The organism is Pseudomonas sp. B7(2017), from assembly GCF_002112745.1.
In the GTDB taxonomy this organism is placed as follows: domain Bacteria; phylum Pseudomonadota; class Gammaproteobacteria; order Pseudomonadales; family Pseudomonadaceae; genus Aquipseudomonas; species Aquipseudomonas ekonensis.
The window spans coordinates 1-56,881 of sequence record NZ_NEIP01000007.1 but is presented as its reverse complement, the minus strand read 5'-3'; the positions used below and the strand labels follow the sequence as shown (position 1 = coordinate 56,881).

Annotated in this window: 51 protein-coding genes and 2 pseudogenes (1 of these 53 cut by a window edge); 31 read left to right on the top strand and 22 right to left on the bottom strand. The window is 60.3% G+C overall.

Annotated elements, in window-relative coordinates:
• Positions 1-943, bottom strand: the 5' portion of a protein-coding gene (locus CAG29_RS15210; RefSeq protein ID WP_085694711.1) for an OprD family porin. The gene continues 359 nt to the left of window position 1, outside the view; 943 of the gene's 1,302 nt are visible here — the first part of the coding sequence; its start codon is at positions 941-943; the stop codon falls past the left edge of the window.
• Positions 944-1,309: 366 nt separating this feature from the next.
• Between CAG29_RS15210 and CAG29_RS15205 the strand changes: the two genes are divergently transcribed.
• The 9 genes from CAG29_RS15205 to CAG29_RS15165 all read left to right on the top strand — a co-directional run bounded on the left by CAG29_RS15205 (position 1,310) and on the right by CAG29_RS15165 (position 14,063).
• Positions 1,310-3,358: a type VI secretion system tip protein VgrG gene (locus CAG29_RS15205; protein WP_085694710.1), complete on the top strand. Its 2,049-nt coding sequence runs from the start codon at positions 1,310-1,312 to the stop codon at positions 3,356-3,358.
• A complete protein-coding gene (locus tag CAG29_RS15200) occupies positions 3,349-4,206 on the top strand; it encodes a DUF4123 domain-containing protein (RefSeq protein WP_085694709.1) in 858 nt (285 codons plus the stop codon). The genes CAG29_RS15205 and CAG29_RS15200 overlap by 10 nt, the downstream gene beginning before the upstream one ends.
• A gap of 29 nt (positions 4,207-4,235) precedes the next feature.
• Positions 4,236-7,793, top strand: coding sequence for a LysM domain-containing protein (locus CAG29_RS15195; protein ID WP_085694708.1), 3,558 nt, complete (start codon positions 4,236-4,238; stop codon positions 7,791-7,793).
• Positions 7,794-7,808: 15 nt separating this feature from the next.
• Positions 7,809-8,786 (top strand): tetratricopeptide repeat protein, encoded by a 978-nt coding sequence (locus tag CAG29_RS15190; protein ID WP_085694707.1) that lies wholly within the window; start codon positions 7,809-7,811, stop codon positions 8,784-8,786.
• Positions 8,787-8,791: 5 nt separating this feature from the next.
• On the top strand, positions 8,792-9,760 hold the full coding sequence (locus CAG29_RS15185) for a tetratricopeptide repeat protein (RefSeq protein WP_085694706.1): 969 nt from the start codon (positions 8,792-8,794) through the stop codon (positions 9,758-9,760).
• Positions 9,706-10,734, top strand: a complete 1,029-nt coding sequence (locus tag CAG29_RS15180) for a tetratricopeptide repeat protein (RefSeq protein WP_256576818.1) — start codon at positions 9,706-9,708, stop codon at positions 10,732-10,734. Before CAG29_RS15185 ends, CAG29_RS15180 begins: the two co-directional genes overlap by 55 nt.
• A 5-nt stretch (positions 10,735-10,739) precedes the next feature.
• Positions 10,740-11,711, top strand: coding sequence for a tetratricopeptide repeat protein (locus CAG29_RS15175; RefSeq protein ID WP_085694704.1), 972 nt, complete (start codon positions 10,740-10,742; stop codon positions 11,709-11,711).
• 5 nt (positions 11,712-11,716) lie between these two features.
• Entirely contained in the window at positions 11,717-12,685 is a 969-nt protein-coding gene (locus tag CAG29_RS15170; protein ID WP_256576819.1) for a tetratricopeptide repeat protein, read from the top strand.
• 583 nt (positions 12,686-13,268) lie between these two features.
• Positions 13,269-14,063 carry a hypothetical protein gene (locus CAG29_RS15165; RefSeq protein ID WP_085694702.1) on the top strand — a complete coding sequence of 265 codons (795 nt, stop codon included), beginning with the start codon at positions 13,269-13,271 and terminating at the stop codon, positions 14,061-14,063.
• Between the two features lie 138 nt (positions 14,064-14,201).
• Here CAG29_RS15165 and CAG29_RS15160 read toward each other — a convergent pair whose 3' ends face one another.
• Positions 14,202-14,498, bottom strand: coding sequence for a hypothetical protein (locus CAG29_RS15160; protein ID WP_085694701.1), 297 nt, complete (start codon positions 14,496-14,498; stop codon positions 14,202-14,204).
• 491 nt (positions 14,499-14,989) lie between these two features.
• On the opposite strand from CAG29_RS15160, the gene CAG29_RS15150 reads away from it, so the two are divergent.
• Together CAG29_RS15150 and CAG29_RS15145 are read left to right on the top strand one after the other, a co-directional pair.
• Positions 14,990-15,259, top strand: coding sequence for a DUF2790 domain-containing protein (locus CAG29_RS15150; protein ID WP_085633828.1), 270 nt, complete (start codon positions 14,990-14,992; stop codon positions 15,257-15,259).
• Between the two features lie 90 nt (positions 15,260-15,349).
• Positions 15,350-15,748 (top strand): hypothetical protein, encoded by a 399-nt coding sequence (locus tag CAG29_RS15145; RefSeq protein ID WP_085586939.1) that lies wholly within the window; start codon positions 15,350-15,352, stop codon positions 15,746-15,748.
• Here the strand turns inward: CAG29_RS15145 and CAG29_RS15140 are convergent, their stop codons facing one another.
• Positions 15,749-16,018, bottom strand: coding sequence for a DUF1652 domain-containing protein (locus CAG29_RS15140; protein ID WP_085656977.1), 270 nt, complete (start codon positions 16,016-16,018; stop codon positions 15,749-15,751).
• 373 nt (positions 16,019-16,391) lie between these two features.
• Here CAG29_RS15140 and eco point away from each other — a divergent pair, with 373 nt between their 5' ends.
• Positions 16,392-16,877 carry a serine protease inhibitor ecotin gene (eco, locus tag CAG29_RS15135; protein WP_085694700.1) on the top strand — a complete coding sequence of 162 codons (486 nt, stop codon included), beginning with the start codon at positions 16,392-16,394 and terminating at the stop codon, positions 16,875-16,877.
• Between the two features lie 29 nt (positions 16,878-16,906).
• Here the strand turns inward: eco and ilvA are convergent.
• The 3 genes and pseudogenes from ilvA to CAG29_RS15120 form a co-directional block, all read right to left on the bottom strand.
• Positions 16,907-17,893: pseudogene (ilvA, locus tag CAG29_RS15130) on the bottom strand (threonine ammonia-lyase, biosynthetic); the annotation flags it as partial.
• Between the two features lie 202 nt (positions 17,894-18,095).
• Positions 18,096-19,019 carry a magnesium transporter CorA family protein gene (locus tag CAG29_RS15125; RefSeq protein ID WP_085586935.1) on the bottom strand — a complete coding sequence of 308 codons (924 nt, stop codon included), beginning with the start codon at positions 19,017-19,019 and terminating at the stop codon, positions 18,096-18,098.
• Positions 19,020-19,026: 7 nt separating this feature from the next.
• Positions 19,027-20,601 (bottom strand): RimK family protein, encoded by a 1,575-nt coding sequence (locus tag CAG29_RS15120; RefSeq protein ID WP_085633820.1) that lies wholly within the window; start codon positions 20,599-20,601, stop codon positions 19,027-19,029.
• Positions 20,602-20,693: 92 nt separating this feature from the next.
• Here CAG29_RS15120 and CAG29_RS15115 point away from each other — a divergent pair, with 92 nt between their 5' ends.
• Complete coding sequence (locus tag CAG29_RS15115; RefSeq protein ID WP_085694699.1) at positions 20,694-21,794, top strand: peptidase C39 family protein; 1,101 nt, start codon at positions 20,694-20,696, stop codon at positions 21,792-21,794.
• Between the two features lie 200 nt (positions 21,795-21,994).
• On the opposite strand, the gene CAG29_RS15110 is transcribed toward CAG29_RS15115, so the two are convergent.
• From CAG29_RS15110 to lpxO, 3 genes are all read right to left on the bottom strand, one after another.
• Positions 21,995-23,146 (bottom strand): PQQ-dependent sugar dehydrogenase, encoded by a 1,152-nt coding sequence (locus CAG29_RS15110; RefSeq protein WP_085694698.1) that lies wholly within the window; start codon positions 23,144-23,146, stop codon positions 21,995-21,997.
• Between the two features lie 51 nt (positions 23,147-23,197).
• Positions 23,198-23,539: a hypothetical protein gene (locus CAG29_RS15105; RefSeq protein WP_085694697.1), complete on the bottom strand. Its 342-nt coding sequence runs from the start codon at positions 23,537-23,539 to the stop codon at positions 23,198-23,200.
• Positions 23,540-23,752: 213 nt separating this feature from the next.
• Positions 23,753-24,652 carry a lipid A hydroxylase LpxO gene (gene lpxO, locus CAG29_RS15100; protein ID WP_085586930.1) on the bottom strand — a complete coding sequence of 300 codons (900 nt, stop codon included), beginning with the start codon at positions 24,650-24,652 and terminating at the stop codon, positions 23,753-23,755.
• A gap of 391 nt (positions 24,653-25,043) precedes the next feature.
• On the opposite strand from lpxO, the gene CAG29_RS15095 reads away from it, so the two are divergent.
• On the top strand, positions 25,044-26,630 hold the full coding sequence (locus CAG29_RS15095) for an ABC-F family ATPase (protein WP_085586929.1): 1,587 nt from the start codon (positions 25,044-25,046) through the stop codon (positions 26,628-26,630).
• A gap of 610 nt (positions 26,631-27,240) precedes the next feature.
• Positions 27,241-28,425, top strand: a complete 1,185-nt coding sequence (locus CAG29_RS15090; protein ID WP_085641203.1) for an MFS transporter — start codon at positions 27,241-27,243, stop codon at positions 28,423-28,425.
• A 142-nt stretch (positions 28,426-28,567) separates the two neighbouring features.
• On the opposite strand, the gene CAG29_RS15085 is transcribed toward CAG29_RS15090, so the two are convergent.
• The gene (locus CAG29_RS15085) at positions 28,568-29,605 is read right to left on the bottom strand and encodes a dienelactone hydrolase (RefSeq protein WP_085586927.1); all 1,038 of its coding nucleotides are present in this window, start codon (positions 29,603-29,605) and stop codon (positions 28,568-28,570) included.
• Between the two features lie 236 nt (positions 29,606-29,841).
• Positions 29,842-30,453, bottom strand: a complete 612-nt coding sequence (locus CAG29_RS15080) for an FMN-dependent NADH-azoreductase (protein ID WP_085633810.1) — start codon at positions 30,451-30,453, stop codon at positions 29,842-29,844.
• 127 nt (positions 30,454-30,580) lie between these two features.
• Between CAG29_RS15080 and CAG29_RS15075 the strand changes: the two genes are divergently transcribed.
• Both CAG29_RS15075 and CAG29_RS15070 read left to right on the top strand, forming a co-directional pair.
• A complete protein-coding gene (locus CAG29_RS15075; RefSeq protein ID WP_085586925.1) occupies positions 30,581-31,489 on the top strand; it encodes a LysR substrate-binding domain-containing protein in 909 nt (302 codons plus the stop codon).
• The gene (locus CAG29_RS15070; RefSeq protein WP_085586924.1) at positions 31,486-31,845 is read left to right on the top strand and encodes an MmcQ/YjbR family DNA-binding protein; all 360 of its coding nucleotides are present in this window, start codon (positions 31,486-31,488) and stop codon (positions 31,843-31,845) included. Before CAG29_RS15075 ends, CAG29_RS15070 begins: the two co-directional genes overlap by 4 nt.
• Before the next feature lie 179 nt (positions 31,846-32,024).
• On the opposite strand, the gene CAG29_RS15065 is transcribed toward CAG29_RS15070, so the two are convergent.
• Positions 32,025-32,435, bottom strand: a complete 411-nt coding sequence (locus CAG29_RS15065) for a DUF1294 domain-containing protein (RefSeq protein WP_085586923.1) — start codon at positions 32,433-32,435, stop codon at positions 32,025-32,027.
• Positions 32,432-33,262: an undecaprenyl-diphosphate phosphatase gene (locus tag CAG29_RS15060; protein WP_085586922.1), complete on the bottom strand. Its 831-nt coding sequence runs from the start codon at positions 33,260-33,262 to the stop codon at positions 32,432-32,434. Before CAG29_RS15060 ends, CAG29_RS15065 begins: the two co-directional genes overlap by 4 nt.
• A gap of 301 nt (positions 33,263-33,563) precedes the next feature.
• On the opposite strand from CAG29_RS15060, the gene CAG29_RS15055 reads away from it, so the two are divergent.
• The 9 genes from CAG29_RS15055 (at position 33,564) to CAG29_RS15015 (ending at position 41,959) form a co-directional block, all read left to right on the top strand.
• The gene (locus tag CAG29_RS15055; protein WP_085641199.1) at positions 33,564-35,198 is read left to right on the top strand and encodes a methyl-accepting chemotaxis protein; all 1,635 of its coding nucleotides are present in this window, start codon (positions 33,564-33,566) and stop codon (positions 35,196-35,198) included.
• Positions 35,199-35,531: 333 nt separating this feature from the next.
• Positions 35,532-36,098, top strand: a complete 567-nt coding sequence (gene pnuC / locus CAG29_RS15050; protein ID WP_085633804.1) for a nicotinamide riboside transporter PnuC — start codon at positions 35,532-35,534, stop codon at positions 36,096-36,098.
• The gene (locus CAG29_RS15045) at positions 36,095-36,619 is read left to right on the top strand and encodes an AAA family ATPase (RefSeq protein ID WP_085586919.1); all 525 of its coding nucleotides are present in this window, start codon (positions 36,095-36,097) and stop codon (positions 36,617-36,619) included. Before pnuC ends, CAG29_RS15045 begins: the two co-directional genes overlap by 4 nt.
• 358 nt (positions 36,620-36,977) lie before the next feature.
• The gene (locus CAG29_RS15040; protein WP_085586918.1) at positions 36,978-37,427 is read left to right on the top strand and encodes a hypothetical protein; all 450 of its coding nucleotides are present in this window, start codon (positions 36,978-36,980) and stop codon (positions 37,425-37,427) included.
• Position 37,428: 1 nt separating this feature from the next.
• The gene (locus CAG29_RS15035; protein ID WP_085586917.1) at positions 37,429-38,001 is read left to right on the top strand and encodes an adhesin; all 573 of its coding nucleotides are present in this window, start codon (positions 37,429-37,431) and stop codon (positions 37,999-38,001) included.
• Between the two features lie 68 nt (positions 38,002-38,069).
• The gene (locus CAG29_RS15030; RefSeq protein ID WP_085586916.1) at positions 38,070-39,074 is read left to right on the top strand and encodes a heme utilization protein; all 1,005 of its coding nucleotides are present in this window, start codon (positions 38,070-38,072) and stop codon (positions 39,072-39,074) included.
• 64 nt (positions 39,075-39,138) lie between these two features.
• On the top strand, positions 39,139-39,819 hold the full coding sequence (locus tag CAG29_RS15025; protein WP_085586915.1) for a C39 family peptidase: 681 nt from the start codon (positions 39,139-39,141) through the stop codon (positions 39,817-39,819).
• Positions 39,820-39,862: 43 nt separating this feature from the next.
• Positions 39,863-40,609, top strand: coding sequence for a hypothetical protein (locus CAG29_RS15020; RefSeq protein ID WP_085586914.1), 747 nt, complete (start codon positions 39,863-39,865; stop codon positions 40,607-40,609).
• A 45-nt stretch (positions 40,610-40,654) separates the two neighbouring features.
• Positions 40,655-41,959: a transporter gene (locus tag CAG29_RS15015; protein WP_085586913.1), complete on the top strand. Its 1,305-nt coding sequence runs from the start codon at positions 40,655-40,657 to the stop codon at positions 41,957-41,959.
• Positions 41,960-42,042: 83 nt separating this feature from the next.
• On the opposite strand, the gene CAG29_RS15010 is transcribed toward CAG29_RS15015, so the two are convergent.
• A complete protein-coding gene (locus CAG29_RS15010; RefSeq protein ID WP_085586912.1) occupies positions 42,043-43,368 on the bottom strand; it encodes a sigma-54 dependent transcriptional regulator in 1,326 nt (441 codons plus the stop codon).
• A 344-nt stretch (positions 43,369-43,712) separates the two neighbouring features.
• Here CAG29_RS15010 and CAG29_RS15005 point away from each other — a divergent pair, with 344 nt between their 5' ends.
• The 3 genes from CAG29_RS15005 to nhaB all read left to right on the top strand — a co-directional run bounded on the left by CAG29_RS15005 (position 43,713) and on the right by nhaB (position 47,130).
• Positions 43,713-43,979, top strand: a complete 267-nt coding sequence (locus tag CAG29_RS15005) for a hypothetical protein (protein ID WP_085586911.1) — start codon at positions 43,713-43,715, stop codon at positions 43,977-43,979.
• Positions 43,980-44,264: 285 nt separating this feature from the next.
• Entirely contained in the window at positions 44,265-45,554 is a 1,290-nt protein-coding gene (locus CAG29_RS15000) for a hypothetical protein (RefSeq protein WP_085586910.1), read from the top strand.
• 73 nt (positions 45,555-45,627) lie between these two features.
• Entirely contained in the window at positions 45,628-47,130 is a 1,503-nt protein-coding gene (gene nhaB, locus CAG29_RS14995) for a sodium/proton antiporter NhaB (protein WP_085586909.1), read from the top strand.
• 136 nt (positions 47,131-47,266) lie between these two features.
• On the opposite strand, the gene CAG29_RS14990 is transcribed toward nhaB, so the two are convergent.
• Genes CAG29_RS14990 through gnd form a run of 3 tightly spaced genes read right to left on the bottom strand, consistent with a single transcriptional unit; the run spans position 47,267 to position 50,585 of the window.
• Positions 47,267-48,088 carry a Cof-type HAD-IIB family hydrolase gene (locus tag CAG29_RS14990; protein ID WP_085694696.1) on the bottom strand — a complete coding sequence of 274 codons (822 nt, stop codon included), beginning with the start codon at positions 48,086-48,088 and terminating at the stop codon, positions 47,267-47,269.
• Positions 48,085-49,608 carry a glucose-6-phosphate dehydrogenase gene (zwf, locus tag CAG29_RS14985; RefSeq protein ID WP_085694695.1) on the bottom strand — a complete coding sequence of 508 codons (1,524 nt, stop codon included), beginning with the start codon at positions 49,606-49,608 and terminating at the stop codon, positions 48,085-48,087. Before zwf ends, CAG29_RS14990 begins: the two co-directional genes overlap by 4 nt.
• Positions 49,605-50,585 (bottom strand): phosphogluconate dehydrogenase (NAD(+)-dependent, decarboxylating), encoded by a 981-nt coding sequence (gnd, locus tag CAG29_RS14980; protein WP_085641191.1) that lies wholly within the window; start codon positions 50,583-50,585, stop codon positions 49,605-49,607. The genes zwf and gnd overlap by 4 nt, the downstream gene beginning before the upstream one ends.
• Before the next feature lie 274 nt (positions 50,586-50,859).
• Here gnd and CAG29_RS14975 point away from each other — a divergent pair, with 274 nt between their 5' ends.
• Positions 50,860-51,042 carry a DUF6026 family protein gene (locus tag CAG29_RS14975; RefSeq protein WP_085586905.1) on the top strand — a complete coding sequence of 61 codons (183 nt, stop codon included), beginning with the start codon at positions 50,860-50,862 and terminating at the stop codon, positions 51,040-51,042.
• A gap of 189 nt (positions 51,043-51,231) precedes the next feature.
• Positions 51,232-52,977 carry a phosphoethanolamine transferase CptA gene (locus CAG29_RS14970; protein WP_085633798.1) on the top strand — a complete coding sequence of 582 codons (1,746 nt, stop codon included), beginning with the start codon at positions 51,232-51,234 and terminating at the stop codon, positions 52,975-52,977.
• Between the two features lie 311 nt (positions 52,978-53,288).
• On the opposite strand, the pseudogene CAG29_RS14965 reads toward CAG29_RS14970, so the two are convergent.
• The 5 genes and pseudogenes from CAG29_RS14965 to CAG29_RS28225 form a co-directional block, all read right to left on the bottom strand.
• Positions 53,289-53,558, bottom strand: a pseudogene (locus CAG29_RS14965) (transposase); the annotation flags it as partial.
• 97 nt (positions 53,559-53,655) lie between these two features.
• Positions 53,656-54,186: a hypothetical protein gene (locus tag CAG29_RS28230; protein ID WP_139831493.1), complete on the bottom strand. Its 531-nt coding sequence runs from the start codon at positions 54,184-54,186 to the stop codon at positions 53,656-53,658.
• A complete protein-coding gene (locus tag CAG29_RS14960; protein WP_085694694.1) occupies positions 54,183-54,911 on the bottom strand; it encodes an alpha/beta hydrolase in 729 nt (242 codons plus the stop codon). The genes CAG29_RS28230 and CAG29_RS14960 overlap by 4 nt, the downstream gene beginning before the upstream one ends.
• A gap of 4 nt (positions 54,912-54,915) precedes the next feature.
• Positions 54,916-55,413 (bottom strand): PAAR domain-containing protein, encoded by a 498-nt coding sequence (locus CAG29_RS14955; RefSeq protein ID WP_085694693.1) that lies wholly within the window; start codon positions 55,411-55,413, stop codon positions 54,916-54,918.
• A gap of 21 nt (positions 55,414-55,434) precedes the next feature.
• A complete protein-coding gene (locus tag CAG29_RS28225) occupies positions 55,435-56,010 on the bottom strand; it encodes a hypothetical protein (RefSeq protein ID WP_139831492.1) in 576 nt (191 codons plus the stop codon).
• Between the last annotated feature and the right edge of the window lie 871 nt (positions 56,011-56,881).

Sequence of the window (56,881 nt, the reverse complement as noted above, 5' to 3'; positions counted from 1 at the left end):
GCATCGAATTGTCGCCGTTCATGCGCTGCCAGCCGGCGCTGAAGGTGTGGCCGCTGATGCCGTAGGACAGCATGCCGCTCAATGCGCGGTTGTCGATGGAACCGGCTTTCGCGTCACCGCTGTCAGCGCTCTTGAGCATGCGCAGATCGGCCTTCAGCACGCCGTCACCCAGCGGCTGGTTGGCCAACAGACCCACGAAATGCTGGCGGTAGATGTCTTCCAGCTCGGCGTAGTGGTACTGCGCGGTCAGGCGGTCGTTGATCTTGTAGTCCAGGCCGTACATGTCGAAATGATCGGCGGTGACGTTGCACGCATAGCGCTTGTTCTTGCAGTGCACGCGGATGTCCTGGGAATCGGTGGAGTCCCGGGCGGTGTACTTGTCCAGGCGTGCGGCCATGAACGTCAGATCCTTCACCTCTTTGGAGGTGAGCATGGCGCCGTTGAACATGGTCGGCAGCAGGCGGCCGTCGTTGTACTTGAGCAGCGGCAGATCCGGCAGCAATGCGCCGTATTTCAGCACCGTATCCGAGACCTTCACCTTGGCGGTCAGGCCCATTTTCGCGTACTGATCCTTCGAGCCCCGCGGGTTCTCGCCGCTGGACGGCAGCAAGCCGCTGTTGCTGCGGTCGGGGCTGGTGTCGAGCGCGAAGCCGACCATGCCCAACGCGTCGAGGCCGAAGCCGACGGTGCCTTCGGTGTAGCCCGATTGCAGGTTGAGGATGAAGCCCTGGGCCGACTCTTCGCGCTTGGATGCGCCCTGATCGTTGGCGGTGTGCCCATCACGGAAATCGCGGTTGAAGTACACCGTGCGCGATTCGATCTTCGCCGTGGTGTCTTCGAAGAACCCGGCGGCCTGGGTCTGTGCGGAAAAACCTGCGCACAGCGCCAGGGCGCCGAAGCCGAAGGACTGGCGGGCAGTGATGAGGGGAAATGGGGGACGCATGAAAAAGCTCCAACAGTACAGCGTTTGCGCGACGGCGCAATTTGCCAGAAAAATAGCTCCCGTCCCGAGGCAACGAAGCGCCGGGAGGCAGAGGACACGCAGGGGTGTGCGGCAATGATGGCAGATGGCTTTGACGTGCCACAGGCGACTTTAGTCTGAAACCGACTGGCCACCCACAAACGGCCGCAGTGGTCCGGTTCGGCGTGGCCCCTTCAGCAAATCCCCGGATCCATTGGGCGAAACAGCCTCTCTCAGGGTTTTCCCTAGACCGTGCACAGGGATTGCCTGCAGCACTTTCGGGTTGTACGAGGTCAGCGAATCCTGCACCATCCGTACCCTGCTTATCCAAAGGACGGAATTGAAGGCATGCTGGACGCCAACGCTACGCACATCACCCTCACCCTCGAAGGCGCCAACACGGACTTCCAGGTGCTCAGCTTCACCGGCCGCGAAGCCCTCAACCAACCGTTCCGCTTCGATCTCGAACTGGTCAGCGCCCGTCCCGACCTCGCCCTCGAAGAGCTGCTGCACAAGCCCGGCGTCCTCACCTTCGGCGCCACCGGCGAGGGCAAGATCCACGGCCTGGTGTACCGCATCGAGCAGGGCGACTCCGGCCGCACCCTCACCCGCTACAGCCTGAGCCTGGTGCCGCAGCTGGCCTACCTGCGCCACAACCACGACCAGCAGATCTTCCAGCAGCTCACCGTGCCCAAGATCATCGCCCGGGTGCTGGAGGACCGCGGCATCCTCGCCGACGCCTACAGCTTCCAGCTCGGCGCCGAGTACCCCGAGCGCGACTACTGCGTGCAGTACGACGAGTCGGACCTGCACTTCATCCAGCGCCTGTGCGAGGAGGAAGGCATCCACTTCCATTTCCAGCACAGCGCCAGCGGCCACAAGCTGGTGTTCGGCGACGACCAGACCGTGTTCCGCAAGCTCAAGCCGGTCAGCTACCAGCAGGACTCCGGCATGGCCGCCGACAAGCCGGTCGTCAAGCGCTTCAACCTGCGCCTGGAGACCCGCACCAGCCGCGTCGCCCGCCGCGACTACGACTTCGAGAAGCCCAAGATCCTGCCCGAGGCCGCCGCCAAGTCGGCGTTCATGCCGGACCTTGAGGACTACGACTACCCCGGCCGCTTCACCGCCCGCGAGCGCGGCAAGCAGTTGGCCACCCGTGCCCTGGAACGCCACCGCAGCGACTACGCCCTGGCCGAGGGCAAGGGCGACGAGCCGACCCTGGCCTGCGGCCATTTCCTCACCCTGGCCGAGCACCCGCGCGCAGAGTGGAACGACCTCTGGCTGCTGCTGGAGGTCATCCACGAGGGCAAGCAGCCGCAGGTGCTGGGCGAGAACGTCACCAGCGACGTCACCGACGGCAAGGACGACTTCCACCAGGGCTACCGCAACACTTTCCTCGCCACCCCGTGGGACGCCCACTACCGCCCTGCCCTCGACCACCCCAAGCCTCGCGTGCTCGGCAGTCAGACCGCCGTCGTCACCGGTCCCGCCGGCGAGGAGATCCACTGCGACCCGTACGGGCGGATCAAGGTGCAGTTCCACTGGGACCGCGACGGCCAGGCCGACGACAAGACCACCTGCTGGCTGCGCGTGGCCAGCGGCTGGGCCGGCGCGGCCTACGGCGGCATCGCCATCCCGCGCGTGGGCATGGAGGTGCTGGTCACCTTCCTTGAGGGCGACCCCGACCAGCCGCTGGTCACCGGCTGCCTGTACCACAAGGAAAACGTCGTCCCCTACGACCTGCCCGCGAACAAGACCCGCAGCACCTTCAAGACCTTGAGCTCCCCCGGCGGCAAGGGCTACAACGAACTGCGCATCGAAGACCGCAAGGGCGCCGAGCAGATCTACCTGCACGCCCAGCGCGACTGGGACGAGAACATCGAGCACGACCAACGGATCCGCATCGGCAACGAACGGCATGACACCGTCGAGGCCAACGCCTACAGCGAGTTCAAGGTCGAGGAGCACCGCATCACTCATCTGAATCGCATCAGTGAAATGCGCGCCGACGACCACCTCACCGTGGGCGTGACCCGGCACGTCAAGGTCGGCACCGGGCAGTTCGTCGAGGCTGGAACCGAAATCCATTACTACGCCGGCCAGAAAGTCGTGGTCGAAGGCGCAATGGAGCTGACGGCCAAGGCCGGCGGCAGCTTCGTAAAAGCCGATGCCGGCGGCGTAACCATCAGCGGCGCCGAAGTGAAGATCAACACCGGCGGCGCGCCGGGCGTCGGTACACCGGCAGCGCCATTGTTGCCGGGACCGATGAAAGTGGTGGATGCGGACAAGGCTGGGAAAGCGCCGCTGCCCGCCCGCCTGAACGAGTCAGGCATCACACCGCTGTGCGGAAAACAGAGTAACGGCGCTTGCAGCCGTAAGGATTGCACATGCATGTAAAAGCGCTGAGTGCTTTGCTGGAAAAGCCTCGCTACCACTTCTCGGACCTGCCGGCCGCAAACCCATCGTTGTGTTTCATCATCGACCAGGGACTTCAGCCGCAAGCCTTCAGCCGGCTCTACCGGGTGGGTGAGCCCGTTGTCTCCCAAGGGCTGTTTTTCCGAACGGAATTCGCCGAGATACCCGACGGCCCCTTGTGGCTGGTTGCCCCCCGAGGCAGCAAACTGGCTGCGGAAGCTGCAAAACTGTGTGAGGAACACTTTTCGGGAATTGCGATCTCAACACCGGATCCGGAAAAAGCCCTCGCTCACGCACGCTGGTTGCTCAAAGCCAACGACGGTTCCGGAGGGCAAAGTTTGCTGAGTTACCACAAGCCGAGCCTGTGGGCTGCGCTGGCCTACACCGCCGAAAAGACCTTCGATCAGTTGTTGGGTTGCTGGAGCGCCGTTTACGTCCCCGCACCAGGAAACTTCGGCCAACACCGTGGTCCATGGTTAGCCTGGGTGTCCAACACGGAATCGACCTGGTTGATTGACCAGGCGGCATTCAACCTTCCGCAAGCGACCGCTCAGGTTCAGGCGCGCCTTGGATGGTTGTATTGGGTGGATGAAGAGTACGAGGCGTTTGGCGAGCCCGGCGATGATCGTATGAACGATATCGCTGACAATCTCGACCTGCTGCTCAACAGCAATATTTATGAAGGCGACCATTTGCTCAAGCTGGGTCATGCCGTAAACGGTCCACTGTTTGAAACGCAGCCTGAGATCATGACGATCCTGCAATCAACGGATGAGTCGTTTATCAAAGTAGATCGGCTCCTGGAATCAGCCGCCGTCGTCCAACGTTAACGGCGAAGCGGCAACAGAACGGAATCACCATGGAAATCACGAATCACGCCGTCATGCCCGGCGAAACCCTGGGCCAGATTGCCTCGCGCTACAACAGCACCGTGGCGCAACTTCGCCAGCTCAACCCCTTCATCACCAATCCGAACAACATCAAAGTCGGATGGAATTTGAGCGTACCGAAAAGCGCGCAAGCCGCGACCGCCAAACCGGTCGCTCAGGCTCCTGCTGCGTCTCAAGCGCCTGCCCAGGCATCCCCCGATGCGCCGGCTCAGTGTTCGGCCGAGGATCTGGTCGAACTGGATCCTCTCAAGGAAACGCCAGACAAAGCCTCGAAGACTTTCAAACCTCATGCCCCTCCCTGCAGCAAAACCTTTGCCAGCGCCATTTATGCAACAGAGGAGCAAGAGTTCTGGCTGCTCCCTGAACGTGCCTTGTCCGCCATCAAAGAGTCGATGTTCACACTCGAAAAAATGATTGCGCCGAACAAGACACGTGACGCGCGCCTCAACGGACTGCAAGAATCAGGTCTGCTTCAATATTTCCTCGAACCCAAGTTGAGCAACTTCCTCAAAGGCGCAAAACGTGCCCGCATGGAAGAGTTCGAAGCGATGGGCGATGAGATCGAAATCGATCCTGCCACCGCCAAAAAAAGACAGAACGAAGCCAATCGGAACAAGCCCGCGGCCGCGCCTGCGCCTGCGCAACCTCCTCAGGAGGACACTGCCCAATCCCGCATGGATCGTTTGAATGCGGATCTCGCTTCCGATCAAAGCATCCACAAAGAATTCGTCGACTTTCACAAGCGGCGGACTGAGTGGCTTGCGCTGAAAAAAGAAGCGGTTGCGGCTGCGAAAATTGACGGCTACACCTACGAAAGCGGGACGCTGTACTCCAAGGATGCAATTGAAGCCCGCTCCCGCGTGCAAGCGTATCTTGAGGCCCGAAAAAAGCTCTTCGCCAAGGGGGACTTCAAGCAAGTGCCAATGGACGACGTCGCCAAGGCCCTCGCTGAAAAGAAAAAAAGTTACGAGAACATCTGCGCCGGCATGACCGACTGCAGAGCCGACCTCGCTGCCTACGTGTACACGTTACACAAGAACGCCGAAGCGCTGGATTATCACGATTACACCGAATCCATTATCAAAGTTTCAGAGTTCGGTATTGCGCTTCCAGAGTTCGCACTGATCAGTGATGGTCTGCCGTCGGGCATTGCGCAATTCAAGTTGTACCTGGACACCGAGAAGAAACAGGCGGAAGTAACCGCACAGCTCCAGGAGAAGTACAAACGCTGGATCGAAGCCACCGGGCAAAATGCCCAGGCACCGGCGGGTCTGGTTGATGCCGAGCGAGCCGAGTGGGATCGCCTGCAGAAAATCAAGGACGACCTTCAGGCGACAGCCCAGCGGAACGCGGCTTCGAGCACACCGGGTCGCCATCTGGTCTGGGAACCGGAAGAGTTTCAGCCCAAACCCGTCGACCGCATGGTTAAACCCGGGTTTCCTTTGCGTGAAGTCAGTCTCTCGGATGCCAAGGGCACGCCCTTGGGATGGCTCAGCATGACGAACCTGAAAGACTTCAAAAAAATCATCAAGGAAGATGGAAAAAAGGCCCTTCTCGCCCCCAAGAAAATGGGCGAAAGCGCACCTACCGATGCCACAGAAGACTCGGATAAAAACAGTGAGAACAGTTCGTTCCGCCAATGGCTTCTTGCGCAGGGCGCGATCAAGTTCAGCGATCAGACAGGTAACTGTTTTGATGAAAGAGGCTGGTTCAAGGCCAACGACTTTTATGCCTATCTGAAAAAGCAGGGCTATACAGTCACCGAATTGGAGAACAGTGCAACATTAACCAGTTGGGGGAAGCATCTTCAGCAACTGGTCTTCCAGAAAAGTGTGCGCGGCAAAATCCGACTGTTCGACAACAGCCCTCAGGCTCAATTCGTCCGCTGCCTGACCCCTCCCCAGCCGAGCATTCACGGTGAAGTCAAGCTGGAAGGCCCGAAAATGACTGCCGCCGAAGGTTTTCAAATGTCGGCCAACATGGGCTTGAGCCTCGACCTGGCCCGCGGCGAAGTGCAGTTGATGAAAGTCGACATGCCCGCCAAGGAAAGTGCCAAAGACATCACCCTGGATTACCTCCTGGACGGCAAAGCCCAGAAGATGAATTTTGGCCGTTTCTCCTTTCACTTTGGTGTGAAGGCCTGGGGATACGCCGGCGCGTCGCTGTTGCTGGCCGGTAGCGTCGAGTTGAACCCTATCCTCGGCAACGTCAAATACGGGGCGACCCTCAGCCCCGTCAAACGCGCACAGCGCGAAGACGCCTCGGCCAAAGAAGAACGTGCAGATCACGATGCGGCCAAGAAGGCCAAGGCCGACAGCGGAGACAACAGCCCTACTCCGGAGCTTGAGCACAAATCAAAGTCCGGCACCTACGTCGATACCAAAAGCTCGGACCAGGTACTCACCGGCAAAAAGGCCAATGTGCAAATTGAAAACGGGGCAAAAGCCACCTTCAACGTATTCGGTGGTCTGCAAGCGGCCATCGAACTCACCGGCGCATTGAACTGGGCCCCACCCAAAGATCTCGTCGCACTGCGCACCGCACCCACCATGGGTATCGGCAGCGACAAAGACGCGAAAAAAACCAACCCATGGCTGACCCTCGCCAAGCTGAGTGGGTCTGTCGGGGTTGCGTTGGGTGTGGGATTCCAGGGAACCGCACAAATCTCCCTGGATAAAGGCCGCTTCATTCTCAACCTGAAAGCAGCTGTGGTACTGGGGCCAGGTGCCAACGGTAGCTTTAAGTTCGAGATTGGGTATGAGGCGGTGGTTGACATTCTGAACCTGTATCGTAAGGAGTTACACAAGGCTAAGGGTAGAAATGTAGAGTGGATGGATCCGGAAGCAAGTGAGTACGCTTCCGCACTCAATGCACTTGGTGCAACCGGCCTTAATGTCCCTATGGCCTATATGATGGGCTGGGACATTGTTATGAGTCTCTATGAAGCTATGACCCGTAGAGGGAAAGGTGGCCCAATTGCTGACGCCATTATCGAGTACGGCGATCAAAAAGAGCTTGAAGAGTGGATTGTGAACGCAATTCCGGCAGCTCTCGGCCCGCTGCTAATGACTCTAACAAGCTCACCAAAATCATTCACCGTATCAGTCAACTCAAATGAAACTTCAACAAACGGCAAACGAGAATACGACGAACCACAAGCATACCTTCTACAACAAAGAGCTATTGAACGTATTCTTGGCTGGATTATGAAAAACGCAGAAAAGAAAAACACCATTCCGCAAGCGCAGATGCAATTTGAACAAGCATGTATGAGCATGAACGGTTTCGGCGTGCAGGCCCCAAATGCAAACCAAGAATACTGCAGCAACCGTTTAGCTTTAGACACTTTCATGACTGAACCTGTTTTAAGCCTAGTCAGCCCCGCAAACGATAGAATGCGTGAACGGTATAAAAGCCACGCAAAAAAACTTGGCGCAAATTTAGACGGAACGTGCCGACGCAGTAATTTTTATGGAAAAACGTATACCCCTGCACCGAGATCAACTTATGTCGGTCAGCCTCACTAAATTGAGCCATCACTCATGAAAAAAACAATAACCCTTATCTTTATTGCTCTTTCCGCCCTTTCTTCAAATGCATTTGCAGCCCTTACTCAAGAGCAAGTTACTGCAAAAGAAAAAGGGTTAATCCTTTTTAACCAGTTCAAAATATCATCCGCCCTACCCTATTTAGAAATCGCCTCTAATGCTGGCGACCAAGATTCTCAATACTACCTTGGTGAGGCTCTCAGACAAAGAAATCGCTATATGACAGCGGACGCACGCAAGTGGTATGAAGCCGCAGCTTCCCAAGGAAACTTATATGCAATGATTCAACTTGGCCGAAGTAGTAATGACCTTTGTAAAATAATGAGCAATTGTCCAGAGTTCAGCAAATCTCCCGCCAAGTGGTTGCAAGATGCACGCCGGCTCGCGGAACCCAAAGCAGAACAAGGCGATGCAGAGGCCATGTACATTATGTATGAAATAACTCTGAATCGTGACTGGCTGGAAAGGTCCGCGAATGCTGGTCATTCAATCGCACAGTTCTGGATGGCCATTGGTGACAAGCAAGGTGAGGGTTTTTTACTTCCCTGGAAACGTAAAGAATCTGTAGGCAACTGGTTCAAAGCATCTGCCGAAGGTGGAAATCCTAGGGCCATGATGGAATATGCGGCTTTTTTATATGAGAACGGTGGCGATCTTGAAGTCGCACGTCACTGGATAAAAGCTGCCGCCGAATATGGTTATGAAGGAGGAGTTACTAGCTACGGAGCGTACTTAGCACATGCCCCAGAGCGTTTTGGGTTTGAGCTCGACTTAATAAAAGGATATGCAATCACCTCCCTTCTCAAAGAGCTTGACGAAGGTCGAAGCATGCAATCCTATGTGGAGGAAGTACTCCCAGAGATAGCAGAAAAAATGACTCCACAACAAATCAAAGAAGCGGAGGCTTTTTCAGCTCAGTGGAAAAAAACACATCCACCGCTTTCTTTTTTTCCAGACAAGCTAAGCCGTTAATTTCAATGAAAGCTTTGACATGCGTTTTAGTTGCATCATTTTTCATCCTCAATGAAAGCAGCTTGGCAAATCAGCAAGAACAGGCTCTTCCCTCAGGGCTTATTTTATACAACCAGTTCAATATAGACGCCGCCATCCCCCAGCTAAAACTCGAAGCTGAAAAAGGAAACACCGAATCACAGTATTACCTCGGAGAGGCGCTCAGAAAGAGAAACCGCTACATGACCTCCGAAGCACAACACTGGTACGAAGCGGCAGCATCGGCCGGAAACATATACGCAATGATTCAATTAGGTCGAAGTACCAACGACCTTTGCAAGAAAATGAACAACTGCCCTCCAAGTGAGAAAACGCAGGAACAGTGGTTGACGCACGCTAAAAACTTAACGCTCCCGCAAGCAACTAATGGCGACCCTGAATCATTATTTTTGATGTATGAAATAACACTGGATCACGAATGGCTGGAGAAATCCGCGAATGCAGGCTATCCGCTCGCACAATACTGGATGGCTGTAAGCGAACGACAGGGCGAAGGGTTCTTTTTCATTCCAGGCAAGCGTGACGCGTCTGTCAAAAAGTGGCTATTGCTTTCATCTGAGGGAGGTAATCCTAAAGCCATGATGGACTACCTGCAAATACTGTACGAAGAGGGAGACATGAACAGCGTTCGCCATTGGCTTGAAGTGGCAGCCGAAACCGGAGATCAAACAGCTACGAGTAACTATGGTGCTTATATTTCACACACTCCAGATAGTGTCGGTTACCCGTTAGACCTCGTTAAAGGCTACGCTCTTTTTTCCTTACTGAAAGAACTTGACGATGCGGGTGGAATAAAAGACTACGTTGATAGAAAAATAGAAAAAATATCTGAAAAAATGACACCTGAACAAATTGAGCAGGCTGAAGGTGTGGCAAAAGAATGGAAGAAGAGTCATCCACCTCTTTCTTTCTTCCCAGACAAGCTGGGTCGCTAATTTCAATGAGATTGTTAACATATTTTTTTGCCACATCACTTTTAATTTTCAGCGAGGCCAGTCTAGGTCAACAGCAAAAGCAAGCACCTTCTGCCGGGGTGATTCTATACAACCAGTTAAAATTTGACGCTGCATTTCCCGCATTGAAAAAGGAGGCTTTGTCTGAAAATGTCGATTCTCAGTACTACTTGGCAGAGGCTCTGCGAAAACGCAATCGCTATATGACGCCAGAAGCACAGCACTGGTATGAAACAGCTGCGGCGAATGGTTCCATATACGCAATGATCCAGTTAGGTCGAAAAAATGAAGATTTATGCAAAAGCATGGATAACTGTCCTGCCAGCGCCAAATCTCCTGTTGAATGGTTAACACATGCCAAGGAGTTACTACTGGCAAAGGCCAACAATGGTGACCCTGAATCATTGTACCTAATGTATGAAATAACGTTTGATCGCACTTGGCTCGAAAAGTCAGCAAATGCAGGATATGCCCTCGCCCAATACTGGATGGCTGTAAGCGAGCGGCAAGGTGAGGGTTTCTTTTTTATCCCAGGAAAACGTGACGCATCTGTTAGAAAATGGCTTTTGCTTTCTTCTGAAGGCGGTTATCCCAAAGCAATGATGGATTATCTGGAAACACTGCATACAGAAGGTGATACAGAGAGCATACGCCATTGGCTTAAGTTAGCAGCGGAGACCGGTTACCAAGCAGCTGTAAGTAGTTATGGAGCTTATATTTCGCATACGCCAGACAAGGTGGGCTTTCCACTGGATATTGTAAAAGGCTATGCACTCTACTCTTTACTAAAAGAACTTGATGAAGGTGGAGGAATAAAAAGGTTCGTCGAGAAAAAACTAGACAGTATTGCTGAAAAGATGACACCAGAGCAAATTGAACAGTCAAAAATTGTGGCAGAACAGTGGAAAGCCACTCATCCGCCGCTCTCTTTCTTTCCTGACAAGCTAGGTAACTAACACCGATGCTGCGGATACGTCGCTTTGTTTTTGCATTAATCATCTCCATCCATACTGTAACTGTCTTAGCAACACCGCAAGGAAGCGTGCCGACTTTAGGCGTGACTTTGTACAATCAGCTCAAAATTGACTCAGCCATCTCAGAGCTGGAAAAGGAAGCACAATCCGGAAATGTAGAATCACAGTACTACTTAGGAGAAGCACTTCGGAATCGCAATCGCTTCATGACTTCAGAAGCTCAAAAGTGGTATGAGCTCGCTGCTTCTCAAGGCAATTTGTATGCAATGATTCAGCTAGGCCGCAGTGGTAATGATCTTTGTAAAATAATGAGCAATTGTCCAGAGTCCGGCAAATCCCCTGCCAACTGGTTGCAAGACGCACGCCGGCTTGCGGAACCCAAAGCAGAACAAGGCGATGCAGAGGCCATGTACATTATGTATGAAATAACTCTGAATCGTGACTGGCTGGAAAGGTCCGCAAATGCTGGACATTCAATTGCACAGTTCTGGATGGCCATTGGTGACAAGCAAGGTGAAGGCTTTTTACTTCCTTGGAAACGTAAGGAGGCGGTAGGGAATTGGTTTAAAGCATCCGCAGAAGGAGGGAACCCGCGAGCCATGATGGAATATGCGGCGTACCTTTATGAGAACGAAGGTGACCTTAAAGTTGCTCGACGCTGGATACAGCTAGCGGCAGAAAAAGGATACAAAAGCGGCGTGAGCAGTTATGGTGCATATTTGGCACATGCTCCCGATCGATTTGGCTTCGAACTTGACTTAGTTAAAGGATACGCCATCACGTCACTATTAAGAGAACTTGACGGCGGGGGCAATGTGCAAGTCTATGTCGAAGAAGTACTTCCAGAAATCGCAGAAAAAATGACACCACAACAAATCAAAGAAGCGGAGGCTTTTTCAGCTCAGTGGAAAAAAACTCATCCACCGCTTTCTTTTTTTCCTGATAAGTTAAGTCGTTGATTTCTATGAAACCGTTGACATACCTTTTGTTCGTTTCACTTTTCACTCTCTATGAAACCAGCTTCGCAATAGAGCGCGAACAAGCTCCTTCCTCAGGGGTAGTTCTATACAACCAGCTAAAACTGGACGCTGCCTTTCCCGCTTTGAAAAAAGAGGCATTATCCGGAGATATCGAATCACAGTATTACTTGGGAGAGGTTCTGCGAAAACGCAATCGCTATATGACGCCGGATGCCCAAAAAGCTTACGAGGAGTCTGCAAAAAAAGGCAACATCTATTCAATGATTCGGCTTGGCGAAGCGGATCAAGACTTGTGCACAATTATGAAAAATTGTTCTTTTACGGAGCATTCTCCCGAAGAGTGGACAAACAAAGCTAAAATATTTGCAACTGAACAGGCTTCAAAAGGAAGCGCTGAGTCAATGTATCTGTTATGGGGAATAACAGGAAACGATGACTGGTTAGAAAAATCTGCTGAAGGTGGGTTCGCGTTGGCGCAGTTCCGTTTGGCCACTAAGTACCAAGAAGGAGGAGGTACATTCCTATTGCCATCAAGAAGATCTGATGCGATTGAAAAATGGATGAAGGCATCTGCAGAGAATGGCTATCCGCCGGGCATGATGGGCTACGCAGCATCCAGATTTGAAAAAAATGATTTATCGTCTTTCAGGTTCTGGAATGAAAAAGCTGCGGCATCGGGCTATGTATCAGGCGTCTTTGGCTATGTGTTATATATTGGGGGTATAGAGCCAACCTACGGCTTCACATTTGACCCAGTAACGCCATATGCTTTACTAACAAACCTGCTAGAACTTAATGGCGGCGGAAATATGATAAACAATGTTACCGACACACTGCCTGAGGTTGAGAAAAGCATGTCCAAAGAGCAGATTGCAGAAGCAAAAAAACTCGCAAAAACGTGGAAATCTACCCATCCACCTCTCTCGTTTTATCCGGAAAAGCTAGGATATTAAAACCAGTGAGGTTATTCATACGCCTCTTGATATCGGCAGTTTTTATATGCTTCACACCTGCTTCTTTCTCGAAGCCGGTGCACTTAGCCTCTTCAGACATTGCCTTATTCAATCATTTAAGGTTCAGCGCAGCCCTTTCCCAGTTAGAAAAAGGCACAATCTGGAAACGTGGAGTTCTATCACTTCCGAGGGGCGACTCTAAGGAAGCGTTATCGTTATATGAATTCAGAAGTGCAGCACTGGTATGAAACGCTTCTAGGACAACCGCGTGATTGCCCGCTGCCTGGACAACATGAAATACATCAAATAGCCACTGCTGTTCGGCCCGGTCAGCAGCGTTCGGTACTGGGATAACGACCAATGAAAAAGCGCGGAAAACGGCCGGTCGGGTCAGTACCCAGTGCCGCGACTGCACCCCGAGCGAACCCGAAAGATCTTGCGCAACAATCCTAATCGCTGGCTATTGGTTGACCATGCGAACGACACTTCGCCGCGCGGGCCGATGACAGCCCGCCGACTTGAAATAAAAACAGCTTGAGCCCCTTTCGCTCAAAGCAACCGCCCCGAGACATAGGATCATCGAATGCGCCATCGCAATGTTTTCAATGGGCTTGTTCGCAACCTGATGATCGGGTTCGGCGCGTTTGCCGCAACGGCCTGCTCCGTTGCGCAGCAGGACAGCCTCACTCTCGTCACGGAACTTCCTCCGGGGTTCAAGATTAGGGGCGAAGCCCAATACGTGCCCCGTCCGGGCGAAACCTGCACTGTTCCAGTGAAGAAAGGGCGAGAGCATCCGGGGTTCAAGTTCTTTAAGCAGGAATTCAGTGAGAAGGCGCAGACGGCACAGTTTGAAGTGCCTTTGACCGGTGTCGAGGGTGGGTGCCCGTTGGTTTTGGATAATTTTGATTATGAAGTCGATGCCAAGTTTGCAGCCGGGTTCGACGATGTAGGAAGGGATTACACGGGGATTGCGTTCCAGGAAAACACAACAGACGACACCGGCCTTCCTGCACCTCTATTTTTGCAGCGACAGTGCGAGTGGTCGTTTCGAACAGTTGGACCTCATCGATATATTGTAAAAATCCTGAAATGCAATCCAACTGCTACGTGGGAACAGGCAAATGGCGCTGTCGCCAAAGGGCCTCTGCAACGCGCACAGTTGGCAGGAAAGACCTTGAAAGTTTCCTTCACTCTGTCCAAGGAAGAAAAACCAGCCCTGGGTGACACCTGGGTGAAGTTCCCCAATGGATGGAAACGATGCATGGGCAAAAGTCTGGAGGATCCCTACGCATTTTGCCGCGGCAACACCTCTGACTTCAAACCCTTCAAAATGCCGGACGGACGCGACTGTACCCTCTATCCGGGTTGTACCGAATAAAGACATTCACCCATGACAAACGAGCAATGCAGAGTAGCCGTTGCTCAATGACTCCAGTCTCTGACTTTGCTGGCGAGGTCATAACGAGAGAAAAACGAGGGAAAACCTCATCCGTTTTCCCTCTTCACGTATTGGGCGTCAGACGGGCGCCTGCCAGTTCAGCATCCGCTGCTGCGCAACCTGCAGCAAATCATTGCCGTCCTGCACCAACAGGTACAGCGCGTGGGTGATGTGGGGAATGTCCTGGACGTCGGCGTGCTTGAAGCAGAGGCAATGCAGGGTTTCGAGCAGGTCGCTGCAGGCGCGGACGCGCTGGACGCCGGCTTCGAAAATGTCTTTGGGGTTGGCCTCGGTGTCGATGACCATCGGGGCGCTTTCGGTGACGCAGCTGTTGAGGCGGTGATAACGATGGGGAAGCGGATTAAGTGTCGGCATGGTGATTACTCAAACGAATTGAAAGTAACCGCCAGCACCGTGACCAAACGGTGGGGAGGCGGACTGTGTACAGGTTTGGTCACCGGAGAACCACCAATCCGGTTCGCCCGAAGGCGACCCTGCACACAGCCACCACAGCAATGCACTCCGAGGACACGGATGTCCGCGGCGCGGATGATGGCACAAATGCGCAGGTGATTTCTCCAGGTGACCAAACCCAGGTCGCTGATTTTGCAGCGACGCCCAACGATATCCGCCCCGCTCCACCCCCCGAAAGCAGACAAGGCATCCGCCCTTGTAGGAACGCTCCGCACTTGCCTCAGAAATCGCCCCGCCCCTGACAGCCTCCATTCAGCCCGCTTAACCGTCGCTTAACGCCACGGTCCAAGACTCTACCCAACCGCACGCCCTCAGCCGTCCGCTGACGCCCAGTGCGGCAGGTTCGGCCTGCCATTGGCCGAATGCCCCTTGCGTCGCACCGGAGTCCTGCCATGAACATGCGTCCCCTTCTGCTCGCCGCCACCCTCGCCTGCACCGCCTTCGCCGGGCTCGCCCAGGCCAACGACACCGCCGCGCCGTCCAAGGCCGTGCCCTACCAGTACGGCATGCCGCTGCATGTGGCCAAAGTGGTGTCGCTCACCGAGCCGCCGACCCAGGACTGCAAGGTGATCACCGCCGACATGAAGTACATCGACAACAACGGCAAGCCCGAGGAAATCAGCTACCGGAAATTGTCTGACGCGTGCAGTTTCCAGAACTGACAGACCGTTCTGATTTGCGGCCTGGCGGTAGGCGAGCGAGGGCCCCGGCGGTTATGCTCGAGGCCCTCCCTACTGCCGCAAGGATCCGCCATGCAGTTGTCGTTCCGCACGTTGTCGACCTTCACCGCCCTGTTGTGCTTTCTCCTGGCCATCGTCTGGGGCTTTGTGCCTGACGGGCTGCTGGCGATCTGGAGCATCGACTACTCGCCGGCGGCGGGGTTCGTCGCCCGGCGCAGCGCGGTGCTGTTCGCGGCGTTGGGGGTGATGTTCTGGCTGGTGCGCAATGCGCCGCCGTCGGCCACGCGCCATGCGCTGGGCAACGGTTTCACGGTCGGGTGCTTCGGGCTGGCGGTGCTGGGGTTCGGTGAGTGGCTCAATGGCCACGCGGGCCCCGCGATCCTGTTGGCGGTGCTGGTCGAGTTCGCGCTGGGCCTTGGTTTCATGCAGGCCCGGCGCGTGACGGTCGAACTGAGTGAAACGGTAGGTTAGTCAACCCGCCTTCGAGCGTGGCGCGTAGTGATGCGCTGAAGTCTGCTGCGCCAGGTCCGAACGCAGGCCAGCGATCAGGTCGTTGATCTCACGGCAGCCGTTGAGGTGGCTGGCGTCGATGCCGCTGACCAGCAGATCCACCTGGTCGGTCTGGTGGTCGCCGAACACCTTCACCGTCATCGACAGTTCCGGGGTCAGCGTGCATTGGCAGCGTTTCGGCAGAAAGCTGCTTTCAATGATGTTGCGAAGTTCCAAGGCAGACAGAAACATGGCGAACCCTCTCCTTACTGTGAGACTGCCAATCAAGTATTCACGTCGACCGCTGAGGCTTACCCGTGCGGATGTGTCTCCGCTGGTTCCTTGGTGGCTTCAGGCGGCGGTACTGCGAAATGCCCATTGGAGTGTAGGCGCACAAACTCGGTGCGCCGCACCGGAACGACGCATAAAACGTGCCTTTCATCGGTTAGTGCCGTGCCTTTGGGAAATCAGGCACTTGGCGGCACGGGCCAGCATTGTGCCTGTTGCAGATTGCAGGATGGCCCGCTTTGCGCACCGCATTTTGCAACACTTCAAGGGTTTGCATTCATCGCCTACGCTGGTAGAACTGCCCGCCAATTTATCCGACGCCCGCCAGGAGGCTTACATGGGATCCTTTACCGCTTACGCGGCCACCGGCCTGATGGTCGCCAGCCTGTCCACCTTCGCCCAGGCCGCCAAACTCGAAGACGTGGCGCCCTACCCCAAGGCTGAAGCGGGTTTCACCCGCCAGGTCATTCACCTGCCGCAACAGGCCGACGAAGACAACTTCAAGGTCGAGATCATGGCCGGCAAGACCCAGGAGGTGGACTGCAACCGCCAGCACCTGGGCGGCAGCCTGCAGGAAAAGAACCTCGAAGGCTGGGGCTATCCGTTCTACCGCCTGGAGAAGGTCTCCGGCCCGGTGAGCACCCTGATGGCCTGCCCCCCGGAGTCCAAGAAGAAACGCGCGTTCGTGCCGGTGGTCGGCGACGGCTTCCTGCTGCGCTACAACAGCAAGCTGCCGATCGTGGTGTACGCGCCGAGCGACGTCGAAGTGCGCTTTCGCGTCTGGTCGGCCGCCGACAAGGTCGGCGTTGCCCTCCCGGAATGACCTCACACCGCTGAACCGCACGCCGCCACACGTTCCGCCACATGGCGCAGGCTGTCGAAGTTGATGTTGGCGCCGGAATCGATGGCGATGAACGTCCGGTTCCGGTCGCCGGTCTGCGCCACATACCGCTTGATCCCCGCCACCGCCAGCGCGCCGGAAGGTTCGGTGATCGAGCGGGTATCGTCGTAGATGTTCTTGATCGCCGCACAGAGTTCGTCGTTGCTGACGGTGACCACCTCATCCACGCAGAACCGGCAGACCTCGAAACCGTAGGCGCCGATCTGCGCCACGGCCACGCCGTCGGCGAAGGTGCCGACGCTGGGCAGCACCACCCGTTCCCCCGCCGCCATCGCAGCTTTCAGGCAGGCCGAGTGTTCCGACTCGACGCCGATGATCCGCACCTCGGGCCGCAGGTATTTGACGTAAGCGGCGATGCCCGCGATCAATCCGCCGCCGCCCACCGGGACGAAGATCGCATCCAGTTCGCCCTGGTGCTGCCGCAGGATCTCCATGGCCACGGTGCCCTGCCCGGCGATCACGTCCGGGTCGTCGAACGGCGGGACGAAGGTGCGCCCGGTCTGCTCCGCCAGTTGCAGCGCATGGGCCAGGGCGAACGGAAAACTCTCGCCGTGCTGGAGCGCCTCGGCGCCGCGACTGCGCACTCCCAGCACTTTCAGTTCGGGTGTGGTGGTCGGCATGACGATGGTGGCGGCGATCCCCAGTTCGCGGGCGGCCAACGCCACGCCTTGGGCATGGTTGCCCGCCGACGCGGTGATCACGCCGCAGGCCTTTTGCTCGTCGGTCAATTGCACCAGTCGGTTGTAGGCGCCGCGGATCTTGAACGAGAACGTCGGCTGCAGGTCCTCGCGCTTGAGCAGGATGCGGTTGCCGAGCATGGCGGACAAGGCCGGCGCCGCCTGCAACGGCGTGCGCACCGCCAGTTCGTAGACCGGCGCGGCGAGGATCCTTTTCACATACTGTTCAAGCAGGGCTTGCTGGGCGGGGCTGTGGCGCATGGTCGTCTCCTGACGTTGGTTGGAGCCCCGGAGACAGAAAGAAAAAACCCGCCTCAAGGGCGGGTTCGGTGCTGCAGCCGTGCGCTAGCCCGCCAGATGAGGAATGGCGGTAATAATAATGCTCGGCTGAAGAAGCAGTACGGTGCAGGTCATGGGCTGGAAAGTAGCCTGAGGCCGGCTGGCAAGTCAATGGCGGATGCCGTCACCTGGCCAGCCGCCTGAGCCCCAGCAGCATCCCGCCCGCCGCCAGCACCATCGCCCCGAGAAACAGCGGGTACGACACCCACCACGGCGTGCCGGCGGTCATCATGCTGAATTCGGACATCCCACCGATGCTCGCGATCAGGTTGAGCGGCAGAAACACCACGTTGATCAGCGTGAGCTTGCGCAGCAGGCTGTTGGTGCTGTTGTTCATCAGGTTGCCCCGCGCATCGATCAGCCCGGAGAACACCGTCGAATAGATTTCCGCCTGCTTGTAGCACTGGTTGTTTTCGATGATCAGGTCGTCGATCAGGCCGAGGGCTTCGCTGCCGAAGTGCTGCTTTTCCGCGTGGTTGCGCAGCCGGGTGAGCACCGCGCCGTTGCTGTGCAGGGCGTTGATGTAATAGATCAGGCTTTCGCTGAGGTTGAACATCTGCATCAGGTGCTGGTTCTGCATCGAGGCGTTGAACTTCTGTTGCAGCTCCCGGGCGACCAGTTTGATCACCTTCAGATGCCCGAGGTAGTGATGGATGTTGTTGAACAGCAGGTCCAGCAGCACGTCCAGCGGCGTGTTCAGCGGCCGCCCCGTGCCCAGGCCGTGCAGCGGCGTGTCGTCGGTGGCGATCACCAGCAATTGCCCCGGTGAGAACAGCAGGCCGCAGGACGACACCTCGAACGCCAGGCTGCCGCCGCCGGCGTACTTCTCGGGGCGTTTCCAGATCAGGAACAGATGGTCCGGGTGGAACTCGATCCGCGAGACCTCGTCCGGGTCCAGCGCCGAGGCCAACGCATGTGCGTCGAGCTTGAAGTGACTGTGCAGCAGATCCCGTTCGGCGGCGTCGGGGTCGCTGAACAGCATGACGTCGGCGTCGAGCCGTTCGACCCGGTGCAACGATCCATGGCTGAGCGCAAAACCGCTGATCATCGGCGCGTCACCAGGCCTGACCGCGGCGCTTGAGTTCCAGGCGCCGCACGAACTCCTCCAGCACCAGCGAATACAGATCGTCCTGCAGATAGGCGTCTTCGATGCCGGCGTCCAGGTTCGGGTTGTCGTTGACTTCGATGACCACCACCTTGTCGCCGGCCTGCTTGAGGTCGACGCCGTAGAGCCCGTCGCCGATCAGGTTGGCCGTCTTCACCGCCAGCTCCACCACTGCCCTCGGCGCTTCGTGGATCGGCAGCGTGCGGCATTCGCCATTGACGTCCTGGCCCTTGGCCTTGTGGTTGTAGATCTGCCAATGGCCCTTGGACATGAAGTACTGGCAGGCAAAGATCGGCTTGCGGTTGAGCACGCCGATGCGCCAGTCGTATTCGGTGTAGAAGAACTCCTGGGCGAGCAACAGCACCGAATGCTCGAACAGTTCGGCGGTGGCCTCCAGCAGCGCCTGCTGGCTTTCGACCTTGATCACGCCACGGGAGAAGCAGCCGTCGGGGATCTTCAGCACCAGCGGAAAGCCGAGGCGCTCGCCGACCCGTTCGAAGTCTTCCGGTCGCTCCTTGTAGAGGATTTCCGTGGCGGGCATGCCCAGCTGATGGCTGCCGAGCAGGTCGGTCAGGTACACCTTGTTGGTGCAGCGCAGGATCGACGCCGGGTCGTCCATCACCACCAGCCCTTCGCTCTCGGCCTTCTTGGCGAAGCGGTAGGTGTGGTTGTCGACGCTGGTGGTCTCGCGGATCAACAGGCCGTCGTACTCGGCCAATCGCGCGTAGTCCTTGCGCTCGATCAGTTCCACGTCGATGCCCATGCCTTTGCCGACCCGCACGAAGTTGGCCAGCGCACGGGCGTTGGACGGCGGCAGCGCCTCTTGGGGATCGTGCAGGATCGCCAGGTCGTAACGGGCCACCTGACGGGAGCGCGGGAGACGCCAGACTTTACGGCTGAAACCGTCCAGGGCATTGGCGAACTGGTCTTCCTGGTCGTCACGCAACTTGTGCAGCGACCCCGACTTGATGCCCTCGATGTGCCAACCGTTAGTTCGCTTGAATTCAACTAACAGGATCGGACACGGAAACACTTCAAACAACTGACGGGCCAGATCCTGTAAGGGTTCAATATGTGTCCGACCAAAGTACAGCGTCAGCGTAAACCCTTCCGTATCGCTGTAGAGATGATGGCTGAGGGCTCTTTCCAGGGTTTTGTCCAGATCCTCCAGCGCCAACCCGTAGAGCGACTTGCGCGTCAGCTCGCTGATGGTCTTCACCGAAGGAATGACCCTGTGCCCACGGGCCTCGGCCAGCAGCGAGCAGTAATAACCGTGCCCCAGGTACTTGTAGCTGCGGCACAGGTTGATCACCTGCACCCGCTTGCCCGGCTCGCTGCCGGGGGTTTGCTCCAGGTATTCCTGGGCGGTGACGATGTCTTCGCTGGGGAAGTAAGAGGCCCAATCTTCCTTGCGCTCGACAATGATCAGCACCCGGCTGGAAGTTGCAACGACCGGATTTAAATAAGTTGCCGCCGGCAAACTTTGCCCGGATACTTCGCGCCAATGACCCTGTACCGCTGACATAGAAATCGATCCGTTGGAGAACAAGACCATTTCTATTAAGCACGAAGTTTTTCGAAAGTCCCGTTTCGTTACGCAACTTTTACGGTGGTCATATGAACCCTGTCTTTCGTCTGGCGACAACCGAAGACCTGCCGGCGCTGATGGCGCTGGAGACGCAATGCTTCACCACGGACCGGCTCACCGCCCGCAGTTTCCAGTGGATGATCACCCGTGCCCACGGGCAACTGTTGGTGGCCACTCACGCTGGGCAATTGGCGGGGTATGCGCTGGTGCTGTTTCATCGCGGCACGTCGCTGGCCCGGCTGTATTCCATCGCCATCGCGGCCTCGGCACGGGGCGCCGGGTTGGGCAAGCAATTGCTGAACCGCATCGAGGCCTGCGCGCTGGAGCATGATTGCGCCTACCTGCGGCTGGAAGTGCGCACCGACAACCCCGCAGCCATCGCGCTGTACGAGCGCAACGGCTATCGGCGCTTTGCGCTGATCCACGATTACTACGAGGACCATGCCGACGCGTTGCGCCTGGAGAAGCGCATCCTTCAGCACCGCGATTCCCGCAGCGTCAACGTCCCCTATTACCGGCAAACCACCGATTTCACCTGCGGCCCGGCCTGCTTGCTGATGGCCATGGGAGCGTTGCAGCCCGGGCGGACGCTGGAGCGCCAGGAAGAAGTGCAGCTCTGGCGCGAGGCGACCACGGTGTTCATGACGTCCGGCCATGGCGGCTGCAGCCCGCAGGGGCTGGCGCTGGCGGCGTGGCGTCGGGGCTTTCGGGTGCGCCTGCAATTGAGCATGGCCGGGCCGCTGTTCCTCGACGGCGTGCGTGGCGAGCATAAAAAGGACGTCATGCGCCTGGTGCACGAGGCGTTCATCGCGCAATTGCGTGAGACCGATGTCGAACAGACCGTCGGTTCGGCACTGGACCTGCCCCGTTTGCTGGAGGTTGGCGGGCAACCCCTTGTGCTGATCAGCAGCTACCGCCTGACCCGCTCCAAATCACCGCACTGGGTGATCGTCACCGACTGCGACGAGGAGTTCGTCTACCTGCACGACCCGGATGTCGACCACAGCCTGCATCGCCAGCCCATGGACTGCCAGCATGTGCCGGTCAGCCATGGCGAGTTCGAGAAGATGAGCCGCTTCGGCCGGGGGAAGCTCCGGGCGGCAGTGGTGGTGTTTGCCCGTCAGGAGTAATGCCGGATGGCATGTGCCGTACTCAAAATCTGTGGGAGCCAGCCTGCTGGCGATAGCGGTCGCTCTGACACACTGATGCCAGATGCGCCGCCGTCATCGCGAGCAGGCTCGCTCCCACAGGGGATCTGTGCCGTGCGCAAATCCTGTGGGAGCCAGCCTGCTGGCGATGGCCGGCACCGCCGCTCCCACAGGATGCGGGGCTATTTCAGGCCGACCTTGTACAGCGAGCCGTCCGTCTCGTCCGTCAGCACGTAGAGGTAGCCATCCGGCCCTTGGCGCACATCGCGGATCCGCTGTTTCAACTCACCCAGCAAACGCTCTTCGTGCACCACCCTGTCGCCGTCGAACTGCAGGCGGATCAGTTCCTGGCCCACCAGCGCGCCGATGAACGCGTTGTGCTGCCAGGCCTTGAAACGATCGCCATCGTAGAACGCCAGGCCGGTCACGCCCGGTGATTTCTCCCAGACATGATGCGGCCCGACCGTGCCCTCGGCGGTTTTGCCTTTGGCTTCCGGGATGGGCTGCATCGAATAGTTGATGCCGTGGGTCGCCAGCGGCCAGCCATAGTTCTTGCCGCGCTCGATGATGTTCACCTCATCGCCCCCGCGCGGGCCGTGCTCGTTTTCCCACAGCGTGCCGCTCCACGGGTTGAGCGCCGCCCCCTGCGGGTTTCGGTGGCCGTAGGACCAGATTTCCGGCCGCACGCCGGACTGACCGACGAAGGGGTTGTCGTCCGGCACCTTGCCGTCCGGGTACAGCCGCACGATCTTGCCTTGCAGCTTGTCCAGGTCCTGGGCGGTCGGCCGGTCGTTGTTTTCGCCCAGGGTGATGAATAGGAAGCCGTCGCGGTCGAACACCAGCCGCGAGCCGAAATGGTTGCCGACCGACAGCTTGGGCTCCTGGCGGAAGATCACCTGGAAGTCCTTCAGCGTCTTCATGTCGTCCGAGAGGCGCCCGCGACCGACCGCCGTTCCCGCCTTGTCGCCGGCGCCGCCACCCTCGGCGTAGGACAGGTACACAAGCCGGTCCTCCTTGAACGACGGCGACAGCGCCACATCCAACAGGCCGCCCTGCCCCTTGGCCCACACGCTGGGCACGCCGCCGATCGGCGCAGACGTCTTGCCGTCCGCGCTCACCCGCCGCAGATGGCCGGGGCGCTCGGTCACCAGCATGCCTTGGCCGTCCGGCAGGAACGCCAGCGCCCAGGGGTGTTCGAGGCCTTGGGCGATGGTGGTGACTTGCAGGGTGCCCTGCTCGCTCTGCAGTTCCTTCACGGGCGCAGCGGTCGCCGACAGGGTGAAACTCGCCAATGCTCCGGCACACAGGCCGGCTAACAGGGTTTTACGCAACATGCACGATTCCTTTTGTTCGCTTGAAGGGCTGACGGAAACGGCCTCCGCCGATCAACGGTTGCTGCCGGTGTCCCGCACCGGCGGATTGGGAATGAACGTGGGCGGTGTGGCCGGCACCGAGCGCTGGAGCTGGCCATTGCCGATGCCACGGTTTTCAAGGGTAGGCGGACGCGGCACCGGAACGGTGTTCGGCCCTTGCAGGGCTGGCGCGCTGGGCTGGGTGCCCTGCATGCTGTTGGGATTGGCCCGGCGGATCGGGCTGTTGTAGGGGTTGTTGCTGTTGCCGGTCGGGCTTTGGGCCAGCAACGGCATGGCAGGCGGCGCAGTGACGTCGGCCTGCGCCAGGCCGCCACTGAGGATCAGGGCGGCGATGCCTGACAGATAACGGTTCATGATCGACCTCGGGGCGCGTGGACTGAAGCGTTCGAGTCCACGCTACGCCGAGGGTTCGGATTTGTTAACCCGTGAGGGACGGGCAACCTGTAACAGGGCGTGATTGCCGTTGAGGGTGGTGTCGGGTTCGTGTCGAACACAACATCAGTGAACGACCCGGAACCTGTGGGAGCGGGCTTGCCCGCGATGGCGTCCGCAAGAACGCCACCGAACTCAGATCAGAATGAAGATCGCCAGCAGACCGCCGAAGATCGCCCATTTTTCCATGTAATAGCGCGCACGGTTGCGCTTCTTCAGTTCCTTGCCGCGCAGGCGCACCTTGTAGATCTTGGTGAACAGGCGGTTGATCCCGCCGGTGCGGTCGCCCGCGTCGTTCGGCGCGCCGGCCGCCGACATCACGGTGCGGCTGAACCAGCTGTTGAACGCCGCCGCCCAACGGTACTTCATCGGACGCTCGATATCGCAGAACAGGATGATGCGGTTCTGGTCGGTGGTGTTTTCGGCGTAGTGGATGTAGGTCTCGTCGAACATCACCGCTTCGCCGTCGCGCCAGTGGTAGTTCTCGCCGTCGACGTTGATGTAGCAGCCGGCGTCGTTCGGCGTTTCCAGGCCCAGGTGATAGCGGTACGAGCCGGCGTACGGGTCGCGGTGGCGCACCAGTTTGGAGCCCGGCGGCAGTTCGGCGAACATCGCCGCCTTGATCGAACCGATGCTCTGCACCAGCTCTGTGGTGCGCGGGCACAGTTTCATGGCCGACGGGTGGCTGTCGCCGTACCACTTCAGGTAGAAACGCTTCCAGCCGGTCTTGAAGAACGAGTTGAAACCGACGTCGTCGTATTGGTTCGAGCGCTTGATCTCACCGGCGCGCAGAAGGTTCTGACCTTCTTCGCGGATTTCTTCCCAGTGGGCCTGCAACGGGCTCAGGTCCGGAAAGTCCGCCGGATTGAGGTAAGGCTTGTTGGGCATCTTGGAGAACAGATAAAGGAAGCAATTGACCGGCGCCAGAAACGTGGAGTGGTCGCTCAACTGACGACCGAGCTTGTGGCGCACGCGACCGCGCAGGTGCACGTATGCAATGGAAATGACATATACAGCGGCAATGATGAGTTTCACGGAAATCGTCACACGTCAGAAGTGAACAAACTGCGCGCCCCGAAGGCGTCGGCCAGCGGCCTGCGGCAGTGGTCTGAAAACAAAACAGCGTCCCGATGGCGCATCCTTGAGCCCATGCCGCACCGGGCATTGGGTGAATGGATGGCATTTTAGCCACAGTTTGTAACCAATAGTGAACCTTCATCTGTGAAAAACTGTCCCGCTAAGGCGCCGATCGCGCGAACAAGGCGTGATCGCCCTATCGCTCGCACGGCCAGACCAGTACAATCGCCGCCAAACTTTACAGGCCCCTGGGCTGATGACGGGACGCACCCCGCTTCGGCGTGCTTCGACTCGGGCCCAGCGCACCCGCCGCCTCCTCGCTTTTCAGATTGCCTCGCAGGAAAAACCTTTGATTTCTACAGCTAACATCACGATGCAGTTCGGCGCCAAGCCGCTGTTCGAAAACGTTTCGGTCAAGTTCAACAACGGCAACCGCTATGGCCTGATCGGCGCCAACGGTTGCGGCAAGTCGACCTTCATGAAGATCCTCGGCAGCGACCTCGAACCGTCCGCCGGCCAGGTGATGCTCGAACCGAACGTGCGCCTGGGCAAACTGCGCCAGGATCAGTTCGCCTACGAAGAATTCACCGTGATCGACACCGTGATCATGGGCCACGAAGAGCTGTGGAAGGTCAAGGCCGAGCGCGACCGCATCTACTCGCTGCCGGAAATGACCGAAGAAGACGGCATGGCCGTGGCCGAGCTGGAGACCGAGTTCGCCGAGATGGACGGCTACACCGCCGAATCCCGCGCCGGCGAGCTGCTGCTGGGCCTGGGCATTCCGCTGGAGCAGCATTTCGGCCCGATGACCGAAGTCGCCCCGGGCTGGAAGCTGCGGGTGCTGCTGGCCCAGGCGCTGTTCTCCGATCCGGAAGTGCTGCTGCTCGACGAGCCGACCAACCACCTGGACATCAACACCATCCGCTGGCTGGAAAACATTCTCACGGCGCGTAACAGCACCATGATCATCATTTCCCACGACCGGCACTTCCTGAACAGCGTCTGCACCCACATGGCCGACCTGGACTACGGCGAACTGCGCCTGTTCCCGGGCAACTACGACGAGTACATGACCGCGGCGACCCAGTCCCGCGAGCAGCTGCTGGCCGACAACGCCAAGAAGAAAGCCCAGATCGCCGAACTGCAGACGTTCGTCAGCCGCTTCTCGGCCAACGCCTCGAAAGCCAAGCAGGCCACCTCCCGCGCCAAGCAGATCGACAAGATCCAACTGGCCGAGGTCAAGCCGTCGAGCCGCGTGAGCCCGTTCATCCGTTTCGACCAGAACAAGAAGCTGCACCGTCAGGCCGTGACCATCGAGCGCATGTCCAAAGGCTTCGACGACAAGGTCCTGTTCAAGAACTTCAGCTTCACCGTCGAAGCCGGCGAGCGCGTGGCGATCATCGGTCCGAACGGCATCGGCAAGACCACCCTGCTGCGCACCCTGATGGGCGAGCTGACCCCGGACGCAGGTTCGGTGAAGTGGACCGAAAGCGCGGAGCTGGGCTACTACGCCCAGGACCATGCCCACGACTTCGAAGACGACGTCACCCTGTTCGACTGGATGGGCCAGTGGACCCAGGGCGAGCAGATGATCCGCGGCACCCTGGGCCGGATGCTGTTCTCCAACGACGAGATCCTCAAGTCGGTGAAGGTCATTTCCGGTGGTGAGCAAGGCCGCATGCTGTTCGGCAAGCTGACCCTGCAGAAGCCGAACGTGCTGGTGATGGACGAACCGACCAACCACCTGGACATGGAATCGATCGAGGCGCTCAACCTGGCGCTGGAGAACTACCCCGGCACGCTGATCTTCGTCAGCCACGACCGTGAGTTCGTGTCGTCCCTGGCCACCCGCATCATCGAACTGAGCCCGAACGGCGTGACCGACTTCAGCGGCACCTACGATGATTACCTGCGTAGCCAGGGTGTGGTGTTCTAAGGGCTGCTGTCAGCCTTAAGCCGCAAGCTGCATGTGATAAGCCCTGTCCTGGTGACAGGGCTTTTTGCATTCTGCGGCCTTGGGATTTTCCTCAGGGGGGCAGTTGTCTGGATCATGCCCTGCGGTGCCCGGACTGTCGCCATCGCTGGCAAGCCAGCTCCCACAGGGATTCCGGTCGCCCACAAGTTCCCGGTAAACCCAAATACCTGTAGGAGCTTGCCTGCAAGCGATGAGGCCGGCACTGCCGACATCGAGGGCAACTGGACTGCCGCCATCGCCAGCAAGCCAGCTCCCACAGGGATTCCGGTCGCCCACAAGTTCCCGGTAAACCCAAATACCTGTAGGAGCTTGCCTGCAAGCGATGAGGCCCGCACTGCCAACATCTATGGAACTTGGACTGCCGCCATCGCCAGCAGGCTGGCTCCTACAGTGGATCCCGGTCGTCCGCAAGATCCCGGTACACCCCAAAAACCTGTGGGAGCTGGCTTGCCAGCGATGAGGCCCGCACTGTCGACCTCTTTCGGCCAGTCATATCGTTAGCCTGCTTCCTTTTACCCCGCACAAAAGCCATGATGCCGTATCTCCCACCGCCGCCCGCGAACGAGTCCCCATGTCTGCGCAGCAACCGCCGTCGCAAAGCTCCCTGTCGATCACCCTGCAGATCGTTTCCATCGTCTTCTACACCTTCATCGCCTTCCTCTGCATCGGCCTGCCGATTGCGGTGTTGCCGGGCTACGTCCACGAGCAGCTCGGCTTCAGCGCGGTGATCGCGGGGCTGACCATCGGCTCGCAGTACCTGGCCACCCTGCTCAGCCGGCCGATGGCCGGGCGCATGTCGGACAGCGTCGGCACCAAGCGGGCGATCGTGTACGGCTTGTCGGGGATTGTCCTGAGCGGCGCGCTGACCTTGGTCTCCACGTTGCTGCAGAGCGTTCCGCTGCTGAGCCTGGTGATCCTGATCACCGCCCGCCTGCTGCTCGGCATCGCCCAAGGGCTGATCGGCGTGGGCACCATCAGTTGGTGCATGGGCCAGGTCGGCGCCGAGCACACGGCCCGTTCGATCTCCTGGAACGGCATCGCCTCCTACGGCGCCATCGCCATCGGCGCGCCGCTGGGGGTGGTGATGGTGGCCGATTACGGCTTCGCCAGCCTCGGCATCGCCCTGTCGGCGCTGGCGGCGGGGGCGCTGCTGCTGATCCGCAACAAGCCGTCGGTGCCGGTGGTGCGCGGCGAACGCCTGCCGTTCCGGGCCGTGTTCGGCCGGATCGCCCCCTACGGCGCCAGCCTGTGCCTGGCGTCCATCGGCTACGGCACGCTGACCACGTTCATCACGCTGTATTACCTCAACCGTGGCTGGACGGGCGCGGCCTACTGCCTGACGGTGTTCGGCGTCTGCTTCATTCTGTCGCGTCTGGTGTTCATCTCGGCCATCAACCGTTTCGGCGGTTTTACCTCGGCCATTGCCTGCATGATCATCGAGACCCTGGGCCTGGTGCTGCTGTGGCTGGCGCCTTCCACGCTCACGGCGCTGATCGGTGCAGGGCTGACCGGGCTCGGCCTGTCGCTGGTGTACCCGGCGCTCGGCGTCGAGGCCATCAAACAAGTGCCAGGCTCCAGCCGCGGCGCGGGCCTGGGCGCGTATGCGGTGTTTTTCGACCTGGCGCTGGCGATCGCCGGGCCGTTGATGGGCGCGGTGGCGCTGAACCTGGGGTATTCGTGGATTTTCTTCTGCGCGGCGGTGCTGTCGGTGGGCGGACTGGGGTTGACGCTGATGCTCAAACGACGTGCGGCCTGATCTTGCCCTTGTGGGAGCCAGCCTGCTGGCGAAACGGTCAACCAGGCGCTGAATGACAGATGGCTATCGCCAGCAGGCTGGCTCCCACAGGGGACATCGGGGTTTCATTGGTCTGCGGTCTCCCACAGTGGATATCGGGGGTTCATTGGTCTGCGGTCTGCATCCCCGCCCGGCTGGGCCGGCCCAGCACCCGGGAGAAGAACCGCCCGGCCTCGGAGATCAGGTTGCGGTGGATGTCTTCGCGGTCCACACCGTCGGCGTCGGTGCACAGGGCGGGCATGGCGACGATCTGCTCTTCGTTGCACGGCGCCATGAACACGAAATGCCCGGCCCCGGCCAGCAGCTTGAAGTCCGGCGCGGTCGGCAGCTTGCGCGCCAGGGCGGCGGCGTTCTTGTCGAAGGCCACCAGTTTGTCGCCGTCGCCGCTGTACATCAGCACCGGCACATGCACGTCGGCCAGCGTCTGGCGGCCGAACTTGAGGCTCAGCGGCGCCATCAGCAGCAAGGCATGCACCCGTGGATCGGCCACCGGCTGGAGGTCGTCGCGGTCGACGATCAGCTCGCCCTGGGTGTTGCAGGCGTCGCGGTCGTCCGGGCGCTCCTGGCAATAGCGGCGCAGGCGATCCAGGTCCGGCGTGGCGCCCGAAAGGATCAGCGCCGTCTCGCCGCCGGCCGAATAGCCGATCACCCCGACCTGCTCGGCGTTGACGAACGGCGCGAGCATGCGGTCGCCGAGGGTGGCGGAGATGGCTTCGGAAATCTGGATCGGCCGGCCGTACAGGTTGCTCAAGGTACCGAGGCGGCTGTGGTCCTTGGAGTTGTCGCCGGGGTGGATCACCGCCACCACCACGAACCCCTTGCGCGCCAGCGACGTGGCGAGGTCATGCAGCGCCAGCGGCGTGCCGGTGTTGCCGTGGGACAGCATCAGCATCGGGAAGCGGCCGATGGCGACCTTGACGTCTTCGCCGGCCTCGACCGTGTAGCCCTCAAGCTTGCTGGTGTGCTCTCGGTCGCTGGACGGGTAGAACGCGATGGCGCGCATCGGCTGCAGGTCCAGGGGGTCGAGGAAGGTCATCTCGTGGAAGCCGACGCTCCAGCGAGGATGCTGCCCAGGCGCCGCGTGCACTGAGTTCAGGCTGCCGAGCAGGCAAATCAGTAACGTTGCACAAAGACGCATCATGGGATGCCCCACCCTGTGTTACTCAATCGAAAGATCCGTTGCGGTCCGATGCGCGAAACACCGTGGTTTTGGCGTTCCTGCGCGTCGCTGCACTCAGACGTCGAACGTTTGACTGCATAACCCGGGCCAGATTATGTAACAGTCAGAAACAAAAAACTCCGTATTCGGCCCTTGCAGAACCAGAATACAGAGTTTTTTGAGGTTTACCTGAACAGACGCTGTTCTTTACGCAAGCCTTACGCGGCGGCGAACAGTTGCTCGCTGATCTGCGTGTGAGCGGCGTTCATGGCGTTGTTGCGCACTTCCTCACCGTAGGCCAGGCCTTCGGCACGGACGATTTCGATGTCGGTGATGCCGAGGAAGCCCAGCACCAGCTTCAGGTACTCTTCGTGGGCGATGCCGCTGGCCTGGCCGGCGTGCAGACCGCCGGCGGTGGACACGATCACCACTTTCTTGCCGCCGCACAGGCCTTCGGGACCGGCTTCGGTGTAGCGGAAGGTCTGGCCGGCCACGGCGACGCGGTCGATCCACGCCTTGAGCTGGGTCGGAATGGTGAAGTTGTACATCGGCGCAGCGATCACGATGGCGTCCGCGGCTTTGAATTCGGCCAGGGTGGTGGCGCTGAGTTCGGCTTCGTGCTGCTGGGCGGCGTCACGCAGTTCGGCGGTGGTGCCGGCGGCCACCAGGGTGGTCGACGAGAAGTGGCTGATGGCGTCGGCGGCCAAGTCGCGGTAGGTCACCACGGCGCTTGGCTCGGCGGCTTGCCAGGCTTGCACGACTTCCTTGCTCAGCTGACGGGATGCAGAGTTGTCGCCCAGAATGCTCGAATCGATGTGCAGCAGTTTCATGTGGAATCTCCTGGAAAGAATCGCCGATGGCGACGGAATGGAGACAATCCTACAGACGAAACCAATAGCTGATTAGACGGTAACAATGCGATAGTTTGTCCCACTGATAGAACAGTCGGATTTCACCATGCAAGACCTCAACGATCTCTACTATTTCGCCAAGGTGGTCGAGGCCGGCGGATTCGCCGCCGCCGGCCGCCTGCTCGGCATTCCCAAGTCGCGCCTGTCGCGGCGGATCGCCGAGCTGGAAGAGCGCCTCGGCGCCCGGCTGCTGCAGCGCACCACCCGCCAACTGAAGCTCACCGCCGTCGGCGAACGCTACCTGCGCCACTGCCAGGCCATGCTGCTGGAGGCGGAAATGGCGGACGAAGCCGTCGCCAGCATGTCCAGCGAGCCCCGGGGCCGGCTGCGGGTGTCCTGCCCGACGGGGCTGGCCCATGAAATGCTGCCGATGGTCATCAGCGATTTCCTGGGCAAGTTCCCCCAAGTGCAGCTGGAAGTGATCCTGCTCAACCGCCGGGTCGACCTGATCACCGAAGGCGTCGACGTCGCCCTGCGCGTGCGCGAGCACGGCGACGAAGACCCGATGCTGGTCACCCGCCGTTTGCGTCAGGCGCAGATGGTCGTGGTGGCGAGCCCTTCCTTTATAGAGGGCGTCGAGATCCGGCATCCCCAGGACCTGAGAAACCTGCCGGTGCTCGGCGCCCTGGAACCTGACCGGATGGTGCATGTGCGCCTGCTCGACGAACACGGCAAGAGCTGCGACCTGGCGCTGGAGGCCCGCCTCGGCATCGACGACTTCATCGTGCGCAAGGCTTGCGTGCTGGCCGGGCAAGGCTTCACCCTGCTGCCGATGATGTATTGCGAAGCGGAGCTGAACAACGGCACGCTGGTGCAGTTGCTGCCGGGCTGGTCATTGCCCGGCGGCTGGCTGCAAGCGGTGTATCCGCACCGGCGCGGGGTGATGCCGGCGGTGCGCGCGTGGATCGACCACCTGGTCGAATCGTTCAATGCCTGCGGAGAGCGCCTGTTATGAAACAAGGAAAGATGAGCGAAACGGACGTCGCCGCGTTCTGCCTGACGTTGCCCGGTGTGCGGGAGGATTACAAATGGGGTGGCGTGCGGGTGTTTTCGGTGGCCGGCAACAAGATGTTCGCCTTGCAGGGGCTGCGCGGTGAGTCGCTCGCTTTCAAGGTCGACAAGGATCTGTTCCTCGGCCACTGCGACCGCCCGGGCATCGGCCCGGCGCCGTACCTGGCGCGGGCGCAGTGGATCATCATGCACCCGCCCTACCCGCTGGGCGCCGAGGAACTGCAAGGGTTGCTGCAGCGCTCGCACCAGTTGGTGGTGGGCAAGCTGCCCAAGCGTACGCAGGTCGGGTTGTTGCTTTGATCGGTTGGCGCTTTGGGGCGAGCCCATCGCCAGCAGGCTGGCTCCCACAGGGTTCTGCAGTGACCGCAGACTCTGCGTTCAACAGCCATCCCTTGTGGGAGCCAGCCTGCTGGCGATAGCGGCGACCCATCCAGCCTCGCCGGACCAGGCCGACCGCCGAGCCAAAGGCCAACCACCGCTCAAAACACCGCTGACAGCGCCGCCCCGTAGAACAGCCGGTCGATCCAGAACATCTGGTGCAGCCCCACGATCATCCAGAACACGATCTGGAACGACGCCTTGCGCGTCTTGTGGCGGAACACCTGCTGCGCGATCAGCGCGCCCGGCCAGCCGCCGGCCAGCTCCACCGCGTGCAGGATGTTCTCCGGCGTGCGCCAGGCCTCGTTGCGGGCCTTGCGCTTGTCGCCCCAGTACAGGAAGAACGCCACCGCGCTGACGACGCCGTAGGCCGCCAGCGGGATCAACGAGATCCCGTGCAGCCACATCGACAGCGAGCCGTACAGCGGCAGCGCGCACACGGCCAGGAACACCGCCAGTTTGACCTTCAGGTGCTGGACACCGCCCCCGCGGCGGGCGCGGGGATCGCTCATGGCTTGGCCGCCGACCAGTCCACCCAGCCGAACTGCCAGGTCGCCAGGATCACCAGGCCGAACACGATCCGGTACCAGGCGAACGCCGCGTAGCTGTGGCTGCCGATGAACTTGAGCAGCCCGCGCACGGCGATCATGGCGAAGATGAACGCGGTGACGAAGCCGATGGCGAACACCGGAAAGTCCGCCGGCACGAACAGGTCGCGGTACTTGTAGCCCGAATACACCGCCGCACCGACCATGGTCGGCATGGCCAGGAAGAACGAGAACTCGGTGGCGGTCTTGCGCGACAGGCCGAACAGCAGGCCGCCGATGATGGTCGAGCCGGAACGCGAGGTGCCGGGGATCATCGCCAGGCACTGGGCGAAGCCGATCTTCAGCGCGTCCGTCCAGGTGATGTCATCGACCGTTTCGGCGTGCACTTCATGCTGCCGGCGCTCGGCCCACAGCATGACGAAGCCGCCCAGCACCAGCGCAGTGGCCACGGTGATGGGGTTGAACAGGTAATGGTGGATCAGGTCGGCGAAGACCACCCCCAGCACCACGGCGGGCAGGAAGGCGATCAGCAGGTTGGCGGTGAAGCGCCGCGCCCCCGGCTGGGTCGGCAGCCCGACGACCACGTCGAAGATCTTGCGACGAAATTCCCAGACCACCGCCAGGATGGCGCCGAGCTGGATGATGATGTTGAACGCCATGGCCCGTTCGCCGCCGAAGTCGAGCAAGTCGGCGACAATGATCTGGTGTCCGGTACTGGAAATGGGCAAAAACTCCGTCAGCCCTTCTACAACTCCTAGAATCAATGCCTGCAAGGCGGTCCAAAGATCCATCGATCCCCCAAAGAGCGATGCCCGGCGGCATGCCCCGATAATATTTTTTCAATCGTTCACTGCGAGAAGCGTAGCCGCTGCGGTGCGGTGCGCACACGCACAGGATCCACATCAAAGGGTCAAAATTCCGTGAAGAATCAATCGCCATTCAGGTTTTTCCGTGCGGGGCCGAAATCCTAACAGACAAGCCGAAATAACGCTGTGCGTTATACGACTTGGGTCGCGTAGGCGCCCGTCCCGAAACGTGGTTGGATGCTGGCGGCGTTTTATGACAAGAACAAGAAACCGGAGTGACAGCGTTATGAACAGCTTGCGCAGTGTGTCGATCAGCCGACGCTTGTGGCTCATCTTGATTGTGGCGGTGGTCATGCTGCTGACCCTGGGCGTGTTGATGCTCAAGCAGGTGCACGACGGCCTGTACCACGCCAAGGCGCAGAAGACCCAGCACGTGGTGCAGACCGCGGCTGGCCTGCTGACCTACTACCAGGGCCTGGAAGCGGCCGGAACCCTGACCCGCGACGCCGCGCAGAAGCAGGCGCTGACCGCCATCCGCGGCCTGCGCTACGACCAGAACGACTACTTCTGGATCAACGACCTCACCCCTGTGATGGTCATGCACCCCACCAACCCCAAGCTTGAAGGCCAGAACCTTTCGGCGATCCGCGACCCGGACGGCTTTGCGGTGTTCAACGAGATGGTCGCCATCGCCAAGTCCAAGGGCGCCGGCATGGTCGACTACCGCTGGCCGAAACCCGGCGCCAGCGAGCCCGTAGCCAAGACCTCCTACGTCAAGCTGTTCGAGCCGTGGGGCTGGGTGATCGGCTCCGGCGTGTACATCGACGACGTGCAGGCCGAATTCCAGGGCCAGGTGCTGAAGGCTTCGGCGGTCGGCCTGGTGATCGCATTGATCATGGCCGTGCTGGTGATTCTGATCGCCCGCAGCATCGTGCGGCCGTTGCAGGAAAGCGTCAGCGCCATGGCCAACATCGCCAGCGGCGAAAGCGACCTGACTCGCAGCCTCGACACCCACGGCCAGGACGAAGTCACCCAATTGGCCCATCACTTCAATGCCTTCACCGCCAAGCTGCGCCGGGTGATCGGTGACTTGCAGGCCTCCGCCAGCGCCTTGGGGCAATCGTCCAGCGAACTGGGCAACGATGCCGCCCAGGCCCAGGAGCGCAGCCAGCAGCAGTCGCAGCAGATGGAACTGGTGGCCACGGCCGTCAACGAAGTCACCTATGGCGTGCAGGACGTGGCCAAGAACGCCGAACACGCCGCCAGCGAAGTGCGCGACGCCGAGGCTCAGGCCCAGCAGGGCCAGATCAATATCGACGGCAGCCTGCAGCAGATCGACAGGCTGTCCGGCACCATCGACCAGGCCGTCGAGGTGATCCGCACCCTGGCTGCCGAAAGCACGCAGATCGGCAGCGTGCTGGAAGTGATCCGCTCGATCGCCGAGCAGACCAACCTGCTGGCGCTCAACGCCGCCATCGAAGCGGCCCGGGCCGGCGAACAGGGCCGCGGGTTTGCCGTGGTGGCCGATGAGGTGCGCCTGCTGGCGCAACGCACGCAGAAGTCCACGGCGGAGATCCAGGCCATGATCGAACGCCTGCAGAACCATTCCGAGGCGGCGGTCAAAGTCATCGGCGAGAGCAGCACGGCCTCGCAGTTGACCATCGAACAGGCCGGACTTGCTGGTGCGAGCCTGAACGCCATCGGCCAGGCGCTGCGCAACCTCAACGGCCTGAACGCCTCGATCGCCAGCGCCACGCTGCAACAGGCCCACGTGGTCGAGGACATCAACCAGAACGTCACCCAGGCGGCCGGGCTGTCCCACAGCACGGCGCTGGCGGCCGAACAGTCCAGCGCCGCCAGCGTGCGCCTGGGCCAGCTGAGCGAACAGCTGAACGGGCTGCTACGCCAGTTCCGGGTCTGACCATCGGCCAAGGCACTGCCCGGCGGTGCCTTGGCTGACGCCATCGCCAGCAGGCTGGCTCCCACAGGATTTGCGGCGACCTGCCGTTTGCGCGAACACCACCGAACCCTGTAGGACCTTGCCCTGCAAGCGATAGCGGTGTGTCAGGCAATGAAGATGCCGGCTGGCCCGGCCTCATCGCTGGCAAGCCAGCTCCCACAGGATTTGCGCAGGCCTGCCGTTTGCGCGAAGAACGCCGCCATCGCCAACAAACCGGTGCCCACAAGCAGGCTCGCGCCCGGGGCTTTTTTGGGTACAATCCGGCCCCTCTTCCGCTCCCTTCAAGGATTGTGCATGTCCGGGCTTGAACTGTTTGCCGCCGCCCTCGGTGTGATCGCCGTCTGGCTGACGGTCAAACAGAATCCGTGGTGCTGGCCGATCGGGCTGGTCATGGTGCTGCTGTACAGCTGGATCTTCTTCGAGGTGAAGCTGTATTCGGACATGTTGCTGCAAGTGGTCTACGCCGCCCTGCAGCTCTACGGCTGGTGGCAGTGGACGCGCGCCGGGACGATGCACGACGGGCGCCAGGTCAGTCGGCTTGCCCCGTCCTCGATCGTGCAGGGCCTGGGCTTCGGCGCCGTCGGCAGCCTGCTGCTGGGTGCTGCGATGGCCCATTGGACCGACGCCGCACAACCCTGGCTCGATGCCGCGCTGACCGGCTTCAGCCTGGTGGCGCAGTTCTGGATGGCCCACAAGCGCCTGCAATGCTGGGCGTTGTGGATCGTGCTGGATGTGGTCTTCGTCGCCCTCTTCCTCTACAAGGCGCTGTACCTCACCGCCGCGCTGTACGCCCTGTTCACCCTGATCGCGGTGCTGGGCTGGCGTGAATGGCGGGCCGACCCGGCGTTGCGCCACGCATGAAGACCGTCGTCCTCACAGGTCCCGAATCCACCGGCAAAAGCTGGCTGGCGGCCAGCCTCCAGGCACGCTTCGGCGGCGTGCGGGTGGACGAGTACGTGCGCACCTTCATCGAGGAAAAGGCCCGGGACACGTGCCTGGCCGACATCCCCGAGATCGCCCGCGGCCAATTGCACCGCGAAGACCAGGCGCGGGCACAGCGGCCGCCTCTGCTGATCCTCGACACCCACCTGCTGAGCAACATGCTCTGGAGCCAGACCCTGTTCGGCGACTGCCCGGCGTGGCTGGAGGAGCAATTGCTGGCCCGCCGCTACGACCTGCACCTGCTGCTGTCCCCGGAACAGATCGAATGGACCGACGACGGCCAGCGCTGCCAGCCGCAACTGATCGAACGGCAGGCGTTCTTCAACGCCACGCAAGCCTGGCTGGAACGCCACGGTCAGCCGCTGCGGATCATCCGCGGCGACTGGGACGAACGGCGCCGCGAGGCCTTCGCGGCGGTCGAGGCCCTGCTGGCCGGCTGACCCGTTCGCCGGGGCCTCTGCCCCGCCCTTTTCCCCTGCTTTGGGGCAAAAGTGTCCATTCCTGAAACACGTCCCCCGCTGCAAAGTGCCCGTCTTGGCGCGCTTCATCGCTTTGTCATGCCTTGTGTTACAGCGGTGAAACAGCACCGCGCAAACCCTTGTTCCAGAGCTTTGCATCGGCTTTGGCCCACTTGCGGGCCCGGTGCCTGTTTCAGCGCTGAAACAGCTTTTGTATCAGCCTTGCGCAACGCGGAACCAACCCATTGAAATCCATGGAGTTTTAAAAACCGGCACAGCTTTCGCTCTCTCCCTCACAACGCTGACCTGGGCTCGGCCCACTGAAGAAGGAACAGCCACCGTGGGGAAAATCAAAAAAGGCCTGACCTGCCTCCTGGTGATCGGATCCGCCGCCAGTGCACTCATCAGTTTCAACGTTCAGGCCGGCGGCAACGGCGTGATCGTCCTCAACCGCGATGTCCAGCCTACACCCATCGGCCGCAGCGCCGGCAAAGATCCGTACCCGACCACCGTCAACGCCAACCCTTCGGCGCGGATCAACCAGACCATCGACAACACCGAACTCAACGACGGCGACTTCGCCAGCGTCGCCAGCGGCTCGTCGATCCGCGGCAACATGGCGACCCCCAACGGCAGCCTGCCGGGCCTCAACACCCTGACCAACCCCAACGGCATGCCCGGCATGAGCGCCGGCCACGGCGGCGGCGCCGGCGGCACGATCTCCAACACGGTCAACCGTGCCATGAGCACCGGCCTGGCGCCGCTGACCCGCATGGCCGGAGGCCAATGACATGAATCGTTCCCTGCTCCTGCTCGCCCTGATCGGCTGCGCCAGCGCCATGGCCGATCCCAGCTCTGTGAACAACGCGAACATTCAAGATTCAGGCATGCAGTACCGCGGCAACTTCAACGTCAACCAGGCCGCTGGCGACCAGATGCAGCAGACCAACGCCAAAGCGGTCGCCATCGGCACCAACGCCCATGCGACCACCAGCGTGATCCAGAAGATCGACACTCCGGCCGACCGCTCGACGAACGCCAGCGCCACCATCGGCGGCGCCTCCTTCAGCAACGGCAGCGGGATCCTGGGCGTGAACCAGGGCGCCGGCGCCAACAACCAGATGGCCAACGTGACGCGCGTCAGCATCAGTGCTGCCCCGCAGAGCGTTGACGACAGCGCCCTGTCGCAACAGAACGTGGCGCTTTTACCGAACTCAGGAGCAACTGGCACCTCACCCGGCAGTCGCCAGGTCACGACGAGTGATCAGGCCTTCACCGGCAGCCGAGGAGTGATCCAGGTGAACCAGAGTGCCGGGGTGGGGAACCGTATGGCTAACACCCTGAGCATCCGGGTCGCTGACTGACCCAAACAGGCAGTGCAATTAGAAAGTACCAACACTTAACCAACTAATAAGCACGACGGAGAAACACCATGAAACCTACAATGGCCCTCAAACCACTGGTTTTCGCACTTGCAGCAGTGATGGCAATCGCAGCACAGGCAGGCGGCCGTGATGACAATCACGGTCATGGTAACGGCCACGGCAACGGTCATGGCCACGATCCAAAAGGCCCGACCCTTGAGCAAATCCTTCAGATCACCGCCGGCGCCGGCGCCGCTGTGCTGGACGAACAGAACAGCGACGGCAACGTGGTGAAAAACCAAGGCACCAAAAACGATGCCAAGGCTGACAACTCGCTGAACAACTCCAACGGCAACATGGGCGCCAACGTGGCCGCCGGCGACGGCAACCAACAAGACAACGCCGCTGCCCTGGCCACCGCCGACGAAAGCTTCATCTTCGGTACCGCTGTTGCTGCCTCGAGCGCCACTCAAGTCAACAACAACAACTATGTGAAAAACTCGTCGACCACCAACAGCGCTACTCTGAACAACGCTGGCAACAACGGCTCCGGGAACATCGGCGTCAACGTGACTTCCGGCAACTTCAACCAACAGAAAAACAACCTGGCGATCGCTGTTTCGGGTGGCCGTGTAGCCAACGCCGCCGCTGCCGCCAACCAGTCCTCCACTGGCCTGGTCGTCGACAACAAAGGCGTGCAGACCTACAAAAAAGACACCCTTACCGGAACCTTCTCTGCCGCTGGCGTCTTCGCCGCCAAAGGCACCGCAACCATCGAAGGCGACGATCACCATGGCGGCCACGGCGGCTATGGCAACGACAACCGTGGCGGCGGTCGTGACGACGATCAAAAAGCCAAATTCGAAGCCGTTGGTGTCTTCGGTCTGGCTGGCGTCACCACCCAACAAGTGCTGACCAAAGACGGCTGGAAAAACCCTGTGACCAACACCGCCAACATGACCGGTTCGATGAACAACTTCTCCGGCAACGGTGGAGCCAACGTATCGGCAGGTGTGGGCAACCAACAAAGCAACTCGCTGTCCATCGCCGCAGGCTGCAAAGCCTGCATGTAACCGCGATCAAAACGAAAGCCCCGGAAACGGGGCTTTTCGTCGGTCCCACAAGGCGTACCCGACCATGCGTACAACTGCCCTCATCGCCCTGCTTTGCCTGTCCGGCCTGACCCAGGCCGCTCAGATACCGGTGGCCGCCCTGCCCGGTGGCGTACTGGTCTATAAGGACGTGCAAAGCCTGCGTGAGCGCAAGTTTGCCGACATCGTCGAACAGAAAACCGACTTCAGCTGCGGCGCCGCCGCACTGGCGACGGTGTTGCGCCAGGCCTATTGGCTCGACGTCGATGAGGAGCACATCATCAAAGGCATGCTGGTCAACGCAGACCAGGACCTTGTCCGTACTCAAGGTTTCTCCATGCTGGACATGAAGCGCTACGTGGAAAGCATCGGCATGCGCGCCAGGGGCTACCGGATACCGGCCGACAAACTCGAGTCGGTGAGCATTCCGGTCGTGGTACTGATGGAGATTCGCGGCTACAAGCATTTTGTGGTGCTGCAGCGGGCGGACAAGGATTGGGTCTACATCGGAGACCCGGTTTTAGGACACAAACGCTACGCCCACAATGACTTTGTCAAAGGTTGGAACGGCATCGTCTTTGCCATCGTCGGCCCCGGATACGACAAGACCAATGCATTGCGCAGTCCTCCGGAACCGCTGACGGCCAAGAACAAGCTGGATACTTTCAACCCCGTCAAAGATGCTGAACTGATGGACTTCGGGTTCATACAGAGCGACTTCTTCTAATCGCCGATTACAAGAATGGGGCTGGATGTCCCGGGAGCAGCGGATGAAAACCTCATATTGGCTGGCCGCCGCCTGCCTGGCAGCGAGCGCATCAAGCTTTGCCAATGCAGGATTCAAACCCATTGAAATCAAGGACCAAGAGCTCGCCGAGCTTCGCGGTCGCTACGTCATGCCGGGCCGGATCATCAGCTTCGGTGTGGTCATGAGCAGCACCTGGCGCAACGCCAGCGGCGACATGATCGGGGCGTCGGCCTCGATGCAACTCCAAGCGGCAACGGTAAAACCCGAATTCTATGTCTCGACCATCAAGGAAACCGGTAACGGCAGCCCCCTGCAGACGGGGACCGGCAACGTCATTGGTGGCGCAGGACTGAACAGCAGCCAGGGCGTGACGCAAAGCGTACGCGCCGCCGGCGACAGCAACACCGCCTACAACAACGTGGCGATCAACGTCAAAGAGGCCAACCAGGCACCGGCACTGGTGCCTGCCCAGGGGCAAGCCCTGATGGCCGGACAGACCATTTCCGGCAGCAACGCCGCCGGCAGCGTGGCGGTCTCCGCCACCGGCGGAGGCGTGCAGATGGCCATTCAGGCCGCCGGCAACCAAGGGACGGCCCTGCAACAGGTCGCCCAGGGCGGGCTTTTGCAGAACAGCCGCCTGCTCGGCAACGCCAACGTCGTCAATAACCTGACGCAACTCAACGTAGTCCTCAGCAACAACGGCATGAGCGCCGGCGCGCTGGACTGCAATCTCACTCAACTCAGGGCACTACGCAACATCGGATATTGAACTACGCTGAGTCTCGACCATTGGGCTTGAAGGGACGGCTTATTCATGTATCGATCAGTTTCACTGCGTGCGGCTGTATGTTTGAGTACTCTACTTCCCGCCGCAGCATTGCATGCGGCGCCGGACGCGGACGTAGAGGCCCTGAAACAGGAACTTCTGGAGCTTAAGCAACGATACGAAGTGCAACAAAAGGCCCTGGCGGTGCTCGAGCAGCGGGTCCGCCAGGTCGAGGACCAACCCGCTTCACCACCGCCCAAGCGCCTGGCCAAGTCGCCGGCCGACATGAAAGGCAACAAGCAGGTCGCCGGCACCGGGGCCGCAGCCGCGTCGGGGGGCGCAGCGGGGGGAAGCGGCGCATCCTATGGCCAATCGCTGGCCGACGACTCGCAACCGGCGCAGAGCGTGTCCAACCTGTACGACGAGGCCAGCGGCTTCTTCGGCGGCGGCAAGTTCAGCTTCGAGACCGGCATCACCTATTCGCGCTACGACACGCGCCAGCTGATCCTCAACGGTTTCCTCGCGCTGGACTCGATCTTCCTGGGCAACATCAACCTGGACCGGATCAAGGCCGACACCTGGACCCTTGACCTCACCGGCCGCTACAACTTCGACAACCGCTGGCAGTTCGACCTGAACGTGCCGGTCGTGTACCGCGACTCGACCTACCAGTCCGGCGGCGGCAACAACGGCGCCGCCAACGTCACCACCGAACAGGACGTGAGCCGCGACCCGACCATCGGCGACGTCAACTTCGGCATCGCCTACAAGTTCATGGACGAGTCGGTCAACACGCCGGATGCGGTGGTCACGTTGCGGGTCAAGGCCCCTACCGGCAAGGATCCGTTCGGCATCAAGCTGCGCCAGACCGACGCCAACAGCAACCTGTTCGTGCCGGACACCCTGCCCACCGGCAACGGCGTCTGGTCGATCACGCCCGGCATCTCGCTGGTCAAGACCTTCGACCCGGCCGTGCTGTTCGGCAGCCTGTCCTATACCCACAACCTGGAGGAGTCCTTCGACGACATCAGCTCCACGGTCAACCAGAAGACGCCGGGCAAGGTGCGCATCGGCGACAGCTTCCAGATCGGCGCCGGCATCGCGTTCGCGCTGAACGAGAAGATGAGTATGTCGTTCTCCGTCTCGGACCTTGTGCAACGCAAGAGCAAGCTCAAGCAGGACGGCGGGGATTGGGAATCGGTGGTGTCCAGCGACGCCAACGCCGGTTACTTCAACGTCGGCATGACCATCGCGGCCACCGACAACCTGACCATCGTGCCCAACCTGTCCATCGGCATGACCGACGATGCCCCGGACTTCTCCTTCAGCCTGAAATTCCCGTACTACTTCTGACGGGCGCCCATGCAAAAGGCCCGCTGCGATCCCTGTCGCAGCGGGCCTTTTCAGTTTCCCCTCCCCCGGGGAAACACCGCGCCCTAGCGGATCTGGTGCTTGTGCAGCAAACGGTAGAAGGTCGGCCTCGAGACGCCCAGCACCTTGGCGGCCACGCTGAGGTTGTCGCTGTGGCGGTTCAGCACGTCGCACAGCGCCTGGCGTTCGGCCCGGGTCTTGTAGTCTTCGAGGGTGCCCATGGGGGTCGTGACCGACTGCTGGCTGATCAGCCCCAGGTCGCGGGCCTCGATCTGCCGCCCTTCGGCCAGCACCAGGCCGCGGCGCACTCGGTTGGCCAGTTCGCGGACATTGCCGGGCCAGTCGTGCTTGCCCATGGCGATCAGGGCGTCTTCGCTGAAGCTGCGCGGGCGCCGGCCGGTCTCGTGGCTGTAGAAATGGGAAAAGTGGTTGGCCAGCATCGACAGGTCGCCGTGGCGCTCGCGCAGCGGCGCGGTCACCACCTGCAATACGTTCAGCCGGTAGTACAGGTCTTCGCGAAAACGTTTCTTCTCGATGGCCGCCTCAAGGTCGACGTGGGTGGCCGCCAGAACGCGCACATCCACCGGAATCGGCTGGCTGCCGCCGACCCGTTCGATGTGTTTTTCCTGGAGAAACCGCAGCAGGTTGGCCTGGAGCTCCAGCGGCAGGTCGCCGATCTCGTCCAAAAACAGCGTGCCGCCGTTGGCCGCCTCGATGCGCCCGACCTTGCGCTGATGGGCGCCGGTGAACGCGCCTTTCTCGTGGCCGAACAGTTCGGACTGGATCAGATGCTCGGGAATCGCCCCGCAGTTGATGGCCACGAACGGCTTGCTGTGACGTTGGGACTGGCGGTGCAGCGTGCGGGCGACCAATTCCTTGCCGGTGCCGCTTTCGCCGCGGATCAGCACCGGCGACTCGGTGGGCGCCAGTTTGCTCAGCAGCTTGCGAAGTTCACGGATCGGCTTGCTGTCGCCGAGCAGTTCGTGCTCCGGCTGATCGACGTGGATCGTGCCCTGGCCGCGCAGGCGCGCCATGCCGAACGCCCGGCCCAGGGTCACCTGCACCCGCGAGACGTCGAACGGCAAGGTATGGAAATCGAAGAACCATTCGCAGACGAAGTCCCCGACATTCTGCAGACGCAGCACTTCCTGGTTGAGGACGGCGATCCACTCGGTGCCGCTGCGGCTGATCAGCTCCTTGACCGCCTCCGGGCGCTCCAAATGAAAAGGCTGCAAACGCAACAGGCCGACATCGCAGGTGCGGTCGGCGGCGTTTTCCAGCGAACAGCTGTCGACATCCCAGCCCACGGCACGCAAACCGGGCAGCAGGCGGTGACAATCGTCACAGGGGTCGACCACCAATAGTCGTCGTAGGGCAGGCGCTTCGCTCATGACTGTTCCTTGGCGCCAAATTATGGGAAATGATCGCAAAAACAGTCATTTGGCAGACCTGGCTGTAACATTAGCAAGAATTTGACGGCACCTTGTATCAATTGCTTATAGGCGTACAAGTGAAGCAGTTATAAGTAACCGGTTTATTAGTTAGCTATCGACATGATTCTTTCACCAGGCTTTCAAAAGCGCCCGGACAATTGCCGGATCGGAAGAAAGTTGAAATTTCTTCGAATCCTGTGTGACCCGTCCCCCGGTTGCGTGCATCAGTACAAGTAACCAGCCGAACGGTAAGCCCAACCGACGGCACATCACTTGATTGGGCACTACAGAGAGAAGACCCCATGACCGCCCCGCTCCGTATCAACGAAGCTCTTTTGATTGCCAACCGCGCGTTCGAGCCCTTCCAATGCGTGGCCTGGGCCCCACAAGACGGCAACGGCGAACTGAACCTGACCGTCATCGACCGCACCAACTCCCAGATCGGCCGCACGAAGATCCCGAGCAGCGCCTACTCCGACCCGGCGCAACTCGAACACCTGCTGCAACGGGCCCGCGCCGAACTGAGCGAAGAAGGCTACACGCTGCAATCCTGGTCGATGCCACACTGATCCGGGGCGATGCGGATGACGTTCCTGTCATCCGCCCCTCTTGCGCTTAGTTGCCGCATCCCTTCTTTTATTAGCGCACTCGCGTACAACTTTCTTCACAAGTTGAAGGCCCGAATACTTGGCAGGCTTGCGACTGGTTCAGAAAGTCATTGTTCTGGCACAGTGCGACCCTCCACCTGTTACTTCTGTCAGTTGTACTTGCACTCTTTCAAGGATTGAATGGGTCGCTCATGCAGTTGCCCGACCGACTTCCCGGTGTCGGCCGACTCGCAAGGAGACGCGTGCATGCCCACCCAGACCGCTTATGCGTTACCCGCACCTGCCGACAACGCCGGTCAACTGGACACCTCTTTTGCCGCCAACGGCGTCGCCCGGGTCTACTTCGCCGGCAGCCGCTCCAGCCTCACCCAGGGTGTGGCGCTCGATGCCCAAGGCCGGATTCTGGTGGCCGCCAAGGTCGGCACGGACCAAGGCAGCCGTTTCGGCCTTGCCCGTCTGCTGCCGGACGGTTCGGCAGACCTGAGCTTCGGCCTGCACGGGAGCGTGATCGGTGCCTACGCCGACGGCTACGAGGCCACCGCCGGCAAGGTGCTGGTACTGCCTGACGGACGGATCCTGCTGGCCGGCCTGCATTATGAAAACACCCACCGCACCCTGCCCGCCCTCGCCCTCTTTGACTGCCACGGCCGCCCCGACGGTGCGTTCGGCGAGGACGGCCGGCAAGTCGTGCGCTTGCCGGGCGACCTGTCCATGGGCTCGCGCGACTCTTGGCTGCCGCCCGGCGTCCCCGGTGCCGAGGCATGCGACGTCGCCTTGCAGCCCGACGGCCGGATCCTGCTGATCGCCAATCACCATTTCGAACTCGCCGACCATGCCGGCATCCTGATCCGCCTCACACCCGGCGGCCAACCGGACAGCACCTTCAATGGCCGCGGCTTCGTGATGGTTCGCCACCTGCTGCTGAACACTTGGCTCAGCAGCCTGCTGCTGCAGCAGGACGGGCGCATCGTGGTCGCCGGCTCCATCGATTTCCCTCAAGAGGGGCTGCTGGCGCGTTACCTGCCGGACGGCCGACTGGACGAGCGCTTCGCCGTGGACGGGTTCATGGCGTTCAAGGCCGGGGGCCAGAGCGCGCTGGTGAGCCAGGTCCTCGAATCCGCCGAGCGCCTGCATTGCCTGGGCAGCAGCCGCGATCCGATCCGCTGCCTGTCACTGACGCTTCACGTCAACGGCCGCCCGGATGTGCATTGCAACGGCGCGCGACCGCACCTGCTGGAAATCGGCCACAGCGGTTGCCAGTGGACCGCCGCCGTCCGGATGGCGGATGGTCGGATCATCGCGGCCGGCGCCACTATCGGCGGCGTCGAAGCGGATTTCATCGTCGCCCGCTACCTGGCGGATGGCCGGCCGGACCGGTGCTTCGGCGACGGCAACGGCTGGCTGCGCACGCGGCTGGGGCACAGTCTGGACACCGCCACATCCATGGCCCTAGAGCGCGACGGCGGGATTCTGGTCGGCGGCTACTCGCTTGACGGCAATTACCGTGCTGTCGTGGCGCGTTATCTGAATCAATAAGAGAAAACTCCTACGCTTGATCTTGATCGAAGCTTGCGGCACCGTGCGCGCTTCTTAAGACAAGGAGCAACCGATGTCCGGCTCGATGGCCCAAGCGTTCGCGCACAATTTTCTCGGGCACTCTCCCCGTTGGTACAAGGCGTGCATCGTCGGGTTCCTGATACTCAACGCGCTGGTGTTGTGGACGGCAGGCCCGGTGGCTGCCGGCTGGCTGCTGGTGGTCGAATTCATTTTCACCCTGGCGATGGCGCTCAAGTGCTACCCCCTGATGCCGGGCGGCCTGCTGCTGATCGAAGCGCTGCTGCTGAACATGACCACGCCGCAAGCCATCTACGATGAGCTGGTGCACAACTTCCCCGTGATCCTGCTGCTGATGTTCATGGTCGCCGGCATCTACTTCATGAAGGATCTGCTGCTGTTCCTGTTCTCGCGCCTGCTGCTGGGCGTGCGCTCCAAGGCGCTGCTGGCGTTGATGTTCTGCTTTCTGTCGGCGTTCCTGTCGGCGTTTCTCGACGCGCTGACCGTCACCGCCGTGATCATCAGCGCCGCTGTGGGCTTCTACTCGGTGTACCACCGCGTGGCCTCCGGCAACGATCCTCGCCAGGACAGCGAGTTCAACGATGACCAGCATCTGCCCGTGCTGCACCACGGGGATCTGGAGCAGTTCCGCGCCTTCCTGCGCAGCCTGCTGATGCACGGCGCGGTCGGCACGGCCCTGGGCGGCGTATGCACGCTGGTGGGCGAGCCGCAGAACCTGCTGATCGGCCATGAGATGGGTTGGCACTTCGCCGAGTTCTTCAGCAAGGTCGCGCCGGTGTCTCTGCCGGTGCTGGTGGCCGGCCTTACGACCTGCGTACTGCTGGAGAAGCTGCGCTGGTTCGGTTACGGCACGCTGCTGCCGGACAACGTTCGCGCCGTGCTGGCCAACTATGCCGCCGAAGACAACGCCGAACGCACCCCGCGCCAACGCGCCGCCCTGCTGGTGCAAGGCGCCGCCGCTCTGATCCTGATTGCCGGGCTGGCCCTGCACATCGCCGAGGTCGGCCTGATCGGGCTGATGGTGATCGTGCTGATCACCGCCTTCACCGGCATCACCGATGAACACCGGCTGGGCAGCGCCTTCAAGGACGCCATGCCCTTCACCGCCCTGTTGGTGGTGTTCTTTGCGGTGGTCGCGGTGATTCACGACCAGCAACTGTTCGCGCCGTTGATCCGCTGGGTGCTGGCGCTGCCGGCCGAGCAGCAGCCGGGCATGCTGTTCATCGCCAACGGTCTGCTGTCGGCGATCAGCGACAACGTGTTCGTGGCCACGATCTACATCACCGAAGTGAAGCAGGCGTTCCTGTCCGGCCACATGAGCCGCGAGCATTTCGAGACGCTGGCGATCGCGATCAACACCGGCACCAACCTGCCGAGCGTGGCGACTCCCAATGGTCAGGCGGCGTTCCTGTTCCTCCTGACCTCGGCCATCGCGCCGCTGGTGCGCCTGTCATATGGGCGCATGGTGTGGATGGCGTTGCCGTACACCGTGGTGATGGGCGTTTTGGGCTGGTATGCGGTGAGCTATTGGCTGTAGCCGACATTTTCAGGGCCTGACACGCCGCCATCGCCAGCAGGCTGGCTCCCACAGAGTTTGCGGTGGCCCACAGTCAGCATTCCCCCAGCAAACCTGGGGGAGCCAGCCTGCCGGCGATGGCGTCAGCATGAGCCCCCTACCGGGGCAGGATGTACCGCTCGATGGCCTGCGCCACGCCGTCTTCGCTGTTCGAGCCGGTCACCGCATCGGCCTGGCGCCGGATCTCCTCCGGTGCCTGCCCCATCGCAATCGACAGCCCGGCGCAGTGGAACATCGCCGGGTCGTTGCCGCCGTCGCCGATGGCGGCGGTCTGGGCCAAGGGGATGCCCAGGTATTCGGCCAGCGTCACCAACGCGGTGCCTTTGTTGGCCTCCAGCGCCGTCACGTCCAGATAGACCGGCTGCGAGCGCGACACCTGGGCCATGCCGTCGACCTGCGGCAACAGGCGCGCCTCCAGCTCGATCAACAGCTCGGTGTTGTCGCTGGCGGCCACGATCTTGGAGATGCGTTCCAGGTAGGGTTCGAAGCTGTCCACCACCATCGGCGGGTAACCGAGCCCGTGCTGCTCGCGCGGCACCATCGGCCCGTGCGGATCCTTGAGCAGCCAGTCGTCGCCGCTGAACACCCAGATTTCGATGTCCGGCCGGTCGGCGAACAGCGCCAGCGCCGTCAGCGCGGCGGTGGCCGGCAAGTGGTGGGCCGCCAGCAGGCTGCCGTCCGGGTTGACGATCGTGCCGCCGTTGAAGCCCGCCGTCGGCAAATCGACGCCCAACGCCTCGATCTGCTGTCGCATGGCCCTGGGTGGACGTCCGGTGGCGAGGCTGAACAGCACGCCGGCCTCGCGCAAGGCGCGCACGGCTTCGACCGTGCGCGGGCTCAGGCTGTGGTCGGCCCGCAGCAGCGTGCCGTCCATGTCGCTGAGCAGAAAACGGATGGGTTGCGGCGCAGTGTCACTCATCCCAGGCCATGCCAGACGCGGCCGTCGCGGGTCAGCAGTTCGTTGGCCGCTTCCGGGCCGTCTTCGCCGGCCGCATAGGCCTGCACGCTCGCATCCTGCTGCCAGGCGTCGAGGAACGGCTGCACCGCCCGCCAGCCGTTCTCGATGTTGTCGGCGCGCTGGAACAGCGTCTGGTCGCCGGTGAGGCAGTCGTAGATCAGCGTCTCGTAGCCGGTGGACGGCTGCATCTCGAAGAAGTCCTTGTAGGCGAAACCCAGTTCGATGTTAGCCATGTTCAGCGCAGGCCCCGGCCGCTTGGCCAGCAGGTCGAACCACATGCCTTCGTTGGGCTGGATCTGGATGCGCAGGTAGGTCGGCTGCAGCTCGTCCACTTCGGTGTCGCGGAACTGCGCATAAGGCGCCGGCTTGAAGCAGATGACGATCTCGGTGTCGCGCACGCTCATGCGCTTGCCGGTGCGCAAGTAGAACGGCACGCCGACCCAGCGCCAGTTGTCGATCATCACCTTCAGCGCCACGTAGGTTTCCGTGGTGCTGTCCGGCGAAACGTTGGCCTCTTCGCGGTAACCGGCCAACGGCTTGCCGTCCAGGGCTCCGGCGCCGTACTGGCCACGCACCGAGTTGGCCCGCGCCTCTTCCGTGGTCCAGGGGCGGATGGCGCCGACCACCTTGGCCTTCTCGCCGCGCACCGCGTCGGCGCCGAACGCGGCCGGCGGCTCCATGGCGACCATCGCCAGCAGCTGGAACAGGTGATTGGGCACCATGTCCCGCAGGGCGCCGGTGTTTTCGTAGAAGCTGCCGCGGGTCTCCACGCCGACGGTCTCGGCGGCGGTGATCTGCACGTGGTCGATGTAGTGGTTGTTCCAGAAGGCTTCGAACAGGCTGTTGGAGAACCGGCTGACCAGGATGTTCTGCACGGTTTCCTTGCCCAGGTAATGGTCGATCCGGTAGATCTGCTTCTCTGTCATCACCTTGAGCAAGCAGGTGTTCAAGGCTTCGGCGGTCTTGAGGTCCGAGCCGAACGGCTTTTCGATCACCACCCGCCTGAACGCTTCCGGAGCTTCCTCCAGCAGGCCGGCGCTGCCCAGCCGGCGCACCACCTCGCTGAAGAAACGCGGCGCGGTGGCCAGGTAGAACACCGCGTTGCCGGTGCCGCTGTCGGCGATCTTCGCCGCCAGGGCCGAATAGGTGCCGTCGTCCAGGAAGTCGCCCTGGACGTAGCTGATGTTTTTCGCAAGCTGGGCCCACAAGGCCGGGTCAAGGGACTGGTTGCCCTTGCCGACCTTGCTGGCCACTTCGTCGCGGATGAAGTCTTCGAGTTTCTTCGCGAAGCCTTCATCGCTGATGGCGTTGTGGTCAACGCCGATGATCCGCAGTCCGTCACCGAGCAACCCGTCGCGCTTGAGGTTGTACAGCGCCGGCATCAGCAGGCGCTTGACCAGGTCGCCGTGGGCGCCGAACAGAAACAGCGTGGTCGGCGGCGCGGGCTCGGCCTTGGACTTCCTGCGGATCACATGGGTCATTTCTTCGCGGTCTCCACATGGCCGCCGAAGCCGAAGCGCTGGGCCGAAAGGATCTTGTCGCCGAAGGTGCCCTGGCCACGGGAGCGGTAGCGCGAGAACAGCGAGTTGGACAGCACCGGCACCGGCACCGCTTGTTCCATGGCCGCCTCGATGGTCCATTGGCCTTCGCCGCTGTCCGCGACAGAGCCGGAGAAGCCGTCGAGTTTCGGGTCGGCCGCCAGCGCGTCGGCGGTCAGGTCCAGCAGCCAGGACGACACCACGCTGCCGCGGCGCCACACCTCGGCGATGTCGGCGACGTTCAGGTCGAAGCGCTGATCTTCCGGCAGGCGGTCGCTGGACTTGGTCTTGAGGATGTCGAAGCCTTCGGCGAAGGCCTGCATCATGCCGTACTCGATGCCGTTGTGGATCATCTTGACGAAGTGCCCTGCGCCGGCGGGACCTGCGTGGATGTAGCCGTGCTCGGCACGCGGGTCGTCGGACTTGCGGTCCTTGGTGCGCGGGATGTCGCCCATGCCCGGCGCCAGCGTCTTGAACAGCGGGTCGAGACGGCTGACGGTCGCGGCGTCGCCGCCGATCATCATGCAGTAGCCGCGCTCCAGGCCCCAGACGCCGCCGGAGGTGCCCACGTCGATGTAGTGCAGGCCTTTCTCGGCCAGGGTCTTGGCCCGGCGGATGTCGTCCTTATAGTTGGTGTTGCCGCCGTCGATGATGGTGTCGCCGGCCTCAAGCAGGGTGCTCAGGGTTTCGATGGTCTCTTCGGTCGGCGCGCCGGCCGGCAGCATGACCCACACGGCGCGAGGCTTGGCGAGGCCGGCGACCAGCGCCGGCAGGTCGGCGACGCCCGTGGCGCCCTCGGCGGCCAGGGTGTCCACAAAAGCGGTATTGCGGTCGTAAACAACGGTGGTGTGACCGTCGAGCATCAGGCGCCGCGCAATGTTGCCGCCCATGCGGCCCAGTCCAATAATCCCGAGTTGCATGTGCTGATGCTCCTTACTGCAGTAAAAGTGTGTCAATGGTTATAGCCCAACGCGACTGATGGAGGTTAGTCCGAAGCGTCGTGATGAAGTTTCCGGGCATTGTGCCCGATCCAGACAGATAACGTCGGGAAACGTGGCGAAGACACAACGACCGCAAAAAATAAAAAAGTTCCCATCACAGGCAAAAGAAATCAGAATCGGCGCCGATAGTGAGTCAGGATCCCGGCCACGGGAGCCGATTCACGGTTGAGTCACGCCGTTTGCGAGGTGAGCAATGGGCACAGTACATACCGCAACACCGCCACAAACCCTGTACGTCACGATCCGCCGCGATGAACTGCGCGAGCTGAAGGACGAACGCGATCAGCTCAAGCGGGAATTGGCGCAACTGCGCCTGCTGACGCAGGGCGCCCAGCCCGCCCCGCTGCCGACCCTGCAGCGCCGCCCCAACGCCTGACCCCTCTGCCCCGGGAGCGGCCCGCGCCGTTCCCGTCACGATGCCCGCCTTGCCTTTACGGGCAACTCACAAAGTTTTCACATCTGCTTGTTGATACTCCGCCGATTGAGCCGAGCGAGAGCGTTCGGCTTCCGTTCGTCGGCAAAAGGATGCACCGGCGGTGGTTGTGACGAGTGAGCGGAGCGCTGAATGGCATTGTTCAAACGCAGCAATACGACTGCGACAGGTTTTGACTGGACCGGACTGCTCTGGCTGTTCGTGTTCTTCTGGTACTTTTCGGGCATCACCCAACTGTTGATCCAGCTGACCGGCACCTCCGGGTTCACCGGGTTCCGCCAGGCGTTCGTGATGAGCGCCGTGTGGCTAGCGCCGATGCTGCTGTTCCCCAAACGCACCCGCCTGCTCGCCGCGCTGATCGGCGTGGTGCTGTGGGCCTGCTCGATGGCCAGCCTTGGCTACTTCTTCATCTACCAGCAGGAGTTCTCCCAGAGCGTCATCTTCATCATGTTCGAGTCGAACGTGTCCGAGGCCGGCGAGTACATCACCCAATACTTCGCCTGGTGGATGATTCCGGCGTTCCTCGCCCACACCGCGTTCGCCTGGTTCCTGTGGACACGCCTGCGCCCGGTCTACATGCCCCGTGGCCGCGCGTTCGTGGCGGCGATGGCGATCCTGCTGGCCGTGGTCGGCTATCCGCTGATCAAGCAGACCCAGCGCACCGGCAGCTTCGCCGGCGGTTTCGAGAAGTTCGAGACCCGCATCGAGCCGGCCGTGCCATGGCAGATGGCCGTGGCCTATCACCGCTACCTCGAAACCCTGGGCGAAATGCAGGGCATGCTGCACAGCGCCAGCAAGATCCCGCCGCTGCACAACCTCAAGGATGCGGGCGCCGACCAGCCGGCGACCCTGGTGCTGGTGATCGGCGAGTCCACCAACCGCCAGCGCATGAGCCTCTACGGCTACCCGCGCAAGACCACGCCTGAGCTGGACAAGCTCAAGGATCAACTGACGGTTTTCGACAACGTCATCACCCCGCGCCCTTACACCATCGAGGCGCTGCAGCAGGTGCTGACCTTTGCCGACGAAGAGAACCCGGACCTGTACCTGTCCACGCCGTCGCTGGTGAGCATGATGAAACAGGCCGGCTACAAGACGTTCTGGATCACCAACCAGCAGACCATGACCAAGCGCAACACCATGCTCACGACCTTCTCCGAACAGGCCGACGAGCAGGTGTACCTCAACAACAACCGCAACCAGAACGCCGCCCAGTACGACGGCGATGTGATCGAGCCGTTCAACAAGGCCCTGGCCGACGCGGCGCCGCGCAAGCTCATCGTCGTGCACCTGCTCGGTACCCACATGAGCTACCAGTACCGCTATCCGCCGAGCTTCGACAAGTTCCAGGACCGCGACGGTGTGCCGGCCGGCCTGCGCGACGACCAGGTGCCGACCTACAACAGCTACGACAACGCGGTGCTGTACAACGACTTCGTGGTGTCGAGCCTGATCAAGGACTACGCCAAGTCCGATCCGAACGGCTTCCTGCTGTACCTCTCCGACCACGGCGAAGACGTCTTCGACTCGGTCGGCCACACCACCCTGGGCCGCAACGAGAACAAGCCGACCGCACCGATGTACACCATCCCGTTCATGGCCTGGGCCTCGCCGAAGTGGCGCCAGACCCATGATTGGAACTTCGTCGGCGACCTGAGCCGCCCTTACAGCAGTTCGCACCTGATCCACACCTGGGCGGATCTGGCCGGCCTGAGCTTCGACGAACTGGACCGCAGCAAGAGCCTGGTCAGCGACAGCTTCAAGCCACGCCCGCTGATGATCGGCAACCCGTACGAACGCGAGCAGCGTCCGTTGATCGACTTCAGCCTGATGAAGCCGAAGAAACCGGCGGCCACCGAGGTGGTGCAGCAGCAGTGAGACAAAGGGGCCATCTAAGGCCCCTTTTCATGCGCATGTCCCGTGCGGCCGATGGCCCGATCCCTGTGATCCTGTGATCCTGTGATCCTGTGATCCTGTGATCCTGTGGCGAGGGAGCTTGCTCCCGCTCGGGTGCGCAGCAGCCGCAAAGCCGGGGCACGCGGTGTTCCAGGCAAACCTCGACCGCAGGATTTGGGGCCGCTTCGCAGACCAGCGGGAGCAAGCGCCCTCGCCACAGAGGAATCTACAGCTCATAGAGGTTCCTACAGCTCACACAGAGGGAAGAAACGGGACGGATTTATTTAGCCGTCCACAAAAGCCCGGCACGTCGTAACGAAAGCGACTTTGTTGTTCTTACGAAAATCGACGATGGTCTTGAAGTCGGGTTTGATCCGGTTGATCAACCACATCACCTCGATGTTGCGCTGGCATTCGGCTTCCAGGTGACGGGACGAACGAATGCGCTGGAAATAGCCATAAAGGTAGAGTTTGAGCTGATCGGCGGGGTCGTAGGCGGGGCGCCCGATGGCCTTGGGCTGAGTTTTCTCAAAGCCGAGCTGACCCAGATCCAGCTTGGTGACCTTTACGAAGTGCCATTTTTATCGAAGATACTCCCATACGACGAGTAAATTAGCGCGTTAGCGACAAACAATTACTGGTGGCGTTCAGCTGCATTATTCATTTTTTTAAATGTACAATCAGGCCTGAAGTAGGAATATATACAGTATTAGTGTAGTAAGCCTTGAATCCATAAGCAGTGATATACACCTGGCATGGGATGCTCTCTTGCCCCGCCAACAGAGTCTCTAATACTGCGCCCGAGGTGATCGAGATCGGGATAGATATCTCTCTTTCTTCGGTTGCGTTGAATGATAGTGAAGAGCGGAAATAAAAGCGTCCATCTTTACTGGGTTTGGCGTCAGCTTCCAAAAGGCCCACGCCTCGTGTTTTAATTGTGTGGTTTACATTGAAATTTTTGTCATGATTCAAGGAGCATACGAGTTTAGGGGTGTTTTGATTCTGTTTTTCGTAGATATTGAAAACCTCGATCAGGTTTTGATCTGATTCGAGCGTCACGTAAAGTAGCGCGTCGCCATAGTTTGCAAAACCTACAAACGTCAATGACGCAACCGGGATGTTGGGTGTCCGAGCGCATGCGCTGCAAATTAGTGCAGTGGCCAATATTAGTAATTTTTTAGCTTTAATCATTTTATGTTTTTCACATATGCATCATAAAGGAAGTCCAGCGCACATTTTTCACCTTGAATCGGGGCAACCATCATGTGGCTCGCAAACGCGTGGTTTATGTTGACTGTTGCATTTATCGTTGGGCCTTGGCTCACAACCCATCGTTCTCCGAAGTTGGCAACGTGGTCTGACGCGTCCGACTTTATTGGGTTTGCGCGGATATTGATCCACATGTCGGCAACGGGAGTTGGTTCAGAGTAGTAGATATCAGAGCCCAACCAAACCAGAAAGCCTTTGCCGACAGGATCCAAGGTTATTAGGAGCGCGATTTTGTAACCTTCATCAGACAATATTTTCGAGAGGTGAGCGCCATTCCATCCGCCTAGGCTGTGTCCAACTATATAGATAGGGCATGATCTGTTAGGGATGAGATTGGTGATGTGTTTTTTGATATCACCGTCCCCACGAGCCTCGTTATATCCCCAGACGTATTTTGTGTATTTTTCGGAAAGCTGTGCGTTTTCCATCCTTTTTGACATTAGCAAGTCGACATCATCAATGTTGTGAAATGCACCTTGGAAGTAATAGCTTTCTTGGTCTCCAGCACCACCAATGTAAAAAATAATGGGTTTGGGGGTGGATACAGGCACGGCCTTTATTTGTGAGTTATTCACCGGCGTCAGTGTGTGCGTTGCCGCCAGACTTGCTGAGTTACCACTGGGTAAAATGATTTTCTCTGCTTCCATGTTCTTAATCTTCCAAAAATAACTTGATGCTTTCAGCCAGATGCGAACTCACCACATGGGTATAGCCCTGCGCATCACTGACTCCATGTTCAATGCTGCCATTGGCGCGCTGAATACCGTAGGCATGGTTAGGAATAGGCTCACCCGTAGATTCGTCGACCAGCTTTATCTTGTCGCTGAAGTGCACCGGCATCGACGATAGTCCACTGAAGGGCGCAGGCACGAAGGTGTCACCGATAATGATAGTGCTCGCGCCTGCCGTCACCGTATTGCCATGAGCGCCAACGCTGCCGACGGTGGCGGCATTGAAGCCATTGATTAATACGGTTGAAGAGACACTGCCGGTAATCGGGCTTCCGCACGCTGAGGTGTCGTTTAGGCGGGCAGCGCCCAAGCCTTCGAAGAACACATCTGATGAGCCGGTTACCAGCGAATTGGTGCCGTGACCCAAAACTGGGCACGCAGTGGGATCGGTAATGCGCGCAGCAGGTTTGCCACTCATGGGAACGTCCTTTTCAGGTATTCAAAGGGGGTAGTGGAGGTCAATGGGGGCGTCTGAAAATCGCCAGCATTCATCCATGGGGTTGTACATGGCTCGGTAGCTTTCTTGGGGCGCACTGCAGGCCTTGAGTGCTTGCCAGGCGAGTTCAGTGCAGCCATCCATGGAGTGACTGGAATAATCATCAAGCTGGTTGAGCCAGGAGTTGTAATTGGGCATGCCAACACTGCGGTAGGCATCAAGCAGTGTCTGCGCGACTTCCTCACCCCAATGCAGGAATCGCCCAGGTGCCCACGGGCCGGTCTGGGCATGGACAAACCAGCCAAGGCTGGGCAAACGACCATTTGCTAGGCACAGGGAGCCACGCTGTGAGCTGAGCCCGCAGCATAGAAAGACGCTGAGCCATCCTTGGTGGGCGTGGATGACATCAGTGGGGTCGAATTGCGCCAAAGGGATGGCACGGTAGCCGCTGGTTGGCATTGAGCGGGCGACCAATTCGGCGTCCAATCGCGATACGAATGCTTGTATGGCATTACCATTGCCGCAGGGTGTGCAAAGAATTTCGACCGGTGCGCGGGCTGGGATGTCGCTGCTTCCCAAGATACGAACCACCCCGTAAAGGCGAAGCGAAGTCTTCAAGCCGCTTGGGTGAACAGCTGGGGGCAGCGTGCAGCTGCTGGGGGGCGGCACGGTGCTTGGGGATGAGTGCATTAACTATTTACGTCCATGTAAATTTTCGGGGCGAAAGGATGCACCAGACGGTGCATGGCTTCAATCGCTTTTTCGAATTTGATTTTGGTGTCAATGACTGCTGCGTATGGGCTCCATTCACCGTTTTTGCCGGAGGATGAATGAGCCAGGCAACACTGCGCGGTTCGTGATATTGAATAATGAAACTAAGCCTTGATGCGATGATCAAGTCGAGCTAGTCAGGCGCGCTATCAAAAAACGGGACGGATTTATTTTGCCGTCCCGTTTTCATTCATGGATATCACAGAATCTTTTCAATACTCAGAAAATGCTGTTTAAACAAGTTTAGAAAGAATTCCATCCCCCTTCACTACCTTGCGCCATTGCCTACAGCTACGCCAGAATCCGCCGGCTTGTACGCCTTGGGGGCGGGTTTTATCGTTTGCCTGTCACTGAAAAATCAGTGATCGGGTTTCGCAGCCTGGCTCAATCAAGACGCACAGCGTTCTGTTCCGCTGCCATCGGTGTAGATGGCAGCGCTGCATTATGGTGGCTGTGCGCGGGATACCCTCGGGTATGCCGGGTTCCTTGATTCCCGGTCTGCGAACCTGCGTACAGCTGCCACCTCACTTCGTTTCGCAGCGAATCGTGGCGGCTCCATCAATCAAGGAGCTTCACCATGTTCAAACCCACCCCCAACCCACCTCCCGCCCCCATCACCCCCCCCTACGCATCCACCGACTCGCAAAAACTCCACCACGCCGCCGACCGTCCCCTCGAC

Bases quoted from the DNA above. Each gene is read 5' to 3' on its own strand.
- CAG29_RS15205 (WP_085694710.1), top strand. From the start codon at position 1,310: ATGCTGGACGCCAACGCTACGCACATCACCCTCACCCTCGAAGGCGCC.
- CAG29_RS15200 (WP_085694709.1), top strand. From the start codon at position 3,349: ATGCATGTAAAAGCGCTGAGTGCTTTGCTGGAAAAGCCTCGCTACCAC.
- CAG29_RS15195 (WP_085694708.1), top strand. From the start codon at position 4,236: ATGGAAATCACGAATCACGCCGTCATGCCCGGCGAAACCCTGGGCCAG.
- CAG29_RS15190 (WP_085694707.1), top strand. From the start codon at position 7,809: ATGAAAAAAACAATAACCCTTATCTTTATTGCTCTTTCCGCCCTTTCT.
- CAG29_RS15185 (WP_085694706.1), top strand. From the start codon at position 8,792: ATGAAAGCTTTGACATGCGTTTTAGTTGCATCATTTTTCATCCTCAAT.
- CAG29_RS15180 (WP_256576818.1), top strand. From the start codon at position 9,706: ATGGAAGAAGAGTCATCCACCTCTTTCTTTCTTCCCAGACAAGCTGGG.
- CAG29_RS15175 (WP_085694704.1), top strand. From the start codon at position 10,740: ATGCTGCGGATACGTCGCTTTGTTTTTGCATTAATCATCTCCATCCAT.
- CAG29_RS15170 (WP_256576819.1), top strand. From the start codon at position 11,717: ATGAAACCGTTGACATACCTTTTGTTCGTTTCACTTTTCACTCTCTAT.
- CAG29_RS15165 (WP_085694702.1), top strand. From the start codon at position 13,269: ATGCGCCATCGCAATGTTTTCAATGGGCTTGTTCGCAACCTGATGATC.
- CAG29_RS15160 (WP_085694701.1), bottom strand. From the start codon at position 14,498: ATGCCGACACTTAATCCGCTTCCCCATCGTTATCACCGCCTCAACAGC.
- CAG29_RS15150 (WP_085633828.1), top strand. From the start codon at position 14,990: ATGAACATGCGTCCCCTTCTGCTCGCCGCCACCCTCGCCTGCACCGCC.
- CAG29_RS15145 (WP_085586939.1), top strand. From the start codon at position 15,350: ATGCAGTTGTCGTTCCGCACGTTGTCGACCTTCACCGCCCTGTTGTGC.
- CAG29_RS15140 (WP_085656977.1), bottom strand. From the start codon at position 16,018: ATGTTTCTGTCTGCCTTGGAACTTCGCAACATCATTGAAAGCAGCTTT.
- eco (WP_085694700.1), top strand. From the start codon at position 16,392: ATGGGATCCTTTACCGCTTACGCGGCCACCGGCCTGATGGTCGCCAGC.
- CAG29_RS15125 (WP_085586935.1), bottom strand. From the start codon at position 19,019: ATGATCAGCGGTTTTGCGCTCAGCCATGGATCGTTGCACCGGGTCGAA.
- CAG29_RS15120 (WP_085633820.1), bottom strand. From the start codon at position 20,601: ATGTCAGCGGTACAGGGTCATTGGCGCGAAGTATCCGGGCAAAGTTTG.
- CAG29_RS15115 (WP_085694699.1), top strand. From the start codon at position 20,694: ATGAACCCTGTCTTTCGTCTGGCGACAACCGAAGACCTGCCGGCGCTG.
- CAG29_RS15110 (WP_085694698.1), bottom strand. From the start codon at position 23,146: ATGTTGCGTAAAACCCTGTTAGCCGGCCTGTGTGCCGGAGCATTGGCG.
- CAG29_RS15105 (WP_085694697.1), bottom strand. From the start codon at position 23,539: ATGAACCGTTATCTGTCAGGCATCGCCGCCCTGATCCTCAGTGGCGGC.
- CAG29_RS15090 (WP_085641203.1), top strand. From the start codon at position 27,241: ATGTCTGCGCAGCAACCGCCGTCGCAAAGCTCCCTGTCGATCACCCTG.
- CAG29_RS15085 (WP_085586927.1), bottom strand. From the start codon at position 29,605: ATGATGCGTCTTTGTGCAACGTTACTGATTTGCCTGCTCGGCAGCCTG.
- CAG29_RS15080 (WP_085633810.1), bottom strand. From the start codon at position 30,453: ATGAAACTGCTGCACATCGATTCGAGCATTCTGGGCGACAACTCTGCA.
- CAG29_RS15075 (WP_085586925.1), top strand. From the start codon at position 30,581: ATGCAAGACCTCAACGATCTCTACTATTTCGCCAAGGTGGTCGAGGCC.
- CAG29_RS15070 (WP_085586924.1), top strand. From the start codon at position 31,486: ATGAAACAAGGAAAGATGAGCGAAACGGACGTCGCCGCGTTCTGCCTG.
- CAG29_RS15065 (WP_085586923.1), bottom strand. From the start codon at position 32,435: ATGAGCGATCCCCGCGCCCGCCGCGGGGGCGGTGTCCAGCACCTGAAG.
- CAG29_RS15060 (WP_085586922.1), bottom strand. From the start codon at position 33,262: ATGGATCTTTGGACCGCCTTGCAGGCATTGATTCTAGGAGTTGTAGAA.
- CAG29_RS15055 (WP_085641199.1), top strand. From the start codon at position 33,564: ATGAACAGCTTGCGCAGTGTGTCGATCAGCCGACGCTTGTGGCTCATC.
- pnuC (WP_085633804.1), top strand. From the start codon at position 35,532: ATGTCCGGGCTTGAACTGTTTGCCGCCGCCCTCGGTGTGATCGCCGTC.
- CAG29_RS15045 (WP_085586919.1), top strand. From the start codon at position 36,095: ATGAAGACCGTCGTCCTCACAGGTCCCGAATCCACCGGCAAAAGCTGG.
- CAG29_RS15035 (WP_085586917.1), top strand. From the start codon at position 37,429: ATGAATCGTTCCCTGCTCCTGCTCGCCCTGATCGGCTGCGCCAGCGCC.
- CAG29_RS15030 (WP_085586916.1), top strand. From the start codon at position 38,070: ATGAAACCTACAATGGCCCTCAAACCACTGGTTTTCGCACTTGCAGCA.
- CAG29_RS15025 (WP_085586915.1), top strand. From the start codon at position 39,139: ATGCGTACAACTGCCCTCATCGCCCTGCTTTGCCTGTCCGGCCTGACC.
- CAG29_RS15020 (WP_085586914.1), top strand. From the start codon at position 39,863: ATGAAAACCTCATATTGGCTGGCCGCCGCCTGCCTGGCAGCGAGCGCA.
- CAG29_RS15015 (WP_085586913.1), top strand. From the start codon at position 40,655: ATGTATCGATCAGTTTCACTGCGTGCGGCTGTATGTTTGAGTACTCTA.
- CAG29_RS15010 (WP_085586912.1), bottom strand. From the start codon at position 43,368: ATGAGCGAAGCGCCTGCCCTACGACGACTATTGGTGGTCGACCCCTGT.
- CAG29_RS15005 (WP_085586911.1), top strand. From the start codon at position 43,713: ATGACCGCCCCGCTCCGTATCAACGAAGCTCTTTTGATTGCCAACCGC.
- CAG29_RS15000 (WP_085586910.1), top strand. From the start codon at position 44,265: ATGCCCACCCAGACCGCTTATGCGTTACCCGCACCTGCCGACAACGCC.
- nhaB (WP_085586909.1), top strand. From the start codon at position 45,628: ATGTCCGGCTCGATGGCCCAAGCGTTCGCGCACAATTTTCTCGGGCAC.
- CAG29_RS14990 (WP_085694696.1), bottom strand. From the start codon at position 48,088: ATGAGTGACACTGCGCCGCAACCCATCCGTTTTCTGCTCAGCGACATG.
- zwf (WP_085694695.1), bottom strand. From the start codon at position 49,608: ATGACCCATGTGATCCGCAGGAAGTCCAAGGCCGAGCCCGCGCCGCCG.
- gnd (WP_085641191.1), bottom strand. From the start codon at position 50,585: ATGCAACTCGGGATTATTGGACTGGGCCGCATGGGCGGCAACATTGCG.
- CAG29_RS14975 (WP_085586905.1), top strand. From the start codon at position 50,860: ATGGGCACAGTACATACCGCAACACCGCCACAAACCCTGTACGTCACG.
- CAG29_RS14970 (WP_085633798.1), top strand. From the start codon at position 51,232: ATGGCATTGTTCAAACGCAGCAATACGACTGCGACAGGTTTTGACTGG.
- CAG29_RS28230 (WP_139831493.1), bottom strand. From the start codon at position 54,186: ATGATTAAAGCTAAAAAATTACTAATATTGGCCACTGCACTAATTTGC.
- CAG29_RS14960 (WP_085694694.1), bottom strand. From the start codon at position 54,911: ATGGAAGCAGAGAAAATCATTTTACCCAGTGGTAACTCAGCAAGTCTG.
- CAG29_RS14955 (WP_085694693.1), bottom strand. From the start codon at position 55,413: ATGAGTGGCAAACCTGCTGCGCGCATTACCGATCCCACTGCGTGCCCA.